Here is a 56,114-nt window from a genome sequence, read left to right as displayed (position 1 = left end):
CAGCGCCTCGTCAGCCGCACCGACTTCCCCAACACCGTGACCAGCTATCTGGGCGGCCTCGTCGACTGGTCGGACAAGAACAAGAACCGGCTCGTCGCCTTCTGGACGCACCCCTTCTCGGCGCTGCCCGACGACGTCGACGGCATCTTCGACAATGACGTCGAGCTCGATCGTGCGGGCAAGAACCTGGCCTTCTTCGGTGCCTGGGGCAGCGCGCCCAAGGCGTTCGGCAAGATCGGCGTCGAGGCCTATGTCTACCGTCTCGCCGAGAACGACGTCGCGACGCGCCAGACGCGCAACCGCCATCTGGTCACTTTCGGCAGCCGCATCCGCCAGGCGCCCGCCAAGGGCAAGTTCGACTTCGAGGTCGAAGGTGCGCTCCAGCGCGGCCAGGTGCGCGGCAGCACTTCGGCGGCTGACCTGCGCGACCTCGACGTTCGCGCGGGCTTCGGCCACGCCGAGGCGGGCTGGACCTTCACCAGCAGCTGGGCGCCGCGCGTCTCGGCGGTGTTCGACTATGCCTCGGGCGACAGCAAGGATCCCGACAGCTATGGCCGCTTCGACACGCTCTACGGCTCGCGCCGCGGCGATTACGGCCCGCTCGCGCTCTTCGGTCCGGTGGGCCGCGCCAACCTCATCTCGCCGGGCGTGCGCTTGGAGGCCAAGCCGTCCAAGCGCTTCGACATGATGACGATGGTACGCGGGCTGTGGCTCGCCGACGCGACCGACAGCTTCGCCTCGACCAGTGTGCGCGACGCGAGCGGCGCTTCAGGGACCTATGCCGGTACCCAGGTCGAAGTGCGCCTGCGCCGCTGGCTGCTGCCGCAGAAGGTCCGCATGGACGTTGGCGGCGCCTATCTCGCCAAGGGCCGCTTCCTCAAGGACGCGCCCAACGCGCCCGCGACCGGCGACACCCGCTACGGGTTCGTCGACCTGGTCTACAACTTCTGAGAGGGTGCCCTTCGCACCTCTCTCAAAAGAGAGGGCGAAGTGGCGCAGGAAAGGCCGGGGCGCGATGCTCCGGCCTTTTCTTTGCCGTGCTACGCCGTAGCTTCATAAAACGGCCGGTCGGCAAGCGCCCCGCTTGCGGACATTGGGTGTGGTCCGGCATTGTGCGATTGATGATCTCGCGAACTCAACTCACGTTGGCCCTTGCGGGCGCGGTATTCATAGCGGCGTGCTTCTATGTCGGTTACGCGAATGAGCTGCTGAAAGACCTCATTTCGCCCAGGGATCGCGTCGCCTTGCTTGCTGGCTTTCTCTTGGGCGCCGGAGCCGTTTCCCGGTGGATCATGGCTCTCGATCTTCGACGAAATATGAAGCGGATTAAGCGAGCAAGGGCCGCGCGAGGGAACGTCCGCTAACCACCCGCTCTCGGTCATTCCGACGCGAGAAGCCGAGGGCCGAAAGCGGACTGGCAGGAAGCGCCCCGGTTGCGGACATTGTAGCAAGCTCTTCCTGGTGGCACGACAGGGCATGTCGATGGACGAAAACCTCGAACTCGAAGGCACGCTTTTGAGAGGTCCCGCAGGCGAACTCATCTTGTGCACGGACGACGGCGCCGAACGCATGTTGGATACCATCGTCCTAACAGCCGATATCGGCTGTCGAATGCGCGTTACTGGATGGATCGGCGACTCGGGTGTTTTCGTAGTCCGCGCGATCGAGCGAGCGCGCGGAATCTGAATTTCGAACGGCAGCTAACCACCCGATCCCGGCCGTTCAACCCTTACGTCAAAAACCCTCGTTTATAGGTTCACGGCCTAGTCCTTCGGGAAAAGCCCCGCCGCGAAGGCGATGCGCAGCGCCTCGGAGAGGCTGCGCACTTCGAGCTTCTCCATCAGGTTCGCGCGATAGATCTCCACCGTGCGCGGGCTGATGTCGAGCTCATAGGCGATGATCTTGTTCGATCGTCCCTCGATCAACCCCTTGAGCACGTCGGTCTCGCGGGGGCTCAGCCGGGCGATCTTGGCCTCGGCGGCGTTCAGCCGCGCGGCCTCCTCGCTGTTCTCCTCGAGCCGGGCGAAGGCGTTGTCGATGACCTGCATCAGCACTTCGGCTTCATAGGGCTTCTCGATGAAGTCGAGCGCCCCGGCCTTCATTGCCTGCACCGCCAGCCCGACATTGCCCTGGCCCGTCAGCACCACGGGCACGAAGCGCGGCGTCTTGCCTTCGAGCGCCTGGAGCACGTCGAGCCCGGTCGCCCCCGGCATGTGGAAATCGAGGAGCAGCACGCCCGGTTCCAGCTCGGCGGCTTCCTCCAGAAACGCATCGCCGGATCGGAAACCTCGAACGACCAGATCGCTGCGGACCGATAGCAGGCTGTGGAGCGAGGCACGCACTGCGTCGTCGTCGTCAACGATATAGATCGTCCTCGTCATTCATTTCCCCCCTGTTCGACGGCGGGCAAGGTAAAGCGGAAGCACGCTCCGCCTTCCGGACGATTTTCCCCGCGTAATGTTCCGCCGTGTGCCTCGATGATACGCTTGCTGATGGAAAGGCCAATCCCCATTCCGCCGCCGGGGCCCTTTGTCGTCGTAAAACGCGAGAAAAGATGCTCCAGCACCTGCACGGGCATGCCGGGGCCGTTGTCCGCGACTTCGATCTCGACCATTTGATCCTGCGCGCGGCGCGAGCTGATCGTGATCACCTTGTCGCTCTGGCCCGACTGGCGCAGTGCATCCATCGCATTTCGGAGCAGGTTCACCAGCACCTGCTGGACCTGGATGCGGTCCGCGAAGATGAAGCGCACTTCGGGGTCGAGCCGAAAGTTGACCCGGATGTTGACCTGGCTCGCACCCACCACGACGAGGTCTACGGCGTCGCGGACCGTGGTCTCTACCAGCTCGGCGCGCATTTCGACTTCGCCCTTGGCCATGAATGTGCGCAGCCGGCGGATGATCTCGCCGGCCCGCTGGGTCTGTTCCGATCCCATCCGCAGCAGGTCGAGGATGCGCGCGCGGTCCTCGTCGCGCTCGAGCAGCATCCGCGCGGCGGCGAGGAAATTGGCAGTGGCGCTGAGCGGCTGGTTGAGCTCGTGCGCCATGTCGGCGGCGAGTTCGCTCATCGCGCTCTGGCGCGAGACGTGCGCGATCTCGGCGTTGAGCTCGCTCAGCCGCGCCTCGGCGGCGGCCTGATCGGTCAAATCGCGTACGAAGACCGTGATCAGCGTCTCGTCGTCGGCCCGCGCAACGCCGGTGCGCGCCTCGATCGGGAACGACCGGCCTTCCTTGGTCTGGGCGATGCCGGTGACCACCCGGTCGGCAAGTCCGCGCCCGGTCTCGAGGAAGCGGCGGAACACGGCCTCCGAACCGCCGCGCTCCGCGGTCGGGACGAGGATGGTGAAGGGGCGGCCGACCACTTCCTCGGCGGAATAGCCCCACAAAGCCTCGGCCGCCGAGCTGAACTGGAGGATCGAGCCTTCGTCGTTGATCACGACGATCGCGTCGGGGACGGTCTCGATCACCGACTGGAGATGCACCTCGCGCCGCCGCAGCGCCGCCTCGCGCTCCTCGCGCTCGGTGACGTCCAGGATCACGCCGACGACGCGTTCGAGATTGCCCTCACGGGTATAGAATGCGCGTGCCGAGCCTTCGACCGCGCGCACCCGCAGAGGGGGAACGAGCCGCCAACGGAAACTGAACTTGTCGGCGCGCGCCTTGACCGTGCTCGAGATCGTCTCGAGCAGGTCCTGCACGTCACTGTCTTCGACCACCGACCGCCAGCCTTCGAAGCTGCTCAGCGTGCCGGTCTCCAGCCCCAGCCGCGATTCGGTGCCTGGCGACCAGTCGATGCGCCCGGTCTCGACATGCCATTCGAAGATGCCCAGCTCGTGGGCCGAGATGGCGAGGGCGAGCCGCTCTTCGCTGGCATGCAGCGCGGCGATCGCCTCGACCCGCTCCGAGATGTCGTTGATGCCGAGCACCAGCAGTGCGCCGCGCGAGGGGCTCTGTACGCGATGCACGCGCTCGAGGATGCGCAGCTCGCGTCCGTCGCGAGTCACTTCGACGAGTTCGTGCGTATCCTGGGCAGCAGGAACCGGAAGGCGATGGTCGCTGCTCTGGCAGCGCGAGCGCAGCAGCGCATATTTGTTCTGCCCGCGCGCCTCGTCCGCGGGCCAGCCGTAGAGCAGCTCGCACCCCTGCGACCAGTGGCTGATCGTGCCGTCGGGCGTGGTCACCACCACGGTGGCGTTGTCGAGCGCGTGGCTCAGCTCCGAAAGCGCGGCCTGGTCGCGCGCGATGCGCATCGCCACCCAATAGCCGACGAGCGCCACCAGCAGCAGATTGCCCAGCAGCAGGAGCAATTGATAGGCGAGGATCGAGTGGGACTGGTGCCGCTGCTCGAACAGGCTCAGGAGCGGCGGCAGCAGCGGCACGACCAGCGCCGCGGGCAGCAGCAGCCGCACCAGCCGCCATCGGCCCGTCCGCACTGCGAACAGCCGGACCCAGTCGTTGCCGGCGTGCCGGACGAAGATCGCGCCCGACACGCAGAGGGCGCCGATGGTCGCGGGGACGGAGACCGATCGGTAGCGTGCAGCAGGGTCGTCCGCGGCATAGGCGAGGATCGTCATCGCCGGGAAGGTCGTGAGCGCGAAGAACGCGCTGGCTGCGGCGGCGCCGAGCGCCAGGGTGAGCGCCAGCCCCTTGAGCTCGTCGGACAGTATCGGGCGCAGGATCGAGAGATAGCCTGCCGCGCCGAGCAGCAGGAAGGAGACGATCGGATTGACCCCGGAGCGTCCGGGATAGGCGGCGTTGAACCCGGAGACCGCGTCTCCGAACAACAGTCGGTCGATGCCGGCATCGGTCCCCGACATCGTCTGGAATGCGGAGGCGAGCGCAACGGCAACCGGAATTGCCAGCAGCACGGCGGCGGTCGCGCGCCGACCGTAAATCTCCGCCAAATGCCCGAGCGACAGTGCGAGGAAGCCGATCGCCGTCAGCGGCCAGATCGGAAAGGCGATAAGGCCGAAGCCGGCGAGGCGCGGCAGGCCCAGGAACCAGCCGAGCAGCGCGACGATGCTGCTCAGGGCTCCGAGGGCGGCAAGCGTGGCGGCATCGAATCTCGTGACAGCGCCCCGATCGGCGGCGGTTGCCCCTTCATCGTCCTGCACGCCCAACCTTCCGCCTGAACAGGCCAGTTCACCCCCCAGCGATGACACAACACCGCGGATCGGGGAAAGCTCCGTTTCATTGCGGATGTGGCATGAGGGCCTAACGCGGCCTTAAGCGGCGCACCAAGCTTGCCAAAAGCTGCGCGGGCCGCGATCAGTGACACAGGCGCCGGGGGGCGTCCTCGACAAAGATAAAGATACTGGGAAGGAGTCGCGCTTGTTCCGATCGGTCCTGATCCTCGGTGCCGTGCTGGCGCTGGGCGGTTGCGCCGCGAATGCCGGGGAGACGCGTAGCGGCGCGTCCGAGGCTGCGGCGAACGGTCCCGGCAAGGGCAAGGGCTATAGCCACGATCCCTTCCCGTCGACCTATCACCCCTATCCCGGCGCACCGACGCTGGTGACCAACGTGACGGTCTTCGACGGCGAGGGCGGGCGGATCGACAATGGATCGGTGCTCTTCCGCGACGGCAAGATCGTCGAGGTCGGCCAGAACATCGCTGCCGGCGACGGGGTGACCGTGATCGACGGGCGCGGCAAATACCTCACTCCGGGCGTGATCGACGTGCACAGTCATCTGGGCGACTATCCCTCGCCCGGCGTCGAGGCGCTGTCCGACGGCAACGAGATGACTTCGCCGGTGACGCCCGAGGTCTGGGCCGAGCACAGCGTCTGGCCGCAGGACCCCGGCTTCGGCCGCGCGCTGGTCAACGGCGGCGTCACCACGCTGCAGATCCTGCCCGGCTCGGCGAATCTCTTCGGCGGCCGCTCGGTCACTGTGAAGAACGTCTATGCCCGCACGATGCAGGGGATGAAGTTCCCCGGTGCGCCTTATGGCCTGAAGATGGCGTGCGGCGAGAACCCGAAGCGCGTCTATGGCTCGAAGGGGCGCATCCCCTCCACGCGCATGGGCAATGTCGCCGTCGACCGCCAGACCTGGGCGCGCGCGGTCGAGTATAAGCGCCGCTGGGACAAATATGAGGAGAAGGGCGGCGAGGCGCCCGCGCGCGACCTGGCGATGGACACGCTGCGCGGCGTGCTCGAGGGCGAGATCCTGGTCCACAACCATTGCTACCGCGCCGACGAAATGGCCGTGGTGATGGATATGGCCAAGGAGTTCGGCTACCACGTCACCGCGTTCCACCACGCCGTCGAAGCCTATAAGATCGCCGATCTGCTCAAGGCGAACGACACCTGCGCGGCGGTTTGGGCCGACTGGTACGGCTTCAAGATGGAAGCCTATGACGCCGTGCCCGAGAACCTCGCCATCCTGGAAAAGGAAGGCGCCTGCGCGATGATCCATTCGGACGACGGCAACGGCATCCAGCGGCTCAACCAGGAAGTTGCCAAGGCGCGCGCTTCGGCGATCAAGTCCGGGCTCGCCATTTCGGAGGAAGCCGCCTGGCGCTGGCTCGCGATCAATCCTGCCAAGGCGCTGGGCATTGCCGACAAGACCGGCAGCCTCAGGCCCGGCAAGATGGCCGACGTCGTGCTGTGGAACGGCAATCCGTTCAGCGTCTACACGCGCCCGCAGATGGTGTGGGTCGACGGCGCGCTGCTCTACGACGCCGCCAATCCCAGGCTGCGGCCGGTATCCGATTTCGAGCTCGGCCAGCCGGGCGAGGGGGACGTGAAGTGATCAGGAAGCTGCTCCTCAGCACCGCCGGCGCGCTGGCGCTGGCAAGCCCCGCCGCCGCGCAGGACGTCGCGATCACCAATGCCCGGCTCGTCGTCGGCGACGGCGCCGGCCCGGTCGAGGGCGGCACGGTGGTCGTCCGCGGCGGGCGCGTGGTCGCCGCCGGCACCGGCGTGGCGGTCCCCGCCGGCGTGCGCGTGATCGACGCGGGCGGGCGCTATGTGACGCCCGGCATCTTCGCCGGCTTCACGCGCCTGGGCATCGTCGAGGTCGACGGGGTCTCGGAAACCAACGACACCAGTGCGCGCAACTCGCCGTTTAATGCAGCACTCGATGTGACTCCCGCAGTAAACCCCCGCTCCAGCCCGCTTGCGATCAACCGCATCGAAGGTGTGACGCGCGCAGTCGTCGCGCCCGACAACAGCAGCGGCTCGATCTTCGCCGGCCAGGGCGCCGTCATCGACCTCGCGCCCGACATGGACGCAGTGACCCGACCGCGGGCCTTCCAGTTCATCGAATTTGGCGAGACGGGCGCGCGCAGCGCCGGGGGCAGCCGCCCCGCGGCCTATGCGATGCTCCGCAACGCGCTGTTCGAAGTGCGCGACTATATCCGCAACCCGGCGGGCTTCGCCGATCGCGGCAAAGACGCGCTGCTCACGCGCGCCGATGCCGAGGCGCTGGTGCCGGTGGTGCAGGGGCGCGTGCCACTCCTCGCGCACGTCGAGCGCGGATCCGATATCCTCGGCATACTCCAGCTCAAGCGCGAGGTTCCCGGGCTCAAGCTCGTCCTCGTCGGTGCCACCGAGGGCTGGACGGTGGCACGTGAGATCGCCGCGGCGGGCGTGCCGGTGATCGCATCGGCGCTCGCCGACCTGCCGCTCTCGTTCGAATCGCTGGCCGCCACACAGTCCAACATCGGCCGGATGAAGGCGGCAGGCGTGATCGTGGGTATCGGCACGATCAACGAGGACGATGCACGCCAAGCACGCTGGGAGAAGCAGTACGCCGGCAACCTCGTCGCGCTCGGCCGCATCCCCGGCGCCAGCGGGCTCAGCTGGGGCGAGGCGTTCGCGACGATCACTTCGCGCCCGGCCGAGGCGCTGGGCATGGGCGGCGAGTTCGGTTCGCTCAGGCCCGGCCGCCGCGGCGACGTGGTGATCTGGGACGGCGATCCGCTCGAGATCGGCACTTCGGCGGTCTCGGTGTTCATCGACGGTGTCGAGCAACCGATGACGAGCCGCCAGACTCGCCTGCGCGAACGCTATTGGGACCCCAAGGAAGGGGCGCTGCCCAAGGCGTATCAGCATTGACCCTGATTGACCCGCGCGCTTCGTTGCGGAACCTTCACGAAGGCGCCGCATTGCGCTCGGGAGTCGATGCGTGCCCCAGCAGGGAGAGTGACATGACCAGACGCATTTTGCTGCCCGCGTTCGTGGCGCTGGCGCTTGCCGGGTGCGAATCGCAGCCGGCGCAGAACAACAATGTCGCGCCGATGCCGACCGCCGAGCCCGCCAATATCGACGAACCCGAGGCGAACGTCGTCGGCAACGAGGCGGAGGGCAATGCGCTCGCTGCGGTGCTGAACATGTCGGATCGCCAGCGCAACGTGGTATTCATCCGCGCGATCCTCGACGCGGGCCTACCCTGTCAGGCGGTCACCTCGTCCGAGCGGCTGCCCGATCAGGACGGCCGTCCGCTGTGGCGCGCCAATTGTGACGGCGGCGCGAGCCACATGATCAGCATCACCCCTGACGGCACCGCAAACATCGTAAGCCGCACCGACCGCTGACGCCGTAGCTCCGTAAAAAGAAGGGGAGGCTCCGGATGGAGCCTCCCCAGTGTTTCCTTCAGGGAGGAGGAAAGTCAGAGGCCGACGATGCCGCCGTCGTCCTTGGTGATCACCACCACGGCCGAACGCGGGCGCACCGTCGCGGCGGGCGTGCCGGTCTGGCTGTCGGGCCAGTGGCTCGACGGTGCGGCTGGCGTGCCGTTTTCGCCCGGATGCTGGATGCCGACGAACAGCGTGCGGCCATCGGGCGTGGAGTCGATGCCGGTGATCTCGCACTCGACCGGGCCAACCAGGAAGCGCTTGAGCGTGGCCGCGGTCGGCGCTGCACCCACGCGGGTGGCCTGCGTCGCGGTCACGCCGTTCTTGTCCTTGTTGGTGATCGTGCGCGCGCCGCCGTCGCCGACCGTGCCCGGCATCGCGGCGAGCAGCATGCAGTTGGTCACGTCGGTATAGGCGCTGTCGTCGGTCTCGATCCACAGCAGCGGCTTGACCTGGCCGCCGGCATGGCTCGAACGGCTGAAGTAGAGGCCGTCGGGGCTCGAGAAGTCCTGGTCGGCGGTGAGGCCCGAGACGTTGATGTTGGCAGCATCCAGGTCCGAACCCGCACCGAAGAGATAGATGTCCCAGGTGAAGCTGGTTGCCTCAGTGGTGTCGCCGGTTTCCTTGAGGCGGATGATGTGGCCGTTCGGGTTGCCGAACTGCGCGGTCGTACCCTTGGGGTCGTTGTAGTGGCGCGGATTGGCGGCATCGGTGCCGGTCAGCGGTCGGCCGGCCTCGTTGTTGTTGGTGAGCGTCAGATAGACTTCGCCGGTGACCGGATTGACCGCGGTCCATTCGGGCCGGTCCATCGGCGTCGCGCCGACCACGTCTGCGGCGAGGCGGGCGTTGACCAGCACATCGGCCTGGTCGGCGAAGGGATAGACCGTGCTCGATGCCGTGACGCCGCTCTGGCCGAATACCAAAGGTAGCCAGGCGCCGGTGCCGTCGGCATTGAACTTCGCGACGTAGAGCGTTCCACTGTCGAGATATTTGTCGCCCGTCGCGAGACGGTCGGCGGCAGTGGCGTCGGCCGCGACCCAGGCCGTCGCCGAGACGAACTTGTAGAGATATTCGCGGCGCGAGTCGTCACCCATGTACCAAGCCGGCTTCTTGCCGACGACGAACGCGCCCGGCCAGCAGCCCTCGTGACCCAGGCGACCCAGCGCGGTGCGCTTGCGCGGCGCCTTGGTCGCGTCATAGGGATCGATCTCGACGACCCAGCCGAACTGGTTGGGCTCGTTGCGGAAATCGGCGATCGCCGACGCGCCCGAAGCCGTGGCGTTCCAGCGCGCGAAGGTCGTGTTGGTCGCATCGGCGGGCACGACGGTCGCCCAGTTGAAGTTGCCCGTGGTGGTCACGCCGTAGCGATTGAGCGACGTCAGTTCCTTGGGCGTGCGGCCTGCCACATCGGCCGACGGACGGCGGAAATAGCCCGCCCAATTCTCTTCGCAGGTGATCGCCGTGCCCCAGGGCGTGGTGCCGTTGGCGCAGTTGTTGATGGTGCCGCGGCCCTTGGTGCCGTCGGTCGAATAGGCGGTCTTGATCAGGTCCGACCCCTTGACCGGGCCGTTGAACACTACCGGCGTGTTGGGCGTGATCCGGCGGTTGAGCGTGCTCGCCTGATTGAAGGTCCAGGCCCGGGCCGCGTTCTGGCTGTACTCGGTGACGCTGACTCCGTGGCACTCGATCTCCTTGAGCGCCTCGGCCTCGGGGCGCGGACCCGCGGTGGTGTTGTTGGTCGGACCGTTCGGGTGGAGATACTGGATGTTGATGTTCTCATGATTCTGCACGAGCAGCCCGCGCGTCGAGCTGGTCGCGTCGCGCGCGGTGCCGGTTGCGGCGAGGCCGTACCAGTAGAGCGCGTCGCCATGATCGCCGATGCGGCCGGCGAAATTGGTGTCGGTGCCGTCGTTCTTGTACGCCGGAACGCCCGCGAGGACCGGATCGCCGGTGCGATTGATCACCTGCACCTTGTAGCCGGTCGGCACGGTGACGACGTCGAGCTTGTTCTTGGCGACGGCCGTGAAGCCTAGCGCTGCCGGGCTGACGTTCACCGTGGTGTCGTGATAGCTGTTGTTGGTGTTGCTGACGATGTAACGGAACACGAACCGCGTCGGGGCCGACGCCGAAGGCGCCAGGAACGAAGCGTTGGCAGTCGAGGCGCCATCGAGCGTCACGACCGGCCCTTCGATCTGGATCCAGCTCTGGTTGGTGGTGCCGGTGGTGGCACCCGTGAGCTTGACCACCCGCCCGGAAGAAGTGGCGATCGTTTCGCCCGGCTCTGCAGTGATCGGGGGCGTGTCGGACGGGGAGTCGTTGTTGTCGCACGCAGCGAGCATCGAAGCGCCCATCGTCGCGGCGACGATCGCAGTGCCCCCGCGCAGCGTCTGGCGGCGCGAGAATCGCTGGTCGGCGAGTTCGTTGAGCGTGATGGCGGTGGAGCGGTTGGTGTCGACGTCGCCGTCGCTGTAACCGTAGCTGGTCGCGGTCAGATCGGTCATGGAAACCCCCAGGCAGCCGGGCCAAGCACGGCCTCGGTCGAGGCTGCTTTGCGAGGGGCGGTTTACGGCGTGATGGAAGAGCGGTGACTCGGCGATGACTCCTCCGCGTCGCTATCGTTACGCTTTGCTCCGGACCGGGACAGGGGCTAAACCGTGGACGAGATGCCCGACACGCCGCCCCCCGAGCCCGAGGCGCCGCAGCCTTCCCGCAGCCTGGCGGACCGGCTCGCGCAGCGTGCGCGGAACCGCGGCGACGGCGTGGCCGTCGCGCGCCGTGCCGTGGGAGCCGATTGGCGCATTCCCGCGATCGTCGCCGCGCTGATCTGGCTCGGGCCGCTGACGACCATGCTCGGCGCAAGGCTGCTCGCCGACGGCGTTCGGCGCGAGGCGCAGGGCCTTCGCGTGCAGCTTGCGCCACGGATCGCCGCCGAACGCGGGGCCGAGACCGCACGAAGCCAGCTCGCCGACGCGTTGCGCGGACCCGGGCCCTCGGCAACGCTCGAGGCGCTCGCGCGCGTGCTCCCGGCCGAGGCCACCGTTGCCCGCGTCGCGCGCGAGCCGGGCGGCGCGATCGAGCTGGAGATCGCCGCGCCCGATCCCGACATGCTCCGCGCCGCGCTGCGCCGTGCGCCCGAATTCGTCCGGCTGCGTGCCGTGGGGCAGCAGGGCAGCGACGGCACGATGCTCAGCAAGTTCCGGGTCGAGCCGCAATGAGGCCGTCGCCGCTCCTCATCGGCGTGGCTGCCGGACTGGCGGGCGCGCTGCTACTGGCGCCTGCCACCGGGACGGCGCTCGGCAGGCTCGCGACTGCGCGGGCCGAGCGTGACTCGCTGCGCATCCAGGCCGCCGCGCCTGCCCAGCTGCCGGCGTTGCTTCCGCCGGGTCTGGCGGTACGTGCTCCGGGCGACGTCACCGAGCGCGTCCAGGTCCTTGCCAAGGCGGGGGGAGTGCTCGTCGAGGAAGCGGCGCCGATCAAGGCGCCCGCGGGCGTGGTCGCGCTGCGAGTCGCCGCGTCGGGGCCGGAGAAGGCGCTGCTCTCGTTCGCCGACGCGCTCGAGCGGGGGCGGCCGGTGATGCGGCTGCGGATCTGGCGAGTCGAGGCGCTTCCCGGCGGCGGCGCACGCCTGTCGGGCGAACTGGTGGCGGCGGCGCAATGATCGCGCGGCGCGACATGCTGGCGCTGATCGGGGCAGGGGCCGTCGCGGTGCTGACGCCGGCCGTGCTGCTTCCGACGGCGAAGCGGCCCGCGCCGACGCATGCGCCCGCGATCCTGCGACCGCTCGCCGTGCCCCAGGCGCCGCCGCTCGCCGCGGCCTATGAGCGCCCCTTGTTCGCGCCGGCTGGAGGCGCCGAGGCCGAGGCGCCGCCGCAGGATGCGCCCGCGCTGGTGGGGGTGGTCGGGCGGCTCGGCGCCGATGCCGTCGCGATGGTCCGCACCGCCGACGGTTCGACTCGCACGCTCGCTATCGGTGAGAGCGTCGACGGGTGGCGCCTGGCGTCACTCGCGATCGACGCGGCTTTCTTCACGCGTGGCACCCAGCGCGTCCGCGTGCCGCTGCCCGCGGAATAGGAATTCGCGCGGCTAGCTTCCCACTTTTCCCGCGTTTTCGGAAATTTCGTTGCGCTCGGGCGCAAGGTAATTTCCTACAGTCCATGCCGCCGTGGCTGCTTTTCCCTGAGACTCGACGGCTTCAAAGAGCGCCGTCGGCCGAAGCCGGCGGACCGCCAGCCGAGCAGACGAAATCCTACATTGCAAGGTGGAAGACTGGCGCCGGGAGCCCGGGATTAGGCGGATTGCGGAACATCCGCTTTATGGCCAGCGGCGGCGCCTCGGCGTGAGGCCACCACGAGCGCCACCTCATTCTGAAGAACGCACTGTCGGACGATTTTCGGCAAGCCGATAGGTGAGAATGGCGAGGGCGCCGTCGATCGAGAAGGAACGACTATCGCGGCCGAATCGCAGCGCGAAGTCGTAGGCTACGGGTCTGTCGAACCGCTGAACTTCATGTCCGTCGGCCATGGAGACGAGCGCAATCGATTCCCGTCGCGAATCCTTGCCAACCGGCATCGATATGAGTGCGTAGCGCCCATCCGGACTGATCGTCGGATTGTAAGTCTGCGAGAAATCATATGCGGTGCCGGTGATACTCCAGAGCCTGCGGCCGGTCTCGACCTCCCAGAGATCGGCGACGGCCCCCCTCTGTGGGGTGCGCTCCTCACATTCGGGTCGGCGGGGGCACCGAGATACTCGCAAAGTATGCCGCTCGCGCTCAAGCCGTGCGCGATCAATACTGTCTTCAAGTCGGGGGACAGGGCGAACTTCCAGGATCCGTTCGGTCCGGGGTGCAGCGGCATTTCTCGGGGTAGTTTTCCCTGTTGCCACTCAAACCAGCGCCCACCGTTGAGCACAAACAGCGCAAAGACCTTGCCCTGCGGATCAAGGCGAGCATCAATGTCACCAACCAGGGCTCGCGGCCGCTCGCCGCGCGAGAGCGGCATCGGAACGGCCTGGAGTACCTTGCCTCTGCGACCATCGACGATGGCGAGCGTCGGCGTCGGATCGTCGTGTTCGGGGCGGTAATAGCTGCCCTTCGTGCCAAATTCGGCCAAAGCCAGGCCGCCGCCACCGACCCAGAGCATGCCGTCAAGTCCGCCCGCTGTATACTTCAGCGAAGGCAGCAGGCGCGGTTCTCGATCATTTGGTATTTCGATCGGGGATAGCGGGCCGAGCGCGAAACCGCTCGGCCGCATAGTGTCCTGACGCACACCGAGGATCGCCTTCGAATCATCCCTCCACGCGAACGGCGGGGCTTTGCTATAGCCGAGGCTGCCGGCGGTGAGCCGCGACGCGATAACGCGTGGCGCGGCGGTCGATCCGATCGCCCCGACCCGCAGACCGTCATAGCCAGAAACTAGAAAGTGTCGCTCATCGGGCGAAATCGATGGCGCCGAGATGGAGGAAGAACTGTTCAGCCCGGCAGGGCAAAAGGCATTCGCGAGGTAATAAGGGCCCTTCGTAACCGGGGCCGCCTGATCGATTATTGTCGGATGACAGCCGATCGACGGCGGAGGCGGGGCCGATGCTGGCCTTGCGGCGACCACCGTTCCCAGCAACGTCCCAATGGTCGCGATGAGGAACACCCGTTTCATGCGCAGACACTCGCGGCAGCCACGATGCAAGCGGTGAAGCTGCCTGAGCGACGTACCGGGAGCAAGCTGTTCTCACTCGGTCGGCAACAGCTGAGCCGACGGCGAATGAATGACCGCTACCGGGGCGCTGGCGGACATCAAGCGGAACTCGCTCGCTCAGTAAACCCCGTCGATCTCCACGCTAAGCCGCGGTGTGGGGGGCGCGAGGAGGAGGCTCGAGCGGCGGTTGTTGTCGATCTCGTCGGAGCGCAGCCGGGCGTATTTCTCCTTGGCCGCCGCGCTCGCGTCCGCGCCGTCGCGCAGGATGCGGGGGCGCAGGAAGATGAAGAGCGTGCGCTTCTGGTGCGTCTCGCGGCGGCTCTTGAACAGCTCGCCCACAATCGGCAGGTCGCCCAGGATCGGCACCTGCTGGCGCACGTCCTGGTAGTCGTCGCTGATCAGCCCGCCCAGCACGATCGTCTCGCCATTGTCGGCGAGGACGCTGGTGTTGATCGCGCGGCGATTGGTGATCAGGTCCGATGCGCCGGTGCTCGCCGCCGCGATCGACGAGGCTTCCTGGTTGACCTGCAGCCGGATCGTGTCGCCGGCATTGACGCGCGGCAGGATGCGCAGCGTGATGCCCACGTCCTTGCGCTCGATCGTCGTGTAGGGCCGCACGTTGGTGCTGTCGGTGAGCACCGACCCGGTGACGAAGGGCACGTTCTGGCCGACGACGATCTCGCCCACGACATTGTCGAGCGTGGTGATCTGCGGCGTGGAGAGCAGGTTGGCCTTGGTCGAGACGCCCAGCGCCTGGACGAGGAGCGAGAAATCGTCGCCGATCGCGACGTTCCCGGTGAAGCCGCTGCCGAGCAGCTTGCCGGCCGGCACGCCGAGCACGGTGAGAATCTGGCCGAGCGAGGCAAAGCCCGAATCGGGCTGCGAGAAGGACGTGCCTGCGCCCTCGACCTGGTTGAGCACCGCGCCGCTGGTGCCGAGCTGCACCGCCAGCGCCTCGGCATCGTCGCCGGTGATCTCGGCGATCGCGGCCTCGATCAGCACCTGCGGGCGGCGCACGTCGAGATCGGTGATCAGCGGCTCGATCGAAGCGATCGCCTGCGGCGTGCCGCGCACCACCACGGCGTTGAGCTCGGGGGCGGGCTGGACGGTCAGCTCGGGCGTCGAGAAGCCCTGCGGCGTCTCGACGCGCGGCGTCTGCATCACGGGCTGGGTGGGGGCCGTGGCGGCACCCTGGTTGCCCAGGCCCTGGATGCCCGATGCCGCGCCCGCCAGGCCGCCGAGCCCCTGCGACTGGTTGCCCAGCCGCGCGAAGGGATTCTGGTTCTCCGACAGGCTGCGCGCGACCGGATTGTCCGCCGTCTGACCCTGGCCGAGCACGCCGCGCAGCACTTCGGTCACCGACTCGGCATCGGCGAAGTTCAGGCGGAACATGCGCGTGATCGGAGTGGCGCCGCCGGGCGCATCGAGCGAGACGGCGATGCGCCGCGCCTCGGCCACCGCCGCGGGGGTGCCGCGCACGATCACCGTGTTGCTGCGCACGTCCGCCGCGACGCGCGCGCCGGCGCCCGAGGGATCGCCGAGCACGTTCTGGAGCGACTGCGCCACGTCTGCGGCATTGCCGTTCCTGAGCGTGATCGTCGCGAAGCTCGCACCGCTGCCGCCGTCGAGCTGGCGCACGATCGCTTCGACCCGGCGGACATTGTCGGCATAGTCGGTGATCACCACCGCATTGGGGCTGGCGAGAGGCTCGACGCTGCCGAAGGTTGCGACGAGCGGGCGCACGACGCGCGCGACATCGGCCGAGGGGACGTTGGCGAGGCGCACCATCCGCGTCACCAGCTCCTGGCCCGACGCGCCGCGGCTCGGCACGCCACCGTCGCGCACTGCGTTGGCCGCAGGCACGACTCGCCATGCGCGACCCGAGCGGACCGCCGCGAAGCCGTTTGCGCGCAGCACCGACAGGAACAGCTCCCACACGCCGGCGGGCGTCAGCGGCGTCGCCGACGTGACGGTGACCACGCCCTTCACGGCGGGATCGAGGATCAGCGTGCGCCCGGTGATGCGCGAAATCTGGTCCGCCACGTCGGCGATCTCGACGCCGCGCATGTTGACCACCACGTCTGCGGGCTGGTCCTGCGCGGTCTGCGCCACTGCCACGGAATCGAGCGCGATGCCGGCGAGGGCAAGGGCGGCGATGGTCGAGCGAATCTTCACGGGAACACTTTCTAGCGGAGCGGTACGGTAAGCGTCAGTCGCTTGCCGTCGCGAAGGATCTGGATCTGGGCGGTGCCGCTGGCCTGGGCGGCGGCGAAGGCGGCGTTGGCGGCGGCGGGATCGCTGAGCGCGGTGCCGTTGACCGACTGGATCACGTCGCCGGTCATCATCCCCGCGGGGGCATTGGCGCCGATGCGATAGCCGCCCGAGGTTGGCGAGGCGTCGAAGCGATCGAGCACTGCCGCGGCACCGGCCATCGGCGCGGGATTGGGGGCGGGCGGCGAGGCGATCGGGGCGCCCGGCGGGGCAGGGGTCGGCGCCGCCTGCGCCTGTTGCCGGGCCTGATCGGCCTGCGCCTGGCGCTGCTCGGGCGAGAGCGTCGGATCGGGGAAGGCGAGGAATTCGGTGCGCCCGCCGATCGCCAGGATCACGCGGTCGCGCAGGATCGCCTGGATCGTCGCGCCGCTGACGCTCTCGCCGATATGGAAGGCGACCGGAGCCTGGCCGCTCACGGCGATGAACGCCGTCGAGAGCGTCGCCGGGTTCGCCGCGATCACGCCCTTGAGCTCGAGCGGCAGCGTCGTCGGCTGGCCTGCCTCGTTGACCGCCGGCTTGCCGAAGGGGGCAAGCGCCAGCGCGGCGGCGATGTCGGGCGCGACCGCGGGGCCGCTGCGGCCCGAAGGCACGGTGATCGCGCCGGTGCCGGCGTGGCCCGCCAGCCGCCAGGTGAGCCCGGCGAGCGCCACGGCTACCGAGACGATCACTGCCCCGCTCAGCAGGTCGAGCGCAGTGCGGGCCTGGCGCGGCGTTAGGCTGAAATCCCCGATCATCGCCTGCGTGCGTCCACGAAGCCGTCGAGCGATGCAAGAGGGGCTTTTTCGTTTGCGGGCGTGACGGCGATGCGGACGCGCTCGATTTCGGGATCGTCGGTGCGCCGCCGCTCGACCGCGACGCGCCATTGCTGGCCCAGCATGTCGACGGCGTCGGCGCCGGGAATTCCCGCTTCCAGCTCGGCGAGGCGGTTCTCCGCCGCCCACATCGCGGCAGTGCGGCGCTCCATGCCGCGTGTCGAATCGATGTGGGATTCGACGGTGCGCATCAGGCCGACGGTCGCGATGGCGAGCACGGCGAGCGCGACCAATGCCTCGATCAGCGAGAAGCCCTCGTCGTTCATGCCGCAGGTGCCGGCGCGGCGGTGGCGGTGAGGCCGTCATAGGTGACGCGCCAGCGCTGCTGGCCCGATTCGATCAGCGCGGTGAGTGGCCGGCCGGCGCCGTCGACGCCCAGTATCACCGGCGGGCGCACGTCGAGCGTCACTACCATGCCGCCGGGCAGGCGGTGGAAGCCGAACTGATCGTCGGTGCGCGCGATCAGCTTGCCGTCGGCGCCGATCGTGGCGAAGCCGTAGCCATCCTTGGCTGCGGTGAAGGCGATCATCCGGTCGCCCAGCATCGCATCGTCGGCGGCGGCCTGGAGGCGCGCCGCGAGGCGGTGCGCCTCGGCCTCGGCGCTCGGCGCGCGCGTGATGCTGCCCACGCCGATCGAGACCGCACCCGCCATCACGGCGATGATCGCGAGGACGACGAGCATCTCGACGAGAGTCAGTCCGGCCTCGCCGTGCCTCCGTGTCGCGATGCTGCCGGTCCCCCCCATGGTCGTCAGCGCTTCTTCACGATGTCGGCGTCGACCCCTTCGCCACCCTGCTTGCCGTCGCGGCCGAGCGACACGATCCGGTAGCTGTGGCCATCGGACTCATAGACATAGGGGCGGCCCCAGGGATCCTGCGGCATGGTCGAGAGATAGCCGCCATCGGGGAAGGCGGCGGGGAGCGGCGGCACGGTGGTGCGTTCGACCAGCGCCTTCAGCCCCTGCTCGGTGGTGGGAAAGGCGCCGTTGTCGAGCCGATAGGTGGTGAGCTGGCTGGCGATCGTCGCCATGTCGCTGTTCGCGGTGGTCACGCGCGCCTGGTCGGGCCGGCCGATCACGTTCGGAACGATCAGTGCCGCCACCAATGCGATGATCGCGAGCACCACGATCATCTCGACGAGCGTCAGCCCGGCTTCGCTTTGGGGAACCTCGTAGCGCTTGCTTGTGCGGCGAAGCGGTGCAATGTCACTAAACTGTTTCAAAACTATGCGCATCCCAGCCCCATGCGTCCTTCCGATGAAGCAAATGTGACAGCCTCCGGCCGCTCTCTCGGCGCGCCCGACGACGCCTCTGAACCCCGCGCCGCGGGCGTGTGGACGCTCGCGGGCGGACGGCTGATCATAGCCGAGCCCGGGGGGCCTGCAACCATCCTCGTTCCCAGCGAGCAGGTGCGGCTGCTCGCGGTCGACCTGCCGCTCGCCAGCAAGGCCAAGCGGCTCGAGGCGCTGCCCTTCGCGATCGAGGAGCAGATCGCCGAGCCGGCCGAATCGGTACATCTTGCGCTCGGCGCCGAGATCGAGCCCAAGCGCTACCTCGTCGGCGTGGTGCGCCACGAGGAAATGATCGCCTGGATCGAGGCTGCCGAGGCGGCGGGGCTGGGCCATGCCGCGATGGTGCCCGACGCGCTCGCGCTGCCGCGGCCGGGCGAGGGCGAATGGGCGGTCGACCTCACCGGCGACCGCGCGACGGTGCGTGCCGGCGACGGGACGGGCTTCGCCTGCCCGGCGGCGATGCTGCTGCCGGCGTGGCAGGCCGCGGGCCGGCCGCATGTGCTTTCCTATGGCGCGGCGCTGCCGTCCGAGATGGCGGCGAGCGAGGCCGCGGCCGGCGCCGTCGCGCTTTCCGACCGGCTGCTCGAGCCTGCGCTGGACCTGCGCCAGGGGCCGTATGCCCGCCGGCGCGCGGGGCTGCCCAATATGTGGCGCCGGCTCGGGTGGATCGTCGCGATCGGGGCGGCCGCGCACGTCGGCATCGCCATGGCCGATACGCTGATGCTCCAGCGCATTGCCGATCGCCGCGCCGAGGAGACGCGTGCCGCCTTCGCCGCCGCCGCGCCGGGGGCGACGCCGGGCGAGGATCTGGCCGCGAGCGTCACCGACATGCTGCCCGCCCCGAGCTCGGCCGCGCCGGACCTGTTCCTGCCCTTGCTCAATCGCCTGTCGGGCGCGCTCGGCCCGCTTTCGGGCGCACTCACCGTGCGTAGCCTCAGCTATCAGGCGAGCACGCTTACGCTCGACCTGGACGGCACCGACCCGAGCCTGCCCGGCCGCATCGACGCAGCGCTGCGCGGGGCGGGCATCACCGGCAGCGTTACGCGCTCGCCCGACGGCGCGATCCGGGTTACGGCGAACGCCGCATGAGGCTGATCCTTTCCCGGATGCCCGCGCTCGACGCGGCGATCGCGCGTTTCGACGCCTGGTGGAGCACGCTCAGCCAGCGCGAGCGCATTCTGATCGCGGTGATGGGGACGCTGCTCGCGATCACGATCCTGGTCTTCGGCGTGATCAAGCCGCTCCAGGCCGCGCGGGCCCAGGCGATCGCCGACATCCGTACCTATGAGACGCTGACGGCGCGCATCCGCGCCGCGGGCACGCTCAGCGCCACCCCCGCGACGCGCCGGCAGGGCCCGCCGCAGCAGGTTGCGACCAGCTCGGCGCAGGGCTTCGGCCTGACCGTCATGCCCGAGGCGATCCCGGGCGGGGTGCGCGTCACCGTCGCCGACGCGACCTATGATTCGCTGATGGCGTGGCTCGCCGACCTGAGCGCGACCAGCGACCTGCGCGTGCGCCGCCTCTCGGTCCAGCGCCGCCCGGCGCCGGGGCGCATTTCCGCGACCGTGGACCTCGGCGCATGAGCGAGGAGCTGATCCTCGTCGAGGACGCGCCCGCGCCGCGCACCTTGCCCTATAGCTTCGCGCGCAAGCATGGCGTGCTGCTGCGCGCCGGTCCCGCCGGCCTCGAATGCCTGCACCGCGCGGGCGCGGGGCTCGACGGGCTGCTCGAAGTCCAGCGCATCGCGCCGGGCGTGCCGCTCACGCAGGTGAGCGACGAGGCCTTCGATGCAGCGCTCAGCCAGTCGTACAGCGAGCGCGCCGGCGCTGCGGCAGACTTCGACCTGGGCGACATGGACCTGGCCGCGCTGGCGGACAGCGCCGCGAGCGTCGACGATCTGCTCGACACCCGCGACGACGCGCCGGTCATCCGCCTGATCAATGCGCTGCTGCTCGAAGCGGTGAAGGAAGGCGCGTCGGACGTGCACATCGAGACGCAGGAAAAGCGGCTCGTCGTGCGGTTCCGCATCGACGGCGTGCTGCGCGACATGCTCGATCCGCCGCGGGCGCTGGCGCCTTTGCTGGTCAGCCGCATCAAGGTGATGGCCAAGCTCGACATCGCCGAACGCCGCATTCCGCAGGACGGCCGCGTGACGCTGCGCATCGGCGGGCACGACGTCGACGCGCGCGTCTCGACCATCCCGACCCAGCATGGCGAGCGCGTGGTGATGCGCCTGCTCGAAAAGGGATCGCTGCGGCTCGACCTCGAATCGCTCGGCATGGACGAGGAGGACCGCCAGATCTTCGCGCGGCTGCTCGATCGCCCCCACGGCATGATGCTCGTCACCGGCCCGACCGGCTCGGGCAAGACGACGACGCTCTATTCGGCGCTCACCCGCCTCAACGACCGCAAGCGCAACATCATGACGGTCGAGGATCCGATCGAATATGAGCTGGCGGGCGTGGCGCAGACGCAGGTCAACCCGCGCACCGACATGACCTTCGCGCGCGGGCTGCGGGCGATCCTGCGCCAGGACCCCGACGTGATCATGGTCGGCGAGATCCGCGACCAGGAGACCGCCGAAGTCGCGGTGCGATCGGCGATGACGGGCCATTTCGTGCTCTCGACGCTCCACACCAACAGCGCGATCGGTTCCGTGACGCGGCTGATCGACATGGGGGTCGAGCGCTATCTGCTCGCGCCGATGCTGGTGGGACTGGTGGCGCAGCGGCTGGTGCGGAAGCTCTGCCCCGAATGCCGCTGGCAGGACGAGGCGACCGAGGCGGATTCGCGGCTGCTCGGCGGCGCGCTCAAGCCGGGCAAGACGATCTGGCGCCGCGGCGGCTGCGATTCCTGCCACGGCGAAGGCTATCGCGGACGCGCCGGGCTCTACGAAGTCGTGGCAGTCGACGACCGGCTCCAGAAGCTGATCCACGACGGCGCTTCCGAGGCCGATCTGGAGAAGGCGGCGCGCAAGACCAGCCCGAGCCTGCTCGAGGATGGCGTCGCCAAGATCCGCAGCGGCGTCACCACCGTCGACGAAGTCGCGCGCGTGGTGCGGGACGAGGCCTAGTGCCAGCCTATTCCTATCGCGCCGCCGACCGCGCGGGTGCGGCCAGGCGCGGGATCATCGAGGCGTCGAGCCCCGCCGCGGCGCGCGCGCTGCTGCGCGAGCAGGCGCTGCTGCCGCTCTCGGTCGAGCCCGCGGCCGAGCGGGGGCAGGGGATCGGCGGCATTCGCCTCTCGTTCCTGTCGCGCAACCGCATCTCGCCGCGAGCGCTCGCCACGGTGACGCGCCAGATCGCGACGCTGGTCGGATCGGACATTCCGGTCGAGGAATCGCTCCGCCTCGTCGCCGCCCAGTCCGAGGCGCCGGCGATCAACACCTTGCTGCTCGACGTGCGCGGCGCGATCCTCGACGGGCGCAGCTTCGCCGCGGCGCTCTCGGCGCATCCCAAGGCCTTCCCCGAATTCTATCGCGCCTCGGTCGCGGCAGGCGAGGCGTCGGGACAGCTTCCGAGCGTGCTCAACCACCTCGCCGAGTTCGTCGAGAACCGGCAGGCCAATGGCCAGAAGCTCCAGCTCGCCTTGCTCTATCCCGCGTTGCTCGCCTGCGTCTCCTTCGGGATGATGGCGCTGCTGATGGTCTATGTCGTGCCCGACATCGTGCGGGTGTTCGTGTCGCGCGGCGCCGACCTGCCTTTGCTCACGCGCGTGCTGATCGCGATCAGCTGGTTCCTGCAGAATTTCGGGCTCTATCTGATCCTCGCGATCGCAGTGATCGCCCTGGTTGCGGGGCGTTGGGTGCGCGTGCCTGCCAACCGGCTGCGGCTGCACCGCTTCTTCACCGAGCATCGCCCCTTCCGCCGCTTCAGTCGCCAGCTGAGCGCCGCGCGCTTCGCCGGCAGCCTTGCGACTTTGGTGGGCAGCGCGGTGCCGCTGGTCGAGGCGCTTCACGCCGCCGCCGCGGTGACCCCCAACCACTGGGTCCGCGAAAAGGCATTCGGCGTGGCGCAGCGCGTCCGCGAGGGCGTATCGCTCCGCGCCGCGATGCAGGAGGCGGGGGTGTTCCCGTCGATGCTCGTCGCGATCGTCGCCTCGGGCGAATCGAGCGGCCGCCTCGCGCCGGCACTCGGCCGCGCCTCGGACGAGCTCGAACGTGAGCTCGACGCGCTGGTCTCGACCCTGGTGTCGCTGGTCGAGCCGCTGGTGCTGCTGGTGATGGGCGGGCTGGTGCTGCTGATGGTGCTGGCGATCCTGCTGCCGATCATCAATTTGAACAATCTGGTGACGCTGTAGGATCTAAATCCTCCCCAGCGCAGCTGGGGGAGGAATAGGGCCCTACATCGCCCCCTGGATCCTCGCGCCTGGGGGCAGCCCCAGGAACGGCATCATCGCGGCGCCTTCCGGCGTCACGCCGAACTCCAGCGTGCCGTCTTCGGCCAGTTCGGCGCTCACCAGCGTCTTGCGGCGCTGAGTCATCGGGGCGATGCGGATCTGGGTGCGGTTGCCGATATGCTCGGCGGTGAGGATCAGCGCGGGTAGGGCGGAGGCCGCCCCGGCTCCCTTGGGCCGGCAGCTTCCCGGATCGCTGGTCGCCGTGCCCGAGAGCATCTGCGGCGCGCCGCCGACCGCGATGCGCTCCATCTCGATCTGCATCGTCAGGTCGCAAGTGAAGGGCAAGTTGGGCTGGAGCGCCTGGAGCAGCGTCGCGTCGGCCGATCCGCTCACCTTGTCGAGCACCGTGCGCCCGCCGAGATGCACAAGCAGCCGCCCGCCGAGATCGGTATCGGGGCCCGTCGCCTTCCAGTCGGCGGCGAAGGCAAGCGAAGTCAGCGAGCGCAGCGGCGCCATGTGCCATTCGAACTTCGAGCCGCCGGCGACACCCACTTCGCCGTTCCACACCGTCCCCGCCACGCCGGTGCGCCAGGGGCGGTTCTTCACCACCACGCTGGCGGGCATGGTCACGATCATCGCCAGCGCATAGGCCACTATGCCGAGCAGCGCGAAGACGATAATACGCCGGCGTGCCACATCGCCCGTATCCGGAGTCGGCAATGGACCGGCGGTCCCTGCTGAGGTTGCTGCAATCAGGCCTGGTCGCGTCAGCGGCATCGGTCGTGCTTCCCTCGTTTGCGCTTGCCGCAGCGGCGAAGAAGGACAAACGCCCTGTCGCGCTGCTGGTGCCGCTCACGGGTCCGCGAGCGCGGATCGGCCTTAGCATGCGCCAGGCGGCCTTGCTCGCGGAAAACAGCGCCTATGTGGAGAGCTTCGACACGGGCGGCACCGCCGCGGGCGCGGCGGCAGCGGCGGCGAGCGCGCTCAAGAAGCGCCCCGCGCTAATCCTCGGCCCGCTCTCTCACGAGGAAGTGCCGGCGGTGAGCAGCACGGTGGCGGGCCGCGTGCCGATCATCGCCTTCAGCAACGATGCCGTGCTGCGCCAACCCGGCACCTACATCTTCGGGATCACCGCGGGCCAGGTGACCAGCGCGATCCTGCGCTATGCCCGCACCCGCGGGATCAAGTCGGTCGCCGTGATCGACGACGGCAGCGCGTGGAGCGCCGCCTCCTCGGTCGAGGCGGGTCGGCTTGAAGGCGAGCTCGGCATTCGCGTGCGCGTGCTCCAGGTCCGCGAGGGGCAGCCGCTCCCGGCCGCCGGCGACGCGCCCGACGCGGTGCTGCTGCCCGGCAGCGGCGCGGCGGTGCTCGCCGCGGCGCGCAACCTCAAGGATAGCGGCATCCAGTTTCTCGGCACGCTCCAGGGGCTCGACCATCGCCCCGAGGCGCTCGAGGCGCTCGACGGCGCCTGGCTCGCCAGCCCCGATCCGGTCGCCTTCGGTACCTTCGCGAGCGAGTTCAGCGCGCGCAACGGCGGCACGCCCGGGACGATCGCCGCGCTTGCCTATGACGCGGCGGGCATCGCCAATTCGCTGCGCGCCGCGAACACGCTGGGCGCCGCGGGGCTGCTCGACAGCAAGGGCTTCCGCTGCGTCACCGGGCCGGTGCGTTTCCGCACCGACGGATCGGTCGCGCGCGACTTCGCGATCCTGCTCGCGCGCCCGCACGGCTATGAGCCCGTGGCGATGAGCTCGGGCGCCTGAGACCGGCACCGCGGGACTCATCGTGAAACCCCGCGCCGCAGTCGCACCCGCCCAGGCGGGCTTCACGCTGATCGAGCTGATGATCTCGCTCGGCCTGTTTGCGCTGATCGCGGTCGCGGGCCTGGCGCTGGTCGACGGCATCATCAGCGTCCAGGGCCGCACCGAGAAACGGCTCGACCGGCTCGCCGACCTCCAGCGCGCGATGTTCGTGGTGACGAGCGACCTCGACCAGATCGCGCCCGGTCCCTTGAGCGGCGGCGGCACCGGCCTCTCGTTCCTGCGCGCGGCGCCGGGGATCGGCGGCGCGGCGGTGAAGCTCGACTATGCCGCGGCGGGTGGCGCGCTGGTGCGCCGCGTCGGGCCGCTCCCGCAGGTGGTGCTTACTGGCGTCGGCCAGGCGCAATGGCGCTTCTGGGACGGCGCATGGGTCGATCGCTGGCCGGCGCGCAAGGAAGACGAGGAACGCTGGCCGCGCGCCGTCGAGCTGCGCATGCAGGCCGCGGGGCCGGGTGGGGCGCCCGCGACGCTGCGCCGCGTGATCGTGCTCCCGGTGCGGCCCGAGGAAGAGAAGGACCAGCAGCAGTCTCCCTCGCAGCCCGAGCAGGGGATGCCCCAGCGATGAGCCCGCGCGAGGAAGAAGAGGGCATGATCCTCGTCAACGTGCTGATGTTCGTTGCCATCGCCGCCGCGCTGGTGGCGCTGATGATCAGCCGCGAGGAGCTGGCGCTCGACCGCGCGCTGCGTTCGCGCGAGGCGTCGCGCGCCATGGCGATCGTGCGCGGCGGCGAGCTTTCGGCGCTGGTCGCGCTGCGCCGCGATGGCGAAGTCGCGCCCGACGTCGATCATGTCGGCGAGCCCTGGGCGCGACTCTCGGAGAGCGGTGCGCCGATCGAGGGCGGCAGCTTCGACCTCGCGATCAGCGACGCCGAGGGGCGGTTCAACATCAACGCGGTCCGCACCGGCGATGCGGGCTCGACGATCCTGTTCCAGTCGATCGGCGAGGCCGCCGGGCTCACCCCCGAGCAGATCGTCGCCGCGATCCAATATGTGCGGTTGAACGGCCCGGTCACCGACCTTCGCCCGCTGCGCCTCGCCGGGATTGACCCCAAGGTCGCCGACCGGCTCGAACGGCTCGCGACCGCGCTTCCCGGCCGCACCACGGTCAACCTCAACGCCGCGAGCGAGGAAGTGCTGGCGGTGCTGTTCCACGATCCCGTCGTGGCCGGACGGCTGGCGCAGGTGCGCGAGCGGCAGGGCTTCCTCACCCAGAAGGACCTGAGCGACAACAATGTCTCGCTGCCCCCCGGCACCTCGTTCCGCTCGAACAGCTTCTGGGTCCGCACTCGCGCGACGATCGGCGACACGAGCCAGCAGGCCGCCACGCTGATCCAGCGCCGCCGCACGCTCGAGGGCCGGGTGGAGGCCTATCCGGTCGAGCGCTGGCGCAACGCCGCGGTCCCGCCCGGGGCGCCGGCGTTTCCTGCGAAAACCTCGTAAGCCCCTCCCCTGATGGCAGGGGCTAAGTTCATAGCAATATCCGGAACAACGCCCCGCCGCCGGGGGCGTCGCCGATGTCGATCGACCCGCCGTGCGCCACCACGATCTGCCGCGCGAGGTTGAGCCCCACGCCGGTGCCGGTCGCGCGCGTGGTGAAGAAGGGCAGGAACACGTCCTGGCGCAGCGACTCCGGAATCCCCGGGCCGTTGTCCTCGACTTCGATCACCGTTCGCGCCTCGCCGTTCAGCCGCAGCGACAGCCGAGGTGGGCGAGCGCCGCCCTCCATTGCCTGGGCGGCGTTCTGCATCAGGTTGATCACGACCTGCGCGAGCAGGTCCGGATCGGCGTCGAGCGCCAGCGTGTCGGGCGTGACTTCGAGCGACAGCGGTACCGCCGGCGCCTTTGCGGCGAAGATGCGCGCCAGCTCCTCGGCCCAGGGCCGCGCGGCGAAATGCTGGCGCTTGATCTCGGGAGTCCGCGCCACCGCGCGATAGGCCTCGATGAAATGGCTGAGGCCATAGGCGCGCCGCGCCAGCGTCTCGACTGCCATGCGCGCGTCGGCGACCCGCGGATCGGCCGAGAGCGCGGGATCGGCGAGCAGCTCGGCCGCGGTGCCCGCCAGCGAAGTGACGGGAGTCAGCGAATTGAGGATCTCGTGCGTCAACACGCGCACCAGATCGGTCTGCGCCGCCATCTCGACCGCGTCGAGCGTGCCCTGGATCGGCTGGACGCTCACTGCGCGGGTGCGCTGGCCGAGCCGCTCGAGCGTGGCCGAGCGCACCAGCATGCGCTGCGCCCGCCCCTCGATGTTGAGGATCAGCAGCTCTTCCTGCTGCGGCCCGGTTTCCAGCCGCCGCGCGAAGGTGGCGCCATAGGGGGCGAAGTCCTGCGGCCGCGTGGGCTGTCCCTCGCTGAACAGTCGGCGCGCCGCCTTGTTGGCGAGCGACACCTGCCCGTCGCCGCCGACGATCAGCACCGCCACCGGAGCGTCGTCGACCAGCGCGTCGAGATAGCGCAGCTCGCCGACCGCGCGTTCCTGCTCGGCCCGGAAGCGACCGAGCGCTTCGTTCAGCGCCGCGCCGAGCTCGCCGAAACCTGCGCCTCCACCGGTCTCGAAGCGCACCGCCGTGTCGCCGAAGCGCAGCGCCTCGAGGAAGCGGCCGACGATGCGGTTGGTGCGGGTGACGTGGTGGAGCGTCCCCATGAAGGTGGCGACGACGATCGCCAGCGCCACGATCCGCGCCGCGCCCAGATCGGGCGTGATGAACGCCGCGACGCAGGCGAACAGCGCCACGGAAAGCCCCACGATCCAGGCCGCGAGCCCGATCGTGAAGCGGCGGTCAGAGCCCATGCTTCTCCATTCGCCGATAGAGCGCGGCGCGCGACAGCCCCAGCTCGGCCGCGGCGAGCGAGATGTTGTAGCCGTGCTTCTTGAGTGCCTCCTCGACCAGTCGGCGCTCGACGCGTTCGAGGTTGAGGTCGTCGGGCGCGCGCGGCGCGACGATCGCCTGGGGCGAGATGCGTGGCGCGGAAGAGACGAGGGCGAAGTCCTCGGGCTCCAGCGGCACGTCGCGCGCGAGGATCACTGCGCGTTCGAGCGCGTGGCGCAGCGCGCGGACGTTGCCCGGCCAGTCGTGGTGGAGCAGCGCCGCGCGCGCGGCGGGGCTCAGCTCGGGCACGGCGCGGCCGTAGCGCCGGGCGTAATGGCCCAGATAATGCTCGATCAGCTCGGGCACGTCCTCGCGCCGCTCGCGCAGGGGCGGCAGGTCGATCTCCACCGTGTTGAGCCGGAAGAGCAGGTCCTGGCGGAAATGGCTCTCGTCGCGCAGCTTCTCGGGCGGCAAATTGGTGGCGGCGATCACGCGGATGTCGACGGGCACGGGCGCGTTGGCGCCCACGGGCGTCACCTGGCGCTGCTCGAGCACGGTCAGCAGCTTGGGCTGGAGGCGGAGCGGCAGGTTGCCGATCTCGTCCAGGAACAGCGTCCCGCCGTCCGCCGCCTGGATGCGCCCCACGCGGTCAGCACGCGCGTCGGTGAAGGCGCCCTTCACATGGCCGAACAGCTCGGAATCGATCAGGTCCTCGGCGATCGCACCCAGGTCCACGGTCAGCATCGTCTTGTCGGCGCGCAGCGACTGGCGGTGCAGCTCGCGCGCGACCAGCTCCTTGCCCGTGCCGTTTTCGCCGAGCACCAGCACGTTCGCATCCGTCGGCCCCGCGCGCGCGATCAGCGAGTGGATGCGCGCCATCGCCGGCGAATGGCCCAGGATCGCCGATCCGTTCGCCGAGCCGGCCGCTGCGGCAGGGGCGGGGACGCCGCCCTTCACTGCCTTGCGCGAGCGGCGCAGCGCCGCAGCGGTGCGCACCGTCGCGAGCAGCTTGTCGTTGGACCAGGGCTTGGAGACGAAGTCGGTCGCACCGTGCTTCATCGCCGCGACTGCGATGTTGATGCCTGCGTGTGCGGTGATCATCACCACCACCATCTCGGGATCGAGCGCGAGCAGCTTGTCGAGCCAGGCGAGCCCTTCGGCGGAGTCGGTCGCGCCGCGCGCGAAATTGGCGTCGAGCAGCACCACGTCGGGCGCGCGTGCGCGGATCAGCGGCAGCGCCTCGTCGGGCGATCGCGCGGTCGCGACGTCCGCGAACAGCCGGCGCAGCAGCAGCCGCGAGGCCGTGAGGATGTCCTCGTCGTCATCGACGACCACGCAATAGTCGAATTCGGTCGCGCTCCCCATGCTCCCCTCTCGTACAGCGCCTGTGCGATTCCGGACAATCAAATTGCGTGCCAGTCCGTGGGCCTGGGCAGTTGGCACGGCTCGTGCTGATCCCCGCCGCGAGAGGGAGGAACGCAACGTGCCGGGTTCAAGGCGGAAATGGACGAGACTGATGCTGCTGGCGGCCTTCGCCTGCACTGCGCTGGCGATGCTGCGCGTGCCCGCGACGGCGCTCGACGTCTCGGTGACGCGCAACGGCGCCTGGGCGCTGCTCCGCATCGGCTTCGCGACTGTCCGGATCGCGTTCGATTCCGGACAGGAGTGTTCGAAATCGAACGGTTGCGGCGCACCGCTTTCGCCGGCGTCGCTTGCCGTCTCCTCCGCGAAGGCGGATGGCATGGGGGTTGCTAGGGTGTGATCATGGGTGTCGTGAAGATGCAGAAATCGGGGGATGCACCCGTCTCAGGGAGCGGAATGGATCAGGTGGTCGAGACGCGTAAGGTGCCCCTTCGCGTGAAGATCATCCTGGGGAGCGCGGTTGCCCTCGCGGCCGCGCTCCTATTCTGGTGGTTCGCCCCCTCGGGCTCGAGCCAGACGGTCGGCGCAGACAATGTGACGATCTCCACCGTCACGCGCGGCACCTTCGACGATTTCATCCCGCTGCGCGCCCGCGTCACGCCGCTGCTCACCGTCTATATCGACGCAGTCGAAGGCGGCCGGGTCGAGAAGATGCTGGTCGAGGACGGCGCGACCGTCGCCAAGGGCCAGCCGATCGCGCTGCTCTCCAACGCCGAGCTCCAGCTTTCGACGCTCGCCCGCCAGACCGAAGTCGAGCAGCAGATCAACAACATGCGCAGCCAGGAGCTGTCGCTCGCCCAGACCCGCCTCGCCAACGAGCGCGCAGTGCTCGCGGCCGAGACAGCCTATGACAAGGCGCGGCGCCAGTATGAGCGCGAGAGGCCGCTCGCCGCCAAGGGCTTCGTCTCGGGGAAGCAATTCGCCGACACCCGCGCCGATTACGAGCTCAGCCAGCGCACGCTCGCGGCGCTCAAGCGCAGCCAGGCCACCGACGAGCGGCTCCAGGGCAGCCAGCTCTCGCAGCAGGCGGCAGCGGCGCAGTCGATGCAGTCGGGCCTCGCGATCGCCCGCGCCAATCTCGACGCGCTCCAGCTTCGCGCGCCGGTCGCGGGCCAGCTCTCGGGCTTCTCGGTCCAGGTCGGCCAGTCGCTCCAGCGCGGAGAGCGCGTCGGGCAGATCGACAGCCCGGGCCGCAACAAGCTGATCGCCGGCGTCGACGAATTCTATCTCGGCCGCGTCCAGCTCCAGCAGCAGGCCGTGCTCGACTGGGGCGGCAAGCGCTACCGGGCGAAGGTCACCAAGATCTATCCGCAGGTGCAGAACGGGCAGTTCCAGGTCGACCTGCAGTTCGTCGGCGACGAGCCCGCGCAGATCCAGCGCGGCCAGACGATGCAGGCGCGCCTCACGCTCGGCGACCCCGCACCCGCGCTGCTCGTCCCCAACGGCGCCTTCTACAACGAGACCGGCGGCAGCTGGATCTTCGTGGTGACTCCCGACGGCAGGAGCGCGGTCAAGCGCAACGTCCGCCTGGGCCGCCGCAACGCCGAGTTCATCGAAGTGCTCGAGGGCCTCGAGCCCGGCGAGAAAGTGCTCACCTCGCCGTACACCGGCTTCACCGACAAGACGCGCCTGGACCTGACCAAGTGACCGACAAGAAAGGGAATTCCATGCTGACGATGCGCGAACTCTCCAAGGTCTACCGTACCGACACGGTGCAGACGACGGCGCTCGACGCGATCGACCTAGACATCGCCGACGGCGAGTTCGTCGCGATCATGGGCCCATCGGGCTGCGGCAAGTCGACGCTGCTCAACATGATCGGCATGCTCGATAGCCCGTCGAGCGGCTCCTATGTGTTCAACGGCCAGGAAGTCGCCGGGCTCTCCGAGAGCAAGCTCGCCGACGTCCGCAAGGAGAACATCGGCTTCATCTTCCAGAGCTTCAACCTGGTCGACGAGCTGACCGTCCGCGACAATGTCGAGCTCGCACTGCTCTACCACAATGTCCCCGCCGCCGAGCGCAAGCGCCGCGTCGACGAGGTCATGGACAAGGTCGGCATCGCTCACCGCGCCAAGCACCGGCCGAGCCAGCTCTCGGGCGGCCAGCAGCAGCGCGTCGCGGTCGCCCGTGCGCTCGTCGCCAATCCCAAGCTGATCCTCGCCGACGAGCCCACCGGCAACCTCGACACGCACCACGGCGAGGAAGTGATGCGCATGCTCCAGACGCTCAACGCCGAGGGCTCGACGATCGTGATGGTGACGCACTCGCCCGCGCACGCCGACTATGCCGGCCGCATCGTCTCGATGCTCGACGGCCGGATCCTCCAGGAGCGCCGCCGGGCCGCCTGAGCGCGAGAGGAGGAGAGGGGGCCATGTGGCGGAATTATCTGAAGGTGGCGTTCGCGGCGCTGACCAAGAACAAGGTGTACGCCTTCATCAACATCTTCGGCCTCACCATCGGGCTCGCCGCGTGCGTGCTCATCCTCCTCTACGTCCGCTACGAGCGCAGCTACGACAGCTGGCTGCCCGGCGCCGACCAGGTCTACCAGCTCCAGACCTATATCTCGGCGAACAGCCGCGGCGGCGAGCAGAAGGATCTGCAGCTGAGCGCGATCGCCGCCGGCCGCGCGCTCGCCAAGGACTTTCCGCAGGTCGAGAAGGTCGTGTGGATGCGCTCCTTCTCGCCGATCGTGATCCAGGACGGCCAGCCGCTCCAGGTCGATACGCTGCGGATGGTCGACGACAATCTGTTCGAGGTGCTCGACCTGCCCTTCGCGCGCGGCTCCGCGAAGACTGCGCTGCCGGACTCGCACTCGGTCGCGCTCAGCGAGAGCGAGGCCAAGCGCCGCTTCGGCGACGCGGATCCGATCGGCAAGACCTTCACCATCGTCGATAACACCGGCGACGTGGACTATCGCGTCACTGCCGTCTTCAAGGACATTCCGAAGAGCAGCAGCATCTCGGCCGACATGGTCGCGCGCTTCGATCTCGGCACGCAGTTCGCCGACCGGATGCAGCAGGTGACGCGCTTCGGCAGTCAGCAGGGCTGGAACTTCGTCAAGCTGCGCAAGGGCACCGATCCCGCGCAGATCACCTCGCAATTCCCCGCCTGGGAGAAGCGCAACATCCCCGACGAAGTCACCAACGGCGAACGCACCAATCCCGGCGACGACATGGACTTTGGGCTGGTCAACATCCGCGACGTTCACCTGGGCAAGGCGCAGATGTTCGGACTCACCCCCGGCAACGACCAGAGGACCGTCACCACCTTCGCGGTGATCGCGCTGCTCGTGCTCGGCATGGCGTCGATCAACTTCACCAATCTCGCCACCGCGCGAGCCTCGCAGCGCGCCCGCGAAGTGGCGCTGCGCAAGGTGCTCGGCGCCTCGCGCGCGCAACTGATCACTCAGTTCCTGGCGGAATCGATCCTGCTCACGCTGGTCGCGATGCTGATGGCGCTGGCGCTGGTCGAGCTGCTGCTGCCGCTGTTCAACGGCTTCCTCGGGGCCGATATCGCAATGCACTATTGGGGGCGCGGCAGCATCTGGGTCCCGGCGATCCTGCTGGTGCTCGTCGTCGGCGCTGCGGGCGGGCTCTATCCAGCCTTCTATCTCTCGCGCTTCCAGCCCGCGAAGATCCTCAAGGCCAACAAGTCGAGCGCCGATGCCGCGGGATCGGGCAGGCTGCGCAACATCCTGGTCGTGGCGCAGTTCGCCATCTCGATCGGGCTGATCGTCTGCACCGCGGTGATCTACAGCCAGACCCGCTTCGCCCAGACGCTCGACGCGGGCTTCCAGCGCGACGGGCTGCTCCAGATCGGCAACCTCGACTTCCGCGGCGTCTCGCAGGATCAGTCGCGCCAGTTGGTCGAGCGCATCCGCCAGGTGCCGGGCGTTCAGGCGGCGGCACGCACGCAGATCGCAGTCTCGCCGAACGGCAATTCGGCCGCCGACTTCTTCCTGCCCGGCGCCACCCATTCGGTCTCGCTCGGCGCCTATGGCATCGAGACGGGATTCTTCGAGGCGATGGGGATGCGGCTGCTCGCCGGCCGCTTCTTCCAGGATTCGCAGGGCAGGGACGATGCGACCACGCCCTTTCCCGTCCAGATCGAGGCGGAGCGGGCACTCGCGGCGCGGGGGATCAACGTGGTGATCTCCGAATCCGCCGCACACCGGCTCGGCTTCCGCACGCCGCAGGAGGCGATCGGCAAGACGATGCAGGGCACGCTGACGCTGCCCGAGGTCGGGCTGGTCCCCAGCACCATCGTCGGCGTGGTCTCGGACGCCCGCTTCCGCTCGCTGCGCGAGCCGATCCAGCCGACCGTCTACGTCATGCAGCGCGTCGGCTTCGCGCAGGTGGCGGTGCGCTACGCCGGCGTGAGCCCCGCCGAGATCCGCGAGCGCATCGAGCAGGTGTGGCACCAGACCGTGCCTCTGGTGCCGTTCAGCGCCGACTTCGCCGACGACCTCGTCCGCCAGCAATATCGCCAGGAGTTCGCGCGCGGGGCGCTGTTCGCCGCCTTCTCGATCCTGACCGTGATCATCGGCTGCCTCGGCCTGTTCGGCCTGGCGGTGTTCACCGCCGAGCGCCGCACCAAGGAGATCGGCATCCGCAAGGTACTCGGCGCCCGCACGCGCGACGTGGTGCGGCTGCTGGTCTGGCAGTTCAGCCGGCCGGTGCTCATCGCCAACCTGATCGCCTGGCCGGTCGCCTGGTGGGTGATGCGTGACTGGCTCAACACCTTCGATACCCGCGTGCCGCTCACGCCGGTGCCCTTCGTACTCGCCGGGCTGCTCGCCATGCTGATCGCCGTCGCGACCGTCGGCGGCCAGGCGCTGCGCGTCGCGCGCACCAATCCCGTCCACGCGCTGCGGTACGAATAGGATGTGGCGCAACTATCTGATGACGGCGCTCGCGCAGCTTGCCCGGCATCGCGCCTATACCGCGATCACCGTCGGCGGACTGGCGCTCGGGCTCGCCGGATGCCTGCTGATCCTGGGCTACGTCCGCTACGAGCAGAGCTACGATAGCTGGCTGCCCGAACATGGCCGCATCTATCAGATGCAGACCACGGCCTACCCGCCGGGCCAGCCCGTCGTGCACATGCAAACGAGCTCCTTCCCGATCGACGAGGCGCTGCCCGCCGCCTTTCCGCAGGTCGAGGCAGTGGCGGCGCTCGCGACGGGCAAAACCGTCACCGAGCACGATGGGCAGCCGATGTTCATCGAATCGACGGTCGTCGATCCCGACTTCTTCAAGGTCCTCGACCTGCCGTTCGCGCAGGGCTCGGCGGCGACTGCGCTGCCCGACACCAACTCGATCGTGCTCACCGAGAGCGAGGCGATCCGCCAGTTCGGCACCGCCGATGCGCTGGGCCGGAGCCTGAGCCTTGGTGCGGGACCGGGCAAGCGCGACTATCGCGTGAGCGGCGTGCTCCGTGATCTGCCGCGCAACACCAGCCTGCGCATCGGCCTCATATTCCTCCGCGACATCTCGCATAGCCCGCCCGAAGTGCTCGGCTGGGGCAATTTCGACCAGCTGCACTACGTCAAGCTGCGCCCAGGTGCCGACGCCACCGCCATCAACGCCGGCATCCCGGCGTGGAAGAAGCGCGCCTGGCCACCCGACATGTTTCAGGGCAGGCAGATACCGATCGGAGACGCGTTCGAGTTCCGTCTCGTGCCGATCGTCCACGTGCACCTCGGCCGCGCGCACGAAGGCGCGCTGACGCCAGCCGGCGACCCGCGCACACTCGCCACTTTCGCGATCGTCGCGCTGCTGACGCTCGGCATGGCGGTGATGAACTTCATCAACCTGAGCACGGCGCGCGCGACGCAGCGGGCGCGCGAAGTGGCGCTGCGCAAGCTGCACGGCGGCTCGCGGCGCCAGCTGATCGTCCAGTTCCTGGGCGAGAGCCTGCTGATCGCCGGCGCGGCGATGCTGATCGGCCTCGCCATCGTCGAGCTGGCGACGCCCTGGGTCGACCGGCTGATGGGCGCCGACATGCGCATCGCCTATCTCGGCGAGCACGGCATGCTGGTGCCGGCGCTGGCGCTGTTCGCCTTCACCGGTATTGCCGGCGGCCTCTATCCCGCCCTCTATCTCAGCCGCTTCAAGCCCGCGCAGGTGCTGCGCGCCGGCCAGAGCGCGGCCGAGACGACGGGAAACGGCCGGCTGCGCGCAGCGCTGGTGGTCCTGCAGTTCGCCATCGCGATCGGGCTGATCGCCAGCACCGTGGTGATCTGGTCGCAGACGCGTTTCGTCCAGCGCGTCGACCCCGGCTATCGCCGCGACGGGCTGGTCCAGATCGACAACGCCTGGCGCTTCACCCAGGGCTCGGAGTGGGAAGCCGCGCACGCAAGGCTGCTTGCGATCCCCGGAGTCACCGCCGTCGGCCGCACCTGGCTGGGGCCGGGCCTGAACAACAGTGCCGTCCGCCTGGTGCGCGCGCCGGGCGCCGAATTCCAGAGCGTCAGCTTCTACAGCGTCGACGCGGACTATCTCCAGACGATGGGCATCAAGTTGCTCACCGGCCGCTACCTCGGCGATCGCTTCGCCGCCGACCGGATCGGCGGAGAGCCCGGCCAGGATCTGGTCGCCCGCGGGATCAACGTGGTGGTGAACCGCGCCGCGGCGAAGAAGCTCGGCTATCGCGATCCCCAGGCCGCGATCGGTAAGACGATGCAGGTCTCGCTCGGCGGCTTCTACATGGTCCCGGGAACGATCGTCGGGGTGGTCGAGAACACGCGCTTCCGTTCCGCGCGGGAAGCGATCGAGCCGATCGTCTTCGCCTATGATCCCGAGCATACCGCGCGCGTGGTCGTCCGTTACGCCAATGCGCGACCCGCCGAAGTGATGTCCGCGCTGAACAAAGTGTGGCGCCGGTTCGAGCCCGAGATCCCGTTCGAGGCGAGTTTCGTCGACGACATCGTCCGCCAGCTCTACGCCGCCGACCGCGCGCGCACCGCGCTGTTCGCGGGCTTCTCGATCCTCGCGATCGTGATCGCCTGCCTCGGCCTCTACAGCCTCGCCTCGTTCACCACCGAGCGGCGCACCAGGGAGATTGGCATCCGCAAGGTGCTCGGCGCCAAGGTGCGCGACATCGTGCGGCTGCTCGCCTGGCAATTCTCCAAGCCAGTGATCCTCGCCAACCTCGTCGCCTGGCCGCTCGCCTGGTGGGCGATGCGCGACTGGCTCAACACCTTCGACGCGCGCATTGCGCTCACCCCCACGCCCTTCGCCTTGGCCGGGCTGCTGGCGCTGGGGATCGCGCTGGTCACCGTCTGCGGCCACACGCTGCGCGTCGCCCGTACCAACCCCATCCACGCTCTCCGCTACGAGTAGGAGCCCAATCCAATGTGGCGAAATTATCTGACCGTCGGCCTCCGGGCGCTCGCGAAGAACAAGGTCTACGCCTTCATCAACATCTTCGGGCTGTCGCTCGGCATCGCCGCCTGCCTGCTGATCCTCAGCTTCGTGCGCTACGAGTTCAGCTATGACGACTGGATGCCGGGCGCCGACCGTGCCTATCAGCTCCAGGACTTCTACAAGTCGACCGAGCAGGGCGGCGAGGAAATGAAGCTCCAGGTCACAAGCATCGCCTCGGGCGACGCGCTGGTGAAGGACTTCCCGCAGATCGAGAAGAAGGTCTATCTGACCACCTCGTCGATGGTCGTCCTGCAGAACGGCCAGCCGACCACCCCGGAGCGCGGACTGCTCGCCGACGGCAACATCTTCGAGATCCTCCAGGTCCCGTTCGTCCGCGGCAATCGCGAGACGGCGCTCGACGATCTCCACACCGTGGCGCTCAGCCAGAGCGAGGCGAAGAAATATTTCCGCAACGCCAATCCGATCGGCGAGACGCTGACCATCTCCTATGGCGACAAGCGCGAGGATTTCCGCGTCACCGGCGTGTTCCAGGACTTTCCCAAGAACAGCCATCTTCGCATGTCGATGGTCGCGCGCTTCGATCCGCACGACTATTTCCAGCCGAGCCAGATCACCTCGTGGAACAACCAGAACGGCTTCGTCTATCTGAAACTGCGCGAGGGCGCGAACGTCAAGGACATCATGGATCAGCTCCCCGCATGGGAGAAGCGCAACATCCCCGATGACACCGGCGACGGCCCGAAGACCAACCCGGGCGACTATCAGGACTGGCGGCTGACCAACGTCCGCGACGTCCATCTCGGCGAGGCGCAGCATGCCGGGCTCACCGTGGGCAGCGACAAGCAGACGATGATCACCTTCGTCGTCGTCGCGCTGATGATCCTCGGCATGGCGTGCATCAACTTCACCAACCTGGCGACCGCACGCGCTTCGCAGCGGGCCCGCGAAGTGGCGCTGCGCAAGGTGCTCGGCGCCACTCGCCGCCAGCTCGTGATCCAGTTCGTCGGCGAATCGATCCTCGTCGCGGCCATCGCCACGCTGGTCGCGCTGGCGCTCGCCGAGCTGGCGCTACCCCTGCTCAACGGCTTCCTCGATGCCTCGATGGAGATCCATTATTTCGGCGCGCAAGGCATTTTGCTGCCGGTGATCCTGCTCGCGATCGTCGTCGGGCTCGCAGGCGGGGTGTATCCAGCGCTCTACCTGTCGCGCTTCCAGCCGGCGCGGGTGCTCAAGGCCAACAAGTCGTCGGCCGATGCCGAGGGCAACGGCCGGCTGCGCAACCTGCTCGTCGTCGCCCAGTTCGCGGTCTCGATCGGGCTGATCATCTGCACTGCGATCGTCTATTCGCAGACGATCTACGCGCGGACGATGGACGCCGGCTACAAGCGTGATGGCCTGCTCCAGGTCTACAATTTGCTCGATCCGCAGGCCAACAAGGTCGCCAGGACGCTCGAGGAGGAAGTGCGCAAGATCCCCGGCGTCACTGCGGTCGGACGGACCACGATCGCGGTCAATCCGGGCAACAACTCGATGACCACGGCCAAGCGGCCGGGGCAGACCACCCCGACCCAGCTCGGCACCTATGGCATGGATCCGGGCGTGATCGACGCGCTGGGCATGCGGCTGCTCGCTGGACGCGGCTTCTCCGAATCGGTCCCGACCGACGACAGCTGGACGCCGACGCCGACCGATCTCGCGGCGGAGAAGGCACTGGTCGCGCGCGGCACCAACCTCATTCTGTCGGAGTCCGCCGTGAAACGGCTCGGCTTCGCCAGCGCGCAGGATGCGATCGGCAAGCCGATCCTCGCGGGCTTCGTGAGCGACGAGGCGGGCGGCAATGTCCCCGCGACGATCGTCGGGGTGGTCAGCGACGTGCGCTATCGCTCGATCCGCCAGCCGCTCCAGCCGATCATGTATAATTACCAGCGGCAGGACTATAATCAGCTGCTCGTCCGCTTCAGCGGCGACCCGCAGCAGATCCGCGCGCAGGTCGAGGCGATCTGGAAGCGGCTCGTTCCCGAGACGCCGTTCCAGGGGCGCTTCGTCACCGAGATCGTCAAGACCCTCTACCAGGCCGACGAGACGCGCGCGCAGCTGTTCGGCATGTTCGCGATCCTCGCGGTGGTGATCGGCTGCCTCGGCCTGTTCGGTCTCGCCGCCTTCACCGCCGAGCGCCGCACCAAGGAGATCGGCATCCGCAAGGTGCTCGGTGCGCGCACCCGCGACATCGTCCGGCTGCTGGTGTGGCAGTTCAGCCGGCCGGTGCTCATTGCCAACCTGATCGCCTGGCCGATCGCCTGGTGGGTGATGCGCGACTGGCTCAACCAGTTCGACGTGCGGATGAACCTCGGCCCCACGCCTTTCGTGCTCGCCGGGCTGCTGGCGCTGCTGATCGCCGTCGCGACGATCAGCGCGCATGCCTTCCGCGTGGCGCGTACTAATCCGGTGCATGCACTTCGCTACGAGTAGGCGCGTCAGCGCAGCGCTGCACCGGGCGGGCGGGGAGGCGACTCCCCGCCCGCTTCCTTTGCGGGTCAGTTGATGGTGATCACGCCGTCGACCGCCCGCCACTCGGCGGGGCCGATCAGATGCTGGTGCGCGATCCGAACCGAATGGAGCGCCGCCTCCACTTCGCGTCGCCAGTGATCAAGGAACTGGTGGAGCACCGGGAATCGCGGGGCGACGTCATATTGCTGCAGGACGAAGAGCTGCAGCAGGCTGGGATGGTCGGGGAGATAATAATGGATCTCGACCGTGGTGAGGCCATAGCCTTGAAGCTGCCTCAGGAAATCAGGGCTTGTCATTGCCTCCTTCCTCCTCAGACGGGCGGGACCAACGCCCGGAGGAAGGTTTCGATGCGCGGCTATCCGAAGGCAAGCGCGATCGCGAGCGCGAAGCAGATCGTCGTCCCGAAGATGCCCAGCGTCGCCACGGCATAGGGCTGCCATCCGTGGATCATCAGGTGATAATCGAACCGCCCGTTCATAGGCTGCCTCTCGGGTACTGCCCGCTTACGGAGTCGTCCTGCCTCACCCTTCCGAACGGAGTAAAGCCGCCAGTACAATAATTTACATCTATCGGGACGAGTCGAAGCCAGGCCGGGGGCGGGCCGTTCGGCGCGGGCGCCATGTGGCTGCGCGGAAGCGGTCAGGGCGCGCTTGCAAAGCAGGATTTGGCTTGCTGTGCTCGCCGCGCGGGCGCCCGAGTCCCGCCGCTCTTTGATCGTGTGATTGCTGCGGCAACGTCCGTCACGCGCGCAAGAACACGTGGGAGCGTGTCAACTTTGTCAACTTCCGCGGTGTCGACTTCCGCGCCGGGCGCAGTTGGCGTCGGCCCCATGGGCCTCAGATAGCGGGAAAGAAAATGGTCGGGGAAAGAGGATTCGAACCTCCGGCCCCTGCCTCCCGAAGACAGTGCTCTACCAGGCTGAGCTATTCCCCGACCGGTGCGTTTCCGGGCGAGCCCGAACCGCGAGTGGGGGCCTATAGCCATGCCGATGGAGTCGTGCAAGCCGCTGAATCAGCTTTTCGCGGTACCCAGCATCGCTTCCACCGAAGTGAATTTCTCGCGCGGGCTTCCGGCACGCGCCGCGGCGATTTCGGCGGTGTCGATCTTCTGCCAGTCGCGGAAGGTGACGACTTCGACGCCGCGCTCCGCCAGCAGCGAATCGAGTCCGGCGCGACCAGGCTTTCCGCCGCCTTCGCTCAAGTCCTCGGCGATCTTCTCGACTACCGCGAAGCCGTCGGGCCGGTTGGTGCCGATCGTGCCCGTAGGGCCGCGCCGCGCCCAGCCGACCGCATAGAGTCCGGGCAGGATGCGCCCCTCGTCATTGGCGAAACGGCCCGCGCGCTCGTCATAGGGCACGCCTTCGATCGGCGGGGTGCGATAGCCGATGCAACTCACCACAAGGCTGGCGGGCACCGCATAGATCTCTCCGGTGCCGGTGGCGCGGCCCTCGGCGTCGAGCGCGGTCCGCTCGACAATCACGCGTTCGACTTTTCCCTCGCCCTCGATCCGCACCGGCATGGCGAAGAAGTCGAAGACGATGCGGATCGGCTTGTCCGCGCCGTTCGCCCGCGCTGCGAAGCTGCGCAGGTGCGTCACCGATTTGCGCTGGCCCGGCTCGAGCGCAGCGTCTTCTTCCTCCCGGGGCAGGTCGGCCCGGTCGACCACCGGCAGCGCACGCGCGAGTTCGCCGAGCTCGCCTAGTTCCTTCGGCGTCATCGCGATCTGGTGCGGCCCGCGGCGGCCCAGGATGGTGATCGTGTCGATCTGCGCCCCGCGCAATTCGGCGAGCGCATGGCCGACGATGTCCGATCCGGCGAGTTCGCTCTCGTCCTTGGCGAGGATACGCGCAACGTCGAGCGCGACATTGCCGTTGCCGATCACCACGGCGCCGGGGCCACCCAGCGGCGGCGCGAGCGAGGCGTGGTCGGGATGGCCGTTGTACCAGCCGACGAAGGCGGCGGACCCGACCACGCCGGGCAACTCGGCGCCGGGCACCTCGAGCGGCCGGTCGTGCGGCGCGCCGGTGGCGAGCACCACCGCGTCATAGAGGCTGCGCAACTCGTCGATCGAGACGTCGCGCCCCAGGCTGACATTGCCGACGAAGCGGACGTTGTCGGTCAGCGCCACCGCCTCGTAACGCCGCGAAACGCCCTTGATCGACTGATGGTCGGGCGCGACGCCGCTGCGGATCAGCCCGAAGGGGACGGGCAGCCGGTCGATGATGTCGACTCGCACCTGATCGCCGAACTGTTTCTGGCAGGCCTCGGCGGTATAATAGCCCGCGGGCCCGGATCCCACGATTGCGACGTGCCGCATCAGCAGGCCGGCACCCGGCCCGGGTTTCGGAGGAATGCTCGCATCGGCCGCTCTCCCGCTTTTGCCCGCGATGGTAGCGCGCGGGCGGGGGAGGGCAAGCGGCTTCCGCCTCAGGCGGCGCGCAGGTCGCCGATCAGGCTGGCCATGGTCTCGTCGAGTGCGCGGGCGCGAGCGTCGAGCAGCCGGGCCAGCTCGGCGGCGCGGCTGGCTATCGCCTGGTTCTTGCTCGCCGCCTCGCCGATCGAGCGGCTGCGCGCGTCGGTGGCACTGGCGCGCTCCATTGCCTCGGCTGCAACGCGTGCGATCTGGTCCACGGCCTGGCGCTGCTGCTCGACCGCCGCGGAGACTGCGGTCACCGAGGCGCCGGCACCCTCCATGTGCGCCGTCGTTGTCTCGATCGTGCCCGCGAAACCCTTCGCTGCGGCTGCGATGTTGGCGAGCCGCTCGTTGATCTGCTCAGTGGCGGTGGCGGTGTGCATCGCCATCGCTTTCATTTCCTGCGCGACCACGCCGAAGCCCTTGCCCGCCTCGCCGCTGCGCGCCGCTTCGATCGAGGCGTTGAGCGCGAGCAGGTTGCTCTTGGCGGCGATCTCCGCGACCATGTCGAGGATGTCGCGCGCCGTGGCGATCTCGGTCCGCAACGCTTCCATCCGCGACTCCAGCCCGCCGGCCACGGCGGCGGTGCCCGCCACCAGCCGCCTGGCGTCCAGCGCATTGGCTCCGGCTTCCTCGGCTGCCTGGCCGAGCTGCTCCGCACTTTCGGAAACCATCAGTACATTTTCGAGCGAGCGAAGGCTGTCGCCGTTGAGCTCCAGCGCTTCGGTGAGTAGCCGGTTCGAGACGTCTTCGAGCGCTTCCTCCTGCACCGACAGATGGCCTGCGGCCTGCAGCAGCTCGTTGGCGATCGCGCCGACCCGGCCGTGAATCTCCTCGGCGATCGCGGCGCGGCGCTGGCTGCGCTCGGCGGCATGCGCGGCCTCGGCGGCCCGACGTTCGGCAAGGCGCTGCTCGCTGAGTGCCTGGGCGGTACGGAGCTCGGCAAGCGTGGTTTCGGTAGCTGCATGAGCGGCCTCTGCATCGGCATGCGCGGCCTCGGCCTCGATCCGCGCCGTCTCGGCCCCGGCACGCGCGCCTTCGGTCTCCAGCACCAGCGCGCGGAAACGCTCGATGATGTGGACCAGGATCGCCACTTGCCCGGCAACGAGCCCGCCATGGAGCAGCACGCGTCCGACCGAGCCCGAGCCGGTGAACACCCATTCGGGCGCGAGGAAGAGCAGCAGCAGGTGATGCAGCGCCGTGAGCACGCCCGCCACGACGACCGGCCGCCAGTCGCACAGCGGCAGCAGCAGCGACATGGCGACGAAGAAGGCCATGTGGAGATCCATCTGCCACGGACTGCCGGCGAACACGGCGACGATCAGCGCGGGGAAGGTTGCCGCGGCGGCGCCCAGCATCATCCGCACCTGCGAATCGATGCGGCCGGAGAGCATCGCGCGCGTGGGCGCGATGAGCATCGCCAGCCCGATGGCGAGCGCGAGCCCCAGCTTGTCGCTGCCCAGCGCCAGCCCGACCGGTATCAACGCGAGCCAGGTGCCCCAGAGCACGCCGGTCAGCAGGCGGACGCCGCCGCGGCGATAGCGGGCGAAGGCGGCTTCGTCGCTCATGCCCGGCCTCCCTCGCCGCACGCGCCCGGCCGCGCCGCGAGCACCAAGCCGCCGTGGCGGAGCGCGCCCGCCACCAGGACGGCGCGCGAGCCCTCCACTGTCAGGCTGTGGGGCCCGATGGCGACCATTACTGCCCCGCTCTCCACTGCCCAGCCGGCGATCTCGTCGGCGGACTGGCCGCTCAGGGACACGATGGTCATCCTGCCTTGCGCGGGAGGGGCGAAAGCCAGAACGCCAAGCGCAGCGGCGCCGAACAGGCACTGGCCGATCACGCCGGAGAAAGGAATTTGGGTACGCATGATCGCGTCATGCCCGCGCTTTGGTGAAACCCGCGTTAAGCCAAGTTCCGGAAATGCTTCGCAAGCGCGCGCGGCGCTGCTAACGCGCGCGCATCATGGCAACCGAACTTTCCAAGATCCGCAACTTCTCGATCATCGCGCACATCGACCATGGCAAGTCGACGCTGGCCGACCGGCTGATCCAGCGCACCGGGGGACTCTCAGAACGTGAGATGTCCTCCCAAGTTTTGGACAATATGGAGATCGAGAAGGAGCGCGGAATCACGATCAAGGCGCAGACGGTGCGCCTCGAATGGAAGGGCCATGTCCTCAACCTGATGGACACGCCCGGCCATGTCGACTTCGCCTACGAAGTCAGCCGCAGCCTCGCCGCGTGCGAAGGCGCGCTCCTGGTCGTCGACGCGGCGCAGGGCGTCGAGGCCCAGACGCTCGCCAACGTCTACCAGTCGATCGAGCACGACCACGAGATCATCCCGGTCATCAACAAGATCGACCTCCCCAGCGCCGAGCCCGAGAAGGTCAAGGCCGAGATCGAGGAGATCATCGGCCTCGACGCGAGCCACGCAGTGCTGTCGAGCGCCAAGGCCGGCATCGGCATCGACGAGATCCTCGACGCGATCGTCGAGCGCATCCCCGCGCCCAAGGGCGATCCCGACGCGCCGCTCAAGGCCATGCTCGTCGACAGCTGGTACGACCCGTACCTCGGCGTCGTCATCCTCGTCCGCGTGATGGACGGCAGCATCCGCAAGGGCCAGCAGGTCAAGTTCATGGCCACCGGCACCACGCACCTGGTCGACCGCGTCGGCGCCTTCCGCCCCAAGATCGAGCAGCTCCCCGATCTCGGCCCCGGCGAGATCGGCTTCATCACCGCGCAGATCAAGGAAGTCGCCCAGGCCCGCGTCGGCGACACGCTCACCGACGCCAAGAAGCCCGCCGCCGAGGCGCTCGAGGGCTTCAAGGAAGTCCAGCCGGTGGTGTTCTGCGGGCTGTTCCCGGTTGACGCCAACGACTTCGAGAAGCTGCGCGAGAGCATCCACAAGCTGCGCCTCAACGACGCCAGCTTCAGCTTCGAGATGGAGACCAGCGCCGCACTCGGCTTCGGCTTCCGCTGCGGCTTCCTCGGCCTGCTGCACCTGGAGATCATCCAGGAGCGGCTGATGCGCGAGTACGACCTCGACCTGATCACCACTGCGCCGAGCGTGGTCTACAAGATGCGCCTCACCAAGGCGGCGGGCGAGGCGGAGGGGCAGGAACTCGAGCTCCACAACCCCGCCGACATGCCCGATCCCAACCGGATCGAGGAGATCGAGGAGCCGTGGATCAAGGCGGTGATCTACGTGCCCGACGAATATCTGGGCAGCATCCTCAAGCTCTGCCAGGACCGCCGCGGCATCCAGCGCGACCTGACTTATGTCGGCGGCCGCGCCCAGCTGACCTATGAGCTGCCGCTCAACGAAGTGGTGTTCGACTTCTACGATCGCCTGAAGTCGATCAGCCGCGGCTATGCGAGCTTCGATTACGAGCAGATCGGGCACCGCCCGGGCGACCTCGTCAAGATGAGCATCCTCGTCAACAACGAGCCGGTCGACGCGCTCTCGATGATCGTCCACCGCTCCTCCGCCGAGGCCCGCGGGCGCGGCATGTGCGAGCGGCTCAAGGACCTGATCCCGCGCCATCTGTTCAAGATCCCGATCCAGGCGGCGATCGGCGGCAAGGTGATCGCGCGCGAGACGATCGCCGCGCTGCGCAAGGACGTGACCGCCAAATGCTATGGCGGCGACATCACGCGCAAAAGGAAGCTTCTGGAGAAGCAGAAGGAAGGCAAGAAGCGGATGCGCGAGTATGGCTCGGTGCAGATCCCGCAGGAAGCCTTCATCGCGGCGCTGCGGATGGGCGAGGAATAGGGCTCAGGCGCGCGCCGGATCGTCCCATGTTTCCAGCTTCAGGCCGGGAATGTCGCGGAAGTCGGGGCCGTTGATCGTCACAAGCGGCAGGTCGGCGACGATCGCCTGCGCGGCGATCATGCGATCGAGCACGCGGCGACGATCATGGCCGAGCGCGGCGATGATCGCGCCATAGGCCGCAGCTTCGGCGTCGGTGAAGGGAAGGGCTGTCAGGGTCTGCAACATTCTTTCGAGCCGCGGTCTTCGCAGCGGATCGTTCGATGCGGCCGTGCCGCCCTCCAACTCGACTCTCGTCACGACCGAAATCACCAGCGCCTCGCCGCGCTCCACCAGGCGCCGGCCGATCGCCGGATCGCCATCGCGCAGATGGATGGCGACATTCGTGTCGATCATCACTGCCATGGGTCAGAGCCCCGGCCGCTCCGGCATTTCGAAATCAGGGCGCGGCTGAACCCCATCGGCAGGGCGGCCGATCGCCTCGAGATCGGCAAGCAACTGCAGGAGCTGTCGTTTCTCCTCCTCGGGGTCGCGTGCGATGCGAAGCGTCACGGTGTTTCCCGATTTCTCGAGCTCGACCTCGACATCGGCTGGTATGGCGAAGCCCTTGGGCAGCCGCACGGCGACGCTGTTGCCGGACTTGAAGGTCCTGGTGTGGACGGGCTTGGTCATCGATGGCGTATATACGGGATATACGATGGGGCGGCAAGTTTCGCCGGCAGTTTTGAGCTGGTCGCGCTGCATTGCTGCAGCCTCTGCTGACCTGACTAAATCTGTTTGTGCGGAAGCGAAGCGGAAAGGCAGGAAACGCCCCAGTTGCAGACGTTCGCGCCTAAAGTAGCGCGTCCCGAAAGCCGACGTTAGGATCGGTCGGAATTGGAATCGGAGGAAGCATGAGAGCAGCGTTCTGGCGTTTCGCACACCAGCGATATCAAACCAGAAAACCACTGATTCTTGCCGACGTTGCAGCATTCTCATGGTTTGCGTTTTTCGCACTCGTTTATGGAGCAGCTTTGCTGGCCGGCTGGGTGCCGGATGTCATGGAAGCGCTGGTCGGGATCCTCTTGGTTGGTGGTCCCCTTATGTTGGGAGTGCTTCATCGCCGTATTCGAATCGAAGCGGCCAAGTCACCGGACGCGCTTTACAGGAAACGGTTGCAAACAAATCGCTGATCGGCGGGGTCCGTTTTTCAGCGTCCGCGGGCAAAAGCCGCACTTCCGCTTCCCACCCGATCTTGGACGCTCGTGAGCCTAGCGCCGGTGCCAAAAGCGGACTGGCAGCTATCCTCCCGTTTGCGGACAACAAGGCTCCCCTCCCTGCAAGGGAGGGCTGGGGGTGGGTTGGCGAGCGAAGCGAAGCCACGCTAACCCATCCGCATGCAGCGTCGCATCGATCCGCGCCTGACTGCCCGGGCGCGCGCGGCGCAACAATCCCAAGCCCGCCGACCTCCAATCCTGATGGCGCCACTCTCCACGTTCTGGAAAAAGCCGCCGAGTGCCTCGGCGGCACCCACCCCCAACCCCTCCCTTCCAGGGAGGGGAGAGAAAGAAGACCGCGCTATCGCTGAACGGCAGCTTCCCACCCGATCGCAGACATTCCGAGTGGGCATGCGGACGCGAACCTGTCGCGCGGCCATGCGACATCGCGAACCGGGTGCGGCGTTTCGCCGGATCGCGATTTGCGATGAGAGCGGGGGGTACATCCGCAAGGAACCCGCTCCGTTCTCCGCCCGTTTCAGCTTTGTTCGAAGGAGGATGCTGCGATGGGTAACGAGCGTGAGCTGATCGATACCGGGACCGACAAGCGCTATGTGCGGCGCGACGAGGAGGGGCGGTTCGAGGAAAGCGACGACCAGTCCAAATCGCTGTCGCTGGACGTGCGCCGGCATGCGGAGACGAAGAAGCCGCGCAACCAGGGCGACCGGGGCGACTGATTCCGCCCCCGACGAATCCGATGCCCCGCGCCGGTACGCGGGCGGGGCCGATCCCCGGCGACCCTTTGCAGGCGGGTGTTCCTGCCCGGGAAAGGCGCCGATCTTCTCCGTTGCATGACGCCGGCCGCTGACGGAGATTGTGCCCGTCAAGGCGCGCCCGTGCGTGGTGCGCATCGGGGGAGGGGTGGATGCGCACGGACGCAGTCGACACCAATGCACTGGCCTATGGCTTGGGCGCGATCGGGCTGGGGGCGGTGTGCCTCGCCTTTCACGATTTCGCGCTGCAGTGGCAGCCGGTGCCCGAGACGCTGAAGGGCAATGCGGCGCTTGCGGTGGCGAGCGCGCTGATCCTGATCGCGGGCGGCGTGCTGGTGGTGCTGCGGCGCACGAGCCTTGCGGGCGCGATGCTGCTCGCGACGTGGTTCGGGCTCTGGGTGCTCGCGCTGCATCTGCCGAATGTGCTCCGCGCGCCGGCGGCAGGGTTCGTCGGCGCGCTGCTCGGGCTGGCCGAATTGCTGGCGGTGACCGCCGCGGGCAAGCAGCTCGCCCTGCTCGCGCTCGGCGAACGGGTGCCGCGATGGGCGCGACTGCTGCCGCGCATCGCGTTCGGGCTGAGCGCGCTGGTCTTCGGCATCAGCCATTTCGTCTATGCCGATTTCACTGCGGCGATGGTGCCCGACTGGATCCCCGTCCGGCTGTTCTGGGCGTATGCCACCGGCGCGGGGCATGTCGCGGCGGGGCTCGCGCTGCTGAGCGGCGTGAAGGCGCGGCTGGCGGCGACGCTGATGGCGGCGATGGCGGCGAGCTTCGTGCTGCTGGTGCATGCGCCGCGCGTGATCGCGGCGCCGGCGAGCCAGCTCGAATGGACGATGCTGTGCATGGCGGCGCTGATCGCGGCAAGCGCCTGGGTGATGCGCGAGGCGGTGCCGCGCTAGCGCCGCCCGGCCTTCCACGCCTCCCAGGTATCCGGGCGCGCCGCCGCTTCCCACTCGGCTTGTGCCTCGGCGATGCGGCGTGCGGCGCTGCGGCGGGCGGCGTCGCGCTCAAGAACGTCTCCGCCGCCGCCGTGAAGCCCATCGCTAAACTCCCGCTCCTCCAGCCGCAACGCGGGGCGCGGAGGATCGCCTGACTCTTCCCAGACCTTGGAGCGCAGTTCGTCGATGAACTTGCTGAGCGGGCTCGCGAGAACGGTTTCGGTGCCGTAGGGCCCCGCCTTCCTCGTCCATCGCTCGATCAACGGGCGGGCGAAACCGCCGCTGTCGAGAATCAACTCAAGATGGGTGAGCTGGCGCAACAGGAAGTCTGCGGCGACCACCTCGCCCGCGAGCCGGTGCTGGCGCTCGCCCTCCACCTTGTACCAATAGAGTTGGAGAACCTTTTTGAGCCACGCCCCCACTTCCTGGTTCTGCTCTACGGGGTCGGCCGCGGCTTTCGCCTTGGCCTCGGCGCGTTGCCGGCAAACCGGACAGTTCTCCGCCGCCTCGCGCTCGATCGTGGCGCGGGCGCGCGTGCCGAGGGGGAGCGACACGCCGTACTTGCCGGGCAAATGGTGCTTGAGGAGGAACATCAACAGCCGATCATTGTACCAGCGCCGTTCGCCGCACTGCTCGCCCTTGTGGAAGACGGGGACGGTCACGCCCTCCATCGCGCGTTCGAGCGCGACATCGGCGAGGCGCTGGACGCCGTGATCGAGCGCCGCGGCCCAGGCGGCGCGGAAGCTTTCCGATCCGGGCGCGAGGCGCATCTGATAGGCGCCCTCCTTGGCCATGTTGACGCGGGCGGCGGCGGCGGTGACCGAGCCGGTCTCGGCGAGCGCGGCGATGAAGGCGCGCTGGCGGGCGTCCAGCCGTCGAAGCGGTATTTGCGGGGGACCGGAGTGAAGTCCGGTACGGCGCGCTGCGTGGGGACTCGGGTCTGCATCGCGCAGCATATAACCAAAAAGGTTCGTATAGGAAAGTTGTTTGTTCCTTTGATGTTCCAGAGACTTAGTCCGCGCGGGCGCGCGCGAGGCCCTTTTCGGTGTCGGTCATCGTTACGCTCCGCAAGGCTGAACCTGCGGCGGTGCGATGAAGTTGCGCTCAGGTGAAGATCAGCTTGGCGCCCGCGATCAGCAGCACGGCGCCCAATGCCTGGAGCAACCGGCCGGCGGGGAGACGCGAGACGCCCAGCCGCGTGCCGACCAGCGCACCGAGCACGACGGCGAGCGCGAACCAGGGCAACTCGGCGGGCAACCGGCCGACGCTGCCCAGATTTCCGGCGAGGCCGGCGGCGGAGACGCAGAGGATGAAGCCTGCGGCGGTGCCCGAGGTGCGACGCACGCCCTCCCAGCCCGCGAAAAGGATGATCGGGCTGAGGAAGATGCCGCCGCCGGTGCCGGTGAGCCCGGAGAGCGCGCCCACTCCGGCGCCCGCGAGCACGGCGAGCAGGGGGGAGGGCGTGCGAGGCTGCCCGGCTCCGGCGATCCGGCGCGGCCAAAACATCCGCACGGCGGCGATCCACAGCACCACGCCCACGAGCGGGCGGTAGAGGTGCCCGGGGATGGTCGCACCGCCGGCGACGAAGGCGGCGGGGACCGCGCCCGCGACGCAGAGCAGCAGGAGGCGCCAGTTGATCTGGCCGGCGCGGGCGAAGCGGAAAGTGGCGAGGCTCGCGACGATGATGTTGAGCACCAGCGCGGTCGGCCGCATCGTCTCGGGCGCGACGGCGAAGAGCGCCATGATCGCGAGATAGGCCGAGGCGCCGGCATGGCCCACCGAAGTGTACAGCGCCGCCGCCAAACCCATCAGGACGGCGATGGCTACAAGCGTCGCAGGATCCATCAGGCGTTCGTCGAGGCCGCGAGCAGCGCCGCCAGCGCCTTGTTGAGCGGAGTGGGGATGCCGTGGCGCTCGCCGAGGCGGACGATCACGCCGTTGCGCGCGTCGAGCTCCATCGGGCGGCCGGCGAGGCGGTCGGCGTGGAGCGAATTGACCGATTGCGGGTGCGCCCGGCGAGTCCAGACCACCACCTTGTCGGCGAGGCTGTCGGGGAGGTTCGCGCCCTCGGCATTGCCGACCGCGATGCACTCGCGCACCAGGCCGCGCATCACTTCGGCGACGCCCTCGTCGTTGGCGACTTCGGCGGGGCGCAGCGTGATCGCGCTGACGATGCCCGAGCAGTTGATCGCGAGCTTGCGCCACGCGGCAGTGACGAAGTCGGGCGTGGTCGTCGCTTCGATCGGCGTCTCGGCGAACAGCGCGACCAGCGCCTCGCCGGCGGGCTCGTCCGGCACATGGATCGTGCCGCTCCGCCGCTGGACGATCCGCCCCGGCGCGGTGCGCTCGGCGGGGAGGTCGATGATCACGGGCACGGTGCGCGCCCGGGGCACCATCGGGAAACGCTCGCGCTGCTCGACGCCGTTCTGGATCACCGCGAGCCGGGTTTCGGGACCCATCAGCCCCGGCAGCCAGGCCGCGGCGGCGGCGCAGTCATAGGTCTTGGTGGTGGCGAGCACCCAGTCGACGGGCTCGGCCGCGGCGGGATCGGTGAGGATGCGCGGCGCCGCGCGGATGGGGCCCTCGGGCGTTTCGACTTCGAGGTCGGTGAGCGGGCTGCGCGCGCAGACGGTCACGTCATGGGTCTGCGCCAGCCATGCCGCCAGCGTCCCGCCGATCGCGCCCGCGCCGATCACTGCGATCCTTGCCATGCCGCCGCATTAGGCGCCGGACCCGGTTTTGGCCAGCGCCCGGGCGAAACGATCGCGCGCCGCCGGAGTTGGACGCGAACCTGACGAGGGAGCTTGATGATGCTCGAAGGAAAACGCGTGCTCGTCACCGGCGGCGCGGGGGGCGTCGGACGTGCGGTCGCCACGCGCATGGTCGCGGCCGGCGCGCGCGTGCTGATCACCGACCGGCCCCAGGCCGATCTCGCCGGCGCGCTGGCCGCGATCGGCGGCGAGCGGATCACGGGCGTGGTTGCCGACCTTGCCGAGCCGGCCGGCGTGGAGGCGGTTTTCGCGCGTGCCGACGCCTGGCTCGGCGGGCTCGACATGCTCGTCGCAGGTGCCGGAGTCGGGTCAGGTCCGCTGATGGAGATGGACGACGACGGCTGGCGCTATGTGATCGAAACCAACCTCTCGAGCTATGTCGCCTGCACCAAGCGCGCGATCGAGCGGATCCGCGCGGGCGACACGCGCGAAGGCATGATCATCCTCGTCGGGTCGATCAGCGTCCACATCAAGGCAGTGGGCGAGAGCGTGTACAACGCAGCCAAGGGCGGCGTCGCGAGCTTCGCCGAGACGCTGCGCAAGGAGCTGATCCCCGAAGGCATCCGGGTCACGCTGATCGAGCCCGGCGCGATCGCCTCGGCGATGCAGCCCTTCACTGCCGAGGAGCGCGCACGGCAGATGGCCGAGCACAGGCTGCTCGATCCCGAGCAAGTCGCCGAGGCGATATTGTTCGCCGCGACGCGCCCGCCCGGGACCGACGTGGTGACGCTGCGGATCGAGCCGCTGGTGCAGAAGATCTACTGAGCGCGCCCCGCGATCAGTGCATCGTCAGCGCGGCTGCCGCAGCCTTGGGAGCGGCGTGGCCGCTCGGGATGCCCTGCGGCGCGACGGTGAACTGCGCGGCCTGCTCGGTGAGCAGCTCGACTTCGTTCATCAGGTTGCGCGCCGCCGCCGAGGTTTCCTCGACCATCGCGGCATTCTGCTGCGTCGCGCGGTCCATCGTGCTCACTGCGGCGCTGATCTCGCCGACCGCGGCGGCCTGGACGCGGTTCTCGCTGGCCATGTTGCCGAGCAGGCCGTGGACGTTCTCGACTGCGCCGGCGATGCGGACAAGCGCCGTATCGACCTCGGTCACCATCGATGCGGCGGTGCCGACTTCGGCCTGAGTGACGGTGAGCTGCTCGCGGGCGCGCTTGGCCTCTTCCTCGGCACGCATCGCGAGCGCGCTGACCAGATCGGCGACCACGGCGAAGCCGCGGCCGGCCTCGCCCGCACGGCCGGCCTCGACGGCGGCGTTCATCGCGAGGACGCGCGTCTGGAAGGCGATCTTGTCGAGCCCCTCGATCACGTCGTCGATGCCCTTGGCGCTCTCGGAGACGCGCTGCATCGCATGGGTGGCGTCGCTGGCGCGCGAGCGGCCGTCGCCGACCACGGTGATCGCCTCATCGGCGCTCTCGACCGTCCGGCCGGCAGCCTCGGCGACGGCGCGGAGCCGCTCGTCGAGCACGGTGATCGAGGCCGAAGTCTGCTCGAGGCTGGCGGCGTTGCTTTCGGTGCGACGGGCGAGGTCCTCGGAGGCCTGGGCGATCTCGGCGGAGCCGGTGCGGATGTTGGTGGCGCTGGCGGTGACGGTGCCGATCAGCTCGGCGAGGCTCTCCATCGCGCCGTTGAAGCTGGTCTTGAGCCCTGCGAACGGGCCGGTGAGCTCGGCGCGGATGCGCGCGGTCAGGTCACCCCCGGCGAGTGCGTCGAGGCCGGTGCCGATGCTGTCGACGATCAGCCGCGTCTGGGCTGCCTTGGCGGCTTCGGCGGCGTCGAGCTGGGCGCGGAAGGATTCCATCGCCTTGGCCATGTCGCCGAGCTCGTCGTCGCGCCCGGTCGAGGGAATGTCGACCTTGAGGTCGCCGGCGCCGAGCGCGCGCATCGTGGTCGCCAGGGCGAGCAGCGGACTGACGAGCACGCGGCGCACTGCGGCCGACAGCAGCAGAGTGATTGCGATCGCGGCGACGAGCGTGATGACGAGGACGATCATCGCGATCCAGCCGAGGCGCTCGGCGGCATCGGCGACCTGGTCGGCATGGCCCTCGATCGCGTCCGACGCGCGCTCCATCGCGCCCTCGAGCGCGCGGAACTGCTCGAAGAAGCCGGGCAGGCCGCGCTGCGCGGCGGCGGGGTCACGGCCGGCGAGCGCGACGATGTCGCCCGCGGCCTGGGTATAGGCATCGACGGCCGAGGGAAGCGCGCGCGCGGCCTCGGTAACCTGCTCCGAGCCGGCATAGGCGGCGTCGGCGGCCACGGCCTGCTTGAGCTGGCGGACGTGCTCGGCGAGGTCCTTGGCGACATCGTCGCGGCTGATGCCGCTGGCCGGATCGGCAGCCTGAAGCGCGGCGAGCGCATCGGCGCGGATGGCGTCGTGCATCATGTCGGCCTGCATGTGGTTGCGCAGCAGCGAGGCGACTTCGGTCTGGCTGCGCAGCGCACTGCTCTGCTCCCACGCCGCCCAGATTCCGGTGCCCCCCGAAAGAGTGACCAGTCCGACCATGACGATGGCGGCCTGGCGTGCGCGGCGATTGATCGATGACATTTCGGCATCCTCCTGCTGCCGCGCTCCGTGCCCGGCCTGCAATGTTCGGAAACATTATAGGCCGTCGCGGGCCGGGAGAGTGCCGCGCGTCCTATAAGTGGAGAAAATTCCTTCAAAGGATCGTAGATATGCGGATGTCCCCCGTCCTCCTGCCGGCAGCGCTCGGCTGCGCGTCGCTCGCGCCGGCCGCCCAGGCGCAGGAAGGGCCCGATTTCGCCGTCGCGCACACGATGGACGTGGTCGCGGTCGCAGGCGAGGGCGAGGACAAGGCGTTCTGGCTCGACAATCTCGACCTGACCGCCGACGCGCCGCTGACGGGAACCACGCGTGCGCACGGCTATGTGCTGGTCAATCTGGGCGGCATGCCCAACGACCGGGCGGGCACGCTGCAGGGCGTGAACAACATCGAAGTCGCGAGCCACCGCGTGCGGCTGTTCGAGGCGTGGATCGAGCAGCAGCTCGACGCACGGAGCACGCTCCGCGCCGGGCTCTACGACCTCAACAGCGAATTCTACAGCAACGACTCCGCCGGGCTGCTGATCGCGCCTGCATTCGGCGTCGGCTCGGAGATTGCCGCGACCGGCCCCAACGGCCCGTCGATCTTCCCCTCGACTGCGCTCGGCGTGCGGCTCGACCGCAGCTTCGCCGGCGGCGGCTTCGCGCGCGTCGCAGTGCTCAACGCCAGCGCGCGCACCTTCGGCGATCCGGGCGGCGTGGACCTGGACTTCCACAACGGCGCGCTGGTGATCGGCGAGGCGGGCGCCGCGGGCAAGCACGGCAAGATCGGCGTCGGCGCCTGGGCCTATACGCGCCGCCAGGACGACCTGGCCGCAGTCGACGCCGCCGGCGATCCGCTGCGCCGCCGCGCGCACGGCGCCTATGTGATCGCCGAGCGGCCGTTCGGGGATCCGGAGGGGCAGGGCGCACTCTCCGCCTTCGTCCGCGCCGGCATCTCGGACGGCAAGACCACGCCCTTCCGCGGCGGCTGGCAGGCGGGGATGCTGGTCACCAGGCTGTGGGCGGGCCGCGACGACAGCCAGTTCTCGCTCGGCGTCAACCAGGGCTATGTCTCGCACGGCTATCGCGAGGTGCTGCGCGGCGAGGGCGTGCGCACCGCTGCGGCGGAAAGCGCGGTCGAACTCACCTATTCGGACAAGCTCGCCAAATGGCTGACGCTCCAGCCCGACCTGCAGCTGATCTTCGACGCCGGCGGCGATGCCGACGCCAGGCCGGTGCTGGTCGCGGGGCTGCGGTCCACGATGGAGTTCTGACCTTTCCGTCACCTTCGCGAAGGTGGGTCGCGAGCGATGACCGCCGTGGCTCGGGGTCCCCGCCTTCGCGGGGATGACGAAAGCAAGTATGTGACGGGCATGGAACGGACGCCCGTGGTCTATATCGTAGCCAGCCGGCGCAACGGGACGCTCTACACCGGCGTCACCTCCGATCTTCCGGCGCGCATCTACCAGCACCGCAACGAGATCTTCGAGGGGTTCACCAAGGAGCACGGCTGCAAGCGGCTCGTGTGGTTCGAGGTCCATGAGGAAATGGAATCCGCGATCGTGCGCGAGAAGCGGATCAAGAAGTGGAACCGGGCCTGGAAGTTGCGACTGATCGAGGAAAGCAACCCGACCTGGCGTGATCTCGCGGAGGATCTGGGCTTCGATCCGCTGGAGTGATCTGCCCCCATCGTCACCCCCGCGAGGGCGGGGGGCCAGGGGCGGCGAGCGATGTCCTGCATGACTCTGGGTCCCCGCCTGCGCGGGGATGACGAGAGGGTGGGATGGCGTGCCGCCGAGCCCAAACAAAAACCGCCGCCGGGTCTCCCCGAGCGGCGGTTCCTGGTTTCAGCGTTCAGCCGGGGCGAACCCGGCGAGGATCACTCCTCGCCTTCGTTCAGATACTCGCCCGCATCCGCGTCGGTGCCGTGGCCCGAGGGGACGACGCTCGCCAGCGGATCGTCGCCCACGCCGACGTCCTCACGCGGAGTGCGCGCGTTCTCGGCGGCACGCAGCTCCTCGGCCGAGGCCGGGGCGATGAGCGAGGCTTCCTGCATCTTGCGCTGCGCCACGCGGAGCGCCGCGTCGCGCGACGTCGCCGCCACGCGCAGGCGGTTCATGCCCGCGCCGGTGCCCGCCGGGATGAGGCGGCCGACGATGACGTTCTCCTTGAGGCCGATCAGCGTGTCTTGCTTGCCCTGGACCGCCGCCTCGGTGAGGACGCGGGTGGTCTCCTGGAACGACGCCGCCGAGATGAAGCTGCGGGTCTGCAGCGACGCCTTGGTGATGCCGAGCAGGATCGGCTTGCCCTGGGCAGGCGCCTGGCCCGCTTCGAGCTTCGCGTTGACTTCGTCCATCTCCGCACGGTCGAGCTGCTCGCCCACCAGCAGGGTGGTGTCGCCGCTCTCGATGATCTCGACCTTCTGCAGCATCTGGCGAACGATCACCTCGATGTGCTTGTCGTTGATCTTCACGCCCTGCAGTCGATAGACTTCCTGGATCTCGCTGACGAGATATTCGGCCAGCGGCTCGATGCCGAGCACTTCCAGGATGTCGTGCGGATCGGGGCTGCCGCCGATCAGGTTGTCGCCACGCTTGACGTAGTCGCCTTCCTGAACGTCGATCACCTTCGACTTCGGCACCAGATACTCGACGACCTCGCTGCCGTCCTCGGGCTGGATGCCGATCTTGCGCTTGGCCTTATAGTCCTTGCCGAAGACGACACGGCCCGAGACCTTGGCGATGATCGCATTCTCCTTGGGCTTGCGCGCCTCGAAGAGCTCGGCGACGCG

The 56,114-nt window shown here is 68.7% G+C and carries 51 protein-coding genes, 1 tRNA gene and 1 pseudogene (1 of these 53 running past the window's edge); 28 read left to right on the top strand and 25 right to left on the bottom strand.

From position 1 onward, the window contains the following. Together J7500_RS13255 and J7500_RS13250 are read left to right on the top strand one after the other, a co-directional pair. Nucleotides 1-951 carry the 3' portion of an alginate export family protein gene (locus J7500_RS13255; protein ID WP_294062248.1) on the top strand. Its footprint begins 429 nt before the window's first position, so only the last 951 of its 1,380 coding nucleotides appear in the window; the start codon falls outside the window, past its left edge; it ends in the stop codon at nucleotides 949-951. Nucleotides 952-1,482: 531 nt separating this feature from the next. Further along, nucleotides 1,483-1,686 (top strand): DUF5818 domain-containing protein, encoded by a 204-nt coding sequence (locus J7500_RS13250; RefSeq protein WP_294062246.1) that lies wholly within the window; start codon nucleotides 1,483-1,485, stop codon nucleotides 1,684-1,686. A 77-nt stretch (nucleotides 1,687-1,763) separates the two neighbouring features. On the opposite strand, the gene J7500_RS13245 is transcribed toward J7500_RS13250, so the two are convergent. Continuing rightward, the gene (locus J7500_RS13245; protein WP_294062245.1) at nucleotides 1,764-2,381 is read right to left on the bottom strand and encodes a response regulator; all 618 of its coding nucleotides are present in this window, start codon (nucleotides 2,379-2,381) and stop codon (nucleotides 1,764-1,766) included. Next, nucleotides 2,378-5,113 (bottom strand): PAS domain S-box protein, encoded by a 2,736-nt coding sequence (locus J7500_RS13240; protein ID WP_294062244.1) that lies wholly within the window; start codon nucleotides 5,111-5,113, stop codon nucleotides 2,378-2,380. Before J7500_RS13240 ends, J7500_RS13245 begins: the two co-directional genes overlap by 4 nt. Before the next feature lie 217 nt (nucleotides 5,114-5,330). Here J7500_RS13240 and J7500_RS13235 point away from each other — a divergent pair, with 217 nt between their 5' ends. The 3 genes from J7500_RS13235 (at nucleotide 5,331) to J7500_RS13225 (ending at nucleotide 8,535) form a co-directional block, all read left to right on the top strand. Then, nucleotides 5,331-6,749 (top strand): amidohydrolase, encoded by a 1,419-nt coding sequence (locus J7500_RS13235; protein WP_294062243.1) that lies wholly within the window; start codon nucleotides 5,331-5,333, stop codon nucleotides 6,747-6,749. Further along, entirely contained in the window at nucleotides 6,749-8,056 is a 1,308-nt protein-coding gene (locus tag J7500_RS13230) for an amidohydrolase family protein (RefSeq protein WP_294062676.1), read from the top strand. Before J7500_RS13235 ends, J7500_RS13230 begins: the two co-directional genes overlap by 1 nt. A gap of 92 nt (nucleotides 8,057-8,148) precedes the next feature. Further along, nucleotides 8,149-8,535, top strand: a complete 387-nt coding sequence (locus J7500_RS13225) for a hypothetical protein (protein WP_294062242.1) — start codon at nucleotides 8,149-8,151, stop codon at nucleotides 8,533-8,535. Between the two features lie 74 nt (nucleotides 8,536-8,609). Here the strand turns inward: J7500_RS13225 and J7500_RS13220 are convergent, their stop codons facing one another. After that, complete coding sequence (locus J7500_RS13220; RefSeq protein WP_294062241.1) at nucleotides 8,610-11,075, bottom strand: alkaline phosphatase PhoX; 2,466 nt, start codon at nucleotides 11,073-11,075, stop codon at nucleotides 8,610-8,612. A gap of 153 nt (nucleotides 11,076-11,228) precedes the next feature. On the opposite strand from J7500_RS13220, the gene J7500_RS13215 reads away from it, so the two are divergent. Genes J7500_RS13215 through J7500_RS13205 form a run of 3 tightly spaced genes read left to right on the top strand, consistent with a single transcriptional unit; the run spans nucleotide 11,229 to nucleotide 12,645 of the window. After that, nucleotides 11,229-11,789 (top strand): hypothetical protein, encoded by a 561-nt coding sequence (locus J7500_RS13215; protein WP_294062240.1) that lies wholly within the window; start codon nucleotides 11,229-11,231, stop codon nucleotides 11,787-11,789. Continuing rightward, nucleotides 11,786-12,232 (top strand): hypothetical protein, encoded by a 447-nt coding sequence (locus J7500_RS13210; RefSeq protein ID WP_294062239.1) that lies wholly within the window; start codon nucleotides 11,786-11,788, stop codon nucleotides 12,230-12,232. Before J7500_RS13215 ends, J7500_RS13210 begins: the two co-directional genes overlap by 4 nt. After that, nucleotides 12,229-12,645 carry a hypothetical protein gene (locus J7500_RS13205; protein WP_294062237.1) on the top strand — a complete coding sequence of 139 codons (417 nt, stop codon included), beginning with the start codon at nucleotides 12,229-12,231 and terminating at the stop codon, nucleotides 12,643-12,645. The genes J7500_RS13210 and J7500_RS13205 overlap by 4 nt, the downstream gene beginning before the upstream one ends. Nucleotides 12,646-13,052: 407 nt before the next feature. On the opposite strand, the gene J7500_RS13200 is transcribed toward J7500_RS13205, so the two are convergent. The 6 genes from J7500_RS13200 to gspG form a co-directional block, all read right to left on the bottom strand. Then, nucleotides 13,053-14,225, bottom strand: coding sequence for a hypothetical protein (locus tag J7500_RS13200; RefSeq protein WP_294062235.1), 1,173 nt, complete (start codon nucleotides 14,223-14,225; stop codon nucleotides 13,053-13,055). 156 nt (nucleotides 14,226-14,381) lie between these two features. Further along, the gene (gene gspD, locus J7500_RS13195) at nucleotides 14,382-16,439 is read right to left on the bottom strand and encodes a type II secretion system secretin GspD (RefSeq protein ID WP_294062234.1); all 2,058 of its coding nucleotides are present in this window, start codon (nucleotides 16,437-16,439) and stop codon (nucleotides 14,382-14,384) included. An 11-nt stretch (nucleotides 16,440-16,450) separates the two neighbouring features. Further along, complete coding sequence (locus J7500_RS13190; protein ID WP_294062233.1) at nucleotides 16,451-17,269, bottom strand: type II secretion system protein N; 819 nt, start codon at nucleotides 17,267-17,269, stop codon at nucleotides 16,451-16,453. Then, a complete protein-coding gene (gene gspI, locus J7500_RS13185) occupies nucleotides 17,266-17,613 on the bottom strand; it encodes a type II secretion system minor pseudopilin GspI (protein WP_294062232.1) in 348 nt (115 codons plus the stop codon). Before gspI ends, J7500_RS13190 begins: the two co-directional genes overlap by 4 nt. Continuing rightward, complete coding sequence (locus J7500_RS13180; protein ID WP_294062231.1) at nucleotides 17,610-18,092, bottom strand: prepilin-type N-terminal cleavage/methylation domain-containing protein; 483 nt, start codon at nucleotides 18,090-18,092, stop codon at nucleotides 17,610-17,612. The genes gspI and J7500_RS13180 overlap by 4 nt, the downstream gene beginning before the upstream one ends. 5 nt (nucleotides 18,093-18,097) lie before the next feature. Further along, the gene (gene gspG, locus J7500_RS13175; protein WP_294062230.1) at nucleotides 18,098-18,568 is read right to left on the bottom strand and encodes a type II secretion system major pseudopilin GspG; all 471 of its coding nucleotides are present in this window, start codon (nucleotides 18,566-18,568) and stop codon (nucleotides 18,098-18,100) included. Between the two features lie 45 nt (nucleotides 18,569-18,613). On the opposite strand from gspG, the gene gspL reads away from it, so the two are divergent. The 4 genes from gspL to J7500_RS13155 are packed head-to-tail and all read left to right on the top strand — an operon-like array spanning nucleotide 18,614 to nucleotide 22,936. After that, nucleotides 18,614-19,726: a type II secretion system protein GspL gene (gspL, locus tag J7500_RS13170; RefSeq protein ID WP_294062229.1), complete on the top strand. Its 1,113-nt coding sequence runs from the start codon at nucleotides 18,614-18,616 to the stop codon at nucleotides 19,724-19,726. Continuing rightward, nucleotides 19,723-20,220, top strand: coding sequence for a type II secretion system protein M (gene gspM / locus J7500_RS13165; protein ID WP_294062228.1), 498 nt, complete (start codon nucleotides 19,723-19,725; stop codon nucleotides 20,218-20,220). Before gspL ends, gspM begins: the two co-directional genes overlap by 4 nt. Next, on the top strand, nucleotides 20,217-21,710 hold the full coding sequence (gene gspE / locus J7500_RS13160) for a type II secretion system ATPase GspE (protein WP_294062226.1): 1,494 nt from the start codon (nucleotides 20,217-20,219) through the stop codon (nucleotides 21,708-21,710). Before gspM ends, gspE begins: the two co-directional genes overlap by 4 nt. Further along, complete coding sequence (locus J7500_RS13155) at nucleotides 21,710-22,936, top strand: type II secretion system F family protein (RefSeq protein ID WP_294062225.1); 1,227 nt, start codon at nucleotides 21,710-21,712, stop codon at nucleotides 22,934-22,936. The genes gspE and J7500_RS13155 overlap by 1 nt, the downstream gene beginning before the upstream one ends. A 42-nt stretch (nucleotides 22,937-22,978) precedes the next feature. On the opposite strand, the gene J7500_RS13150 is transcribed toward J7500_RS13155, so the two are convergent. Continuing rightward, a complete protein-coding gene (locus tag J7500_RS13150) occupies nucleotides 22,979-23,671 on the bottom strand; it encodes a hypothetical protein (RefSeq protein WP_294062224.1) in 693 nt (230 codons plus the stop codon). 23 nt (nucleotides 23,672-23,694) lie between these two features. Between J7500_RS13150 and J7500_RS13145 the strand changes: the two genes are divergently transcribed. The 3 genes from J7500_RS13145 to J7500_RS13135 are packed head-to-tail and all read left to right on the top strand — an operon-like array spanning nucleotide 23,695 to nucleotide 26,235. After that, entirely contained in the window at nucleotides 23,695-24,738 is a 1,044-nt protein-coding gene (locus tag J7500_RS13145; RefSeq protein WP_294062223.1) for an ABC transporter substrate-binding protein, read from the top strand. A gap of 22 nt (nucleotides 24,739-24,760) precedes the next feature. After that, nucleotides 24,761-25,360 carry a type II secretion system protein GspJ gene (locus J7500_RS13140; protein WP_294062221.1) on the top strand — a complete coding sequence of 200 codons (600 nt, stop codon included), beginning with the start codon at nucleotides 24,761-24,763 and terminating at the stop codon, nucleotides 25,358-25,360. Nucleotides 25,361-25,383: 23 nt separating this feature from the next. Beyond that, complete coding sequence (locus tag J7500_RS13135) at nucleotides 25,384-26,235, top strand: general secretion pathway protein GspK (RefSeq protein WP_294062219.1); 852 nt, start codon at nucleotides 25,384-25,386, stop codon at nucleotides 26,233-26,235. A gap of 28 nt (nucleotides 26,236-26,263) precedes the next feature. On the opposite strand, the gene J7500_RS13130 is transcribed toward J7500_RS13135, so the two are convergent. Together J7500_RS13130 and J7500_RS13125 are read right to left on the bottom strand one after the other, a co-directional pair. Further along, entirely contained in the window at nucleotides 26,264-27,586 is a 1,323-nt protein-coding gene (locus tag J7500_RS13130) for an ATP-binding protein (RefSeq protein ID WP_294062216.1), read from the bottom strand. Continuing rightward, nucleotides 27,576-28,970, bottom strand: coding sequence for a sigma-54 dependent transcriptional regulator (locus tag J7500_RS13125; RefSeq protein WP_294062214.1), 1,395 nt, complete (start codon nucleotides 28,968-28,970; stop codon nucleotides 27,576-27,578). Before J7500_RS13125 ends, J7500_RS13130 begins: the two co-directional genes overlap by 11 nt. A 151-nt stretch (nucleotides 28,971-29,121) precedes the next feature. Here J7500_RS13125 and J7500_RS13120 point away from each other — a divergent pair, with 151 nt between their 5' ends. Genes J7500_RS13120 through J7500_RS13095 form a run of 6 tightly spaced genes read left to right on the top strand, consistent with a single transcriptional unit; the run spans nucleotide 29,122 to nucleotide 38,884 of the window. Next, complete coding sequence (locus J7500_RS13120) at nucleotides 29,122-29,367, top strand: hypothetical protein (RefSeq protein ID WP_294062213.1); 246 nt, start codon at nucleotides 29,122-29,124, stop codon at nucleotides 29,365-29,367. Nucleotides 29,368-29,423: 56 nt separating this feature from the next. Further along, the gene (locus tag J7500_RS13115) at nucleotides 29,424-30,674 is read left to right on the top strand and encodes an efflux RND transporter periplasmic adaptor subunit (protein WP_294062212.1); all 1,251 of its coding nucleotides are present in this window, start codon (nucleotides 29,424-29,426) and stop codon (nucleotides 30,672-30,674) included. Between the two features lie 20 nt (nucleotides 30,675-30,694). Continuing rightward, nucleotides 30,695-31,375: an ABC transporter ATP-binding protein gene (locus tag J7500_RS13110; protein ID WP_294062210.1), complete on the top strand. Its 681-nt coding sequence runs from the start codon at nucleotides 30,695-30,697 to the stop codon at nucleotides 31,373-31,375. Nucleotides 31,376-31,398: 23 nt separating this feature from the next. Next, entirely contained in the window at nucleotides 31,399-33,909 is a 2,511-nt protein-coding gene (locus tag J7500_RS13105; RefSeq protein WP_294062209.1) for an ABC transporter permease, read from the top strand. Nucleotide 33,910: 1 nt separating this feature from the next. Beyond that, nucleotides 33,911-36,370 (top strand): ABC transporter permease, encoded by a 2,460-nt coding sequence (locus J7500_RS13100; RefSeq protein ID WP_294062208.1) that lies wholly within the window; start codon nucleotides 33,911-33,913, stop codon nucleotides 36,368-36,370. A 12-nt stretch (nucleotides 36,371-36,382) separates the two neighbouring features. Next, the gene (locus tag J7500_RS13095) at nucleotides 36,383-38,884 is read left to right on the top strand and encodes an ABC transporter permease (protein ID WP_294062207.1); all 2,502 of its coding nucleotides are present in this window, start codon (nucleotides 36,383-36,385) and stop codon (nucleotides 38,882-38,884) included. Between the two features lie 65 nt (nucleotides 38,885-38,949). Here the strand turns inward: J7500_RS13095 and J7500_RS13090 are convergent, their stop codons facing one another. From J7500_RS13090 to J7500_RS13065, 6 genes are all read right to left on the bottom strand, one after another. After that, nucleotides 38,950-39,219 carry an usg protein gene (locus tag J7500_RS13090; RefSeq protein ID WP_294062206.1) on the bottom strand — a complete coding sequence of 90 codons (270 nt, stop codon included), beginning with the start codon at nucleotides 39,217-39,219 and terminating at the stop codon, nucleotides 38,950-38,952. Between the two features lie 59 nt (nucleotides 39,220-39,278). Further along, nucleotides 39,279-39,401 (bottom strand): hypothetical protein, encoded by a 123-nt coding sequence (locus tag J7500_RS13085; protein ID WP_294062205.1) that lies wholly within the window; start codon nucleotides 39,399-39,401, stop codon nucleotides 39,279-39,281. 378 nt (nucleotides 39,402-39,779) lie between these two features. After that, nucleotides 39,780-39,856: transfer RNA gene (locus J7500_RS13080), tRNA-Pro, on the bottom strand. Nucleotides 39,857-39,934: 78 nt separating this feature from the next. Continuing rightward, nucleotides 39,935-41,239 (bottom strand): FAD-dependent oxidoreductase, encoded by a 1,305-nt coding sequence (locus J7500_RS13075; protein WP_294062204.1) that lies wholly within the window; start codon nucleotides 41,237-41,239, stop codon nucleotides 39,935-39,937. 110 nt (nucleotides 41,240-41,349) lie between these two features. Then, entirely contained in the window at nucleotides 41,350-42,903 is a 1,554-nt protein-coding gene (locus J7500_RS13070; protein WP_294062203.1) for a methyl-accepting chemotaxis protein, read from the bottom strand. Beyond that, complete coding sequence (locus J7500_RS13065; protein ID WP_294062202.1) at nucleotides 42,900-43,103, bottom strand: hypothetical protein; 204 nt, start codon at nucleotides 43,101-43,103, stop codon at nucleotides 42,900-42,902. Before J7500_RS13065 ends, J7500_RS13070 begins: the two co-directional genes overlap by 4 nt. Nucleotides 43,104-43,297: 194 nt before the next feature. Here J7500_RS13065 and lepA point away from each other — a divergent pair, with 194 nt between their 5' ends. Beyond that, nucleotides 43,298-45,106 (top strand): translation elongation factor 4, encoded by a 1,809-nt coding sequence (lepA, locus tag J7500_RS13060; RefSeq protein ID WP_294062201.1) that lies wholly within the window; start codon nucleotides 43,298-43,300, stop codon nucleotides 45,104-45,106. 3 nt (nucleotides 45,107-45,109) lie between these two features. Here the strand turns inward: lepA and J7500_RS13055 are convergent, their stop codons facing one another. Continuing rightward, nucleotides 45,110-45,508, bottom strand: coding sequence for a PIN domain-containing protein (locus tag J7500_RS13055; protein WP_294062200.1), 399 nt, complete (start codon nucleotides 45,506-45,508; stop codon nucleotides 45,110-45,112). A gap of 3 nt (nucleotides 45,509-45,511) precedes the next feature. Next, nucleotides 45,512-45,847 (bottom strand): antitoxin, encoded by a 336-nt coding sequence (locus J7500_RS13050; protein ID WP_294062199.1) that lies wholly within the window; start codon nucleotides 45,845-45,847, stop codon nucleotides 45,512-45,514. 149 nt (nucleotides 45,848-45,996) lie between these two features. Between J7500_RS13050 and J7500_RS13045 the strand changes: the two genes are divergently transcribed. The 3 genes from J7500_RS13045 to J7500_RS13035 all read left to right on the top strand — a co-directional run bounded on the left by J7500_RS13045 (nucleotide 45,997) and on the right by J7500_RS13035 (nucleotide 47,971). Next, on the top strand, nucleotides 45,997-46,275 hold the full coding sequence (locus tag J7500_RS13045) for a hypothetical protein (RefSeq protein WP_294062197.1): 279 nt from the start codon (nucleotides 45,997-45,999) through the stop codon (nucleotides 46,273-46,275). A 590-nt stretch (nucleotides 46,276-46,865) separates the two neighbouring features. Beyond that, nucleotides 46,866-47,036 (top strand): hypothetical protein, encoded by a 171-nt coding sequence (locus J7500_RS13040; protein WP_294062196.1) that lies wholly within the window; start codon nucleotides 46,866-46,868, stop codon nucleotides 47,034-47,036. A gap of 188 nt (nucleotides 47,037-47,224) precedes the next feature. Next, nucleotides 47,225-47,971 (top strand): DoxX family membrane protein, encoded by a 747-nt coding sequence (locus J7500_RS13035; protein WP_294062194.1) that lies wholly within the window; start codon nucleotides 47,225-47,227, stop codon nucleotides 47,969-47,971. Here J7500_RS13035 and J7500_RS13030 read toward each other — a convergent pair. From J7500_RS13030 to J7500_RS13020, 3 genes are all read right to left on the bottom strand, one after another. After that, complete coding sequence (locus tag J7500_RS13030; RefSeq protein WP_294062192.1) at nucleotides 47,968-48,966, bottom strand: hypothetical protein; 999 nt, start codon at nucleotides 48,964-48,966, stop codon at nucleotides 47,968-47,970. The two genes, J7500_RS13035 and J7500_RS13030, sit on opposite strands and share 4 nt — an antisense overlap. A gap of 148 nt (nucleotides 48,967-49,114) precedes the next feature. Next, complete coding sequence (locus J7500_RS13025) at nucleotides 49,115-49,855, bottom strand: sulfite exporter TauE/SafE family protein (protein WP_294062191.1); 741 nt, start codon at nucleotides 49,853-49,855, stop codon at nucleotides 49,115-49,117. Beyond that, on the bottom strand, nucleotides 49,855-50,721 hold the full coding sequence (locus J7500_RS13020; protein WP_294062190.1) for a 2-dehydropantoate 2-reductase: 867 nt from the start codon (nucleotides 50,719-50,721) through the stop codon (nucleotides 49,855-49,857). The genes J7500_RS13025 and J7500_RS13020 overlap by 1 nt, the downstream gene beginning before the upstream one ends. A 96-nt stretch (nucleotides 50,722-50,817) precedes the next feature. On the opposite strand from J7500_RS13020, the gene J7500_RS13015 reads away from it, so the two are divergent. Then, on the top strand, nucleotides 50,818-51,546 hold the full coding sequence (locus J7500_RS13015; protein WP_294062188.1) for an SDR family oxidoreductase: 729 nt from the start codon (nucleotides 50,818-50,820) through the stop codon (nucleotides 51,544-51,546). 13 nt (nucleotides 51,547-51,559) lie between these two features. Here the strand turns inward: J7500_RS13015 and J7500_RS13010 are convergent, their stop codons facing one another. Further along, nucleotides 51,560-53,326, bottom strand: a complete 1,767-nt coding sequence (locus tag J7500_RS13010) for a methyl-accepting chemotaxis protein (protein WP_294062187.1) — start codon at nucleotides 53,324-53,326, stop codon at nucleotides 51,560-51,562. A gap of 134 nt (nucleotides 53,327-53,460) precedes the next feature. Between J7500_RS13010 and J7500_RS13005 the strand changes: the two genes are divergently transcribed. Further along, entirely contained in the window at nucleotides 53,461-54,597 is a 1,137-nt protein-coding gene (locus J7500_RS13005) for a carbohydrate porin (protein ID WP_294062186.1), read from the top strand. A 99-nt stretch (nucleotides 54,598-54,696) separates the two neighbouring features. After that, the gene (locus tag J7500_RS13000; protein WP_294062185.1) at nucleotides 54,697-55,002 is read left to right on the top strand and encodes a GIY-YIG nuclease family protein; all 306 of its coding nucleotides are present in this window, start codon (nucleotides 54,697-54,699) and stop codon (nucleotides 55,000-55,002) included. A 200-nt stretch (nucleotides 55,003-55,202) separates the two neighbouring features. Here the strand turns inward: J7500_RS13000 and J7500_RS12995 are convergent. Continuing rightward, nucleotides 55,203-56,114 (bottom strand): annotated as a pseudogene (locus J7500_RS12995) (DNA-directed RNA polymerase subunit beta'); the annotation flags it as partial.

Source organism: Sphingomonas sp. (genome assembly GCF_017744835.1).
In the GTDB taxonomy this organism is placed as follows: Bacteria; Pseudomonadota; Alphaproteobacteria; order Sphingomonadales; family Sphingomonadaceae; genus Sphingomonas.
The sequence above is the reverse complement of the archived record's forward strand: the minus strand, read 5'-3'. Positions and strand labels throughout refer to the sequence as shown.

Bases quoted from the DNA above. Each gene is read 5' to 3' on its own strand.
- J7500_RS13250 (WP_294062246.1), top strand. From the start codon at position 1,483: ATGGACGAAAACCTCGAACTCGAAGGCACGCTTTTGAGAGGTCCCGCA.
- J7500_RS13245 (WP_294062245.1), bottom strand. From the start codon at position 2,381: ATGACGAGGACGATCTATATCGTTGACGACGACGACGCAGTGCGTGCC.
- J7500_RS13225 (WP_294062242.1), top strand. From the start codon at position 8,149: ATGACCAGACGCATTTTGCTGCCCGCGTTCGTGGCGCTGGCGCTTGCC.
- J7500_RS13220 (WP_294062241.1), bottom strand. From the start codon at position 11,075: ATGACCGATCTGACCGCGACCAGCTACGGTTACAGCGACGGCGACGTC.
- J7500_RS13210 (WP_294062239.1), top strand. From the start codon at position 11,786: ATGAGGCCGTCGCCGCTCCTCATCGGCGTGGCTGCCGGACTGGCGGGC.
- J7500_RS13205 (WP_294062237.1), top strand. From the start codon at position 12,229: ATGATCGCGCGGCGCGACATGCTGGCGCTGATCGGGGCAGGGGCCGTC.
- J7500_RS13200 (WP_294062235.1), bottom strand. From the start codon at position 14,225: ATGAAACGGGTGTTCCTCATCGCGACCATTGGGACGTTGCTGGGAACG.
- J7500_RS13190 (WP_294062233.1), bottom strand. From the start codon at position 17,269: ATGATCGGGGATTTCAGCCTAACGCCGCGCCAGGCCCGCACTGCGCTC.
- gspI (WP_294062232.1), bottom strand. From the start codon at position 17,613: ATGAACGACGAGGGCTTCTCGCTGATCGAGGCATTGGTCGCGCTCGCC.
- J7500_RS13180 (WP_294062231.1), bottom strand. From the start codon at position 18,092: ATGGGGGGGACCGGCAGCATCGCGACACGGAGGCACGGCGAGGCCGGA.
- gspM (WP_294062228.1), top strand. From the start codon at position 19,723: ATGAGGCTGATCCTTTCCCGGATGCCCGCGCTCGACGCGGCGATCGCG.
- gspE (WP_294062226.1), top strand. From the start codon at position 20,217: ATGAGCGAGGAGCTGATCCTCGTCGAGGACGCGCCCGCGCCGCGCACC.
- J7500_RS13145 (WP_294062223.1), top strand. From the start codon at position 23,695: ATGGACCGGCGGTCCCTGCTGAGGTTGCTGCAATCAGGCCTGGTCGCG.
- J7500_RS13135 (WP_294062219.1), top strand. From the start codon at position 25,384: ATGATCCTCGTCAACGTGCTGATGTTCGTTGCCATCGCCGCCGCGCTG.
- J7500_RS13130 (WP_294062216.1), bottom strand. From the start codon at position 27,586: ATGGGCTCTGACCGCCGCTTCACGATCGGGCTCGCGGCCTGGATCGTG.
- J7500_RS13125 (WP_294062214.1), bottom strand. From the start codon at position 28,970: ATGGGGAGCGCGACCGAATTCGACTATTGCGTGGTCGTCGATGACGAC.
- J7500_RS13120 (WP_294062213.1), top strand. From the start codon at position 29,122: ATGCTGCTGGCGGCCTTCGCCTGCACTGCGCTGGCGATGCTGCGCGTG.
- J7500_RS13115 (WP_294062212.1), top strand. From the start codon at position 29,424: ATGGATCAGGTGGTCGAGACGCGTAAGGTGCCCCTTCGCGTGAAGATC.
- J7500_RS13110 (WP_294062210.1), top strand. From the start codon at position 30,695: ATGCTGACGATGCGCGAACTCTCCAAGGTCTACCGTACCGACACGGTG.
- J7500_RS13105 (WP_294062209.1), top strand. From the start codon at position 31,399: ATGTGGCGGAATTATCTGAAGGTGGCGTTCGCGGCGCTGACCAAGAAC.
- J7500_RS13100 (WP_294062208.1), top strand. From the start codon at position 33,911: ATGTGGCGCAACTATCTGATGACGGCGCTCGCGCAGCTTGCCCGGCAT.
- J7500_RS13095 (WP_294062207.1), top strand. From the start codon at position 36,383: ATGTGGCGAAATTATCTGACCGTCGGCCTCCGGGCGCTCGCGAAGAAC.
- J7500_RS13090 (WP_294062206.1), bottom strand. From the start codon at position 39,219: ATGACAAGCCCTGATTTCCTGAGGCAGCTTCAAGGCTATGGCCTCACC.
- J7500_RS13085 (WP_294062205.1), bottom strand. From the start codon at position 39,401: ATGAACGGGCGGTTCGATTATCACCTGATGATCCACGGATGGCAGCCC.
- J7500_RS13075 (WP_294062204.1), bottom strand. From the start codon at position 41,239: ATGCGGCACGTCGCAATCGTGGGATCCGGGCCCGCGGGCTATTATACC.
- J7500_RS13070 (WP_294062203.1), bottom strand. From the start codon at position 42,903: ATGAGCGACGAAGCCGCCTTCGCCCGCTATCGCCGCGGCGGCGTCCGC.
- J7500_RS13065 (WP_294062202.1), bottom strand. From the start codon at position 43,103: ATGACCATCGTGTCCCTGAGCGGCCAGTCCGCCGACGAGATCGCCGGC.
- lepA (WP_294062201.1), top strand. From the start codon at position 43,298: ATGGCAACCGAACTTTCCAAGATCCGCAACTTCTCGATCATCGCGCAC.
- J7500_RS13055 (WP_294062200.1), bottom strand. From the start codon at position 45,508: ATGGCAGTGATGATCGACACGAATGTCGCCATCCATCTGCGCGATGGC.
- J7500_RS13050 (WP_294062199.1), bottom strand. From the start codon at position 45,847: ATGCAGCGCGACCAGCTCAAAACTGCCGGCGAAACTTGCCGCCCCATC.
- J7500_RS13045 (WP_294062197.1), top strand. From the start codon at position 45,997: ATGAGAGCAGCGTTCTGGCGTTTCGCACACCAGCGATATCAAACCAGA.
- J7500_RS13040 (WP_294062196.1), top strand. From the start codon at position 46,866: ATGGGTAACGAGCGTGAGCTGATCGATACCGGGACCGACAAGCGCTAT.
- J7500_RS13035 (WP_294062194.1), top strand. From the start codon at position 47,225: ATGCGCACGGACGCAGTCGACACCAATGCACTGGCCTATGGCTTGGGC.
- J7500_RS13030 (WP_294062192.1), bottom strand. From the start codon at position 48,966: ATGCTGCGCGATGCAGACCCGAGTCCCCACGCAGCGCGCCGTACCGGA.
- J7500_RS13025 (WP_294062191.1), bottom strand. From the start codon at position 49,855: ATGGATCCTGCGACGCTTGTAGCCATCGCCGTCCTGATGGGTTTGGCG.
- J7500_RS13020 (WP_294062190.1), bottom strand. From the start codon at position 50,721: ATGGCAAGGATCGCAGTGATCGGCGCGGGCGCGATCGGCGGGACGCTG.
- J7500_RS13015 (WP_294062188.1), top strand. From the start codon at position 50,818: ATGATGCTCGAAGGAAAACGCGTGCTCGTCACCGGCGGCGCGGGGGGC.
- J7500_RS13010 (WP_294062187.1), bottom strand. From the start codon at position 53,326: ATGTCATCGATCAATCGCCGCGCACGCCAGGCCGCCATCGTCATGGTC.
- J7500_RS13005 (WP_294062186.1), top strand. From the start codon at position 53,461: ATGTCCCCCGTCCTCCTGCCGGCAGCGCTCGGCTGCGCGTCGCTCGCG.
- J7500_RS13000 (WP_294062185.1), top strand. From the start codon at position 54,697: ATGGAACGGACGCCCGTGGTCTATATCGTAGCCAGCCGGCGCAACGGG.